The 57671-nt window shown below is 67.4% G+C and carries 40 protein-coding genes and 1 pseudogene; 18 read left to right on the plus strand and 23 right to left on the minus strand.

Annotated elements, in window-relative coordinates:
- Positions 1–225: 225 nt before the first annotated feature.
- The 6 genes from epmA to ACZ9YD_RS02250 all read right to left on the minus strand — a co-directional run bounded on the left by epmA (position 226) and on the right by ACZ9YD_RS02250 (position 10258).
- Complete coding sequence (gene epmA, locus ACZ9YD_RS02225) at positions 226–1191, minus strand: EF-P lysine aminoacylase EpmA (RefSeq protein WP_465073625.1); 966 nt, start codon at positions 1189–1191, stop codon at positions 226–228.
- An 8-nt stretch (positions 1192–1199) separates the two neighbouring features.
- On the minus strand, positions 1200–3704 hold the full coding sequence (gene ligA / locus ACZ9YD_RS02230) for an NAD-dependent DNA ligase LigA (protein WP_465073515.1): 2505 nt from the start codon (positions 3702–3704) through the stop codon (positions 1200–1202).
- A 42-nt stretch (positions 3705–3746) separates the two neighbouring features.
- Positions 3747–4271, minus strand: coding sequence for a FosX/FosE/FosI family fosfomycin resistance hydrolase (gene fosX / locus ACZ9YD_RS02235; protein ID WP_465073516.1), 525 nt, complete (start codon positions 4269–4271; stop codon positions 3747–3749).
- A 10-nt stretch (positions 4272–4281) separates the two neighbouring features.
- Entirely contained in the window at positions 4282–5034 is a 753-nt protein-coding gene (gene zipA, locus ACZ9YD_RS02240; protein WP_332077500.1) for a cell division protein ZipA, read from the minus strand.
- Positions 5035–5145: 111 nt separating this feature from the next.
- Positions 5146–8658: a chromosome segregation protein SMC gene (smc, locus tag ACZ9YD_RS02245; RefSeq protein ID WP_465073517.1), complete on the minus strand. Its 3513-nt coding sequence runs from the start codon at positions 8656–8658 to the stop codon at positions 5146–5148.
- A 502-nt stretch (positions 8659–9160) separates the two neighbouring features.
- Positions 9161–10258, minus strand: a complete 1098-nt coding sequence (locus tag ACZ9YD_RS02250) for an ABC transporter ATP-binding protein (protein ID WP_465073518.1) — start codon at positions 10256–10258, stop codon at positions 9161–9163.
- 299 nt (positions 10259–10557) lie between these two features.
- Here ACZ9YD_RS02250 and zwf point away from each other — a divergent pair, with 299 nt between their 5' ends.
- The 6 genes from zwf to ACZ9YD_RS02280 all read left to right on the plus strand — a co-directional run bounded on the left by zwf (position 10558) and on the right by ACZ9YD_RS02280 (position 19971).
- Positions 10558–11979 carry a glucose-6-phosphate dehydrogenase gene (gene zwf / locus ACZ9YD_RS02255; RefSeq protein ID WP_465073519.1) on the plus strand — a complete coding sequence of 474 codons (1422 nt, stop codon included), beginning with the start codon at positions 10558–10560 and terminating at the stop codon, positions 11977–11979.
- The gene (gene glk, locus ACZ9YD_RS02260; RefSeq protein ID WP_465073520.1) at positions 11976–12974 is read left to right on the plus strand and encodes a glucokinase; all 999 of its coding nucleotides are present in this window, start codon (positions 11976–11978) and stop codon (positions 12972–12974) included. The genes zwf and glk overlap by 4 nt, the downstream gene beginning before the upstream one ends.
- On the plus strand, positions 12971–13723 hold the full coding sequence (gene pgl / locus ACZ9YD_RS02265; protein ID WP_465073521.1) for a 6-phosphogluconolactonase: 753 nt from the start codon (positions 12971–12973) through the stop codon (positions 13721–13723). Before glk ends, pgl begins: the two co-directional genes overlap by 4 nt.
- A 106-nt stretch (positions 13724–13829) precedes the next feature.
- The gene (gene edd / locus ACZ9YD_RS02270; RefSeq protein WP_465073522.1) at positions 13830–15746 is read left to right on the plus strand and encodes a phosphogluconate dehydratase; all 1917 of its coding nucleotides are present in this window, start codon (positions 13830–13832) and stop codon (positions 15744–15746) included.
- 22 nt (positions 15747–15768) lie between these two features.
- Complete coding sequence (locus ACZ9YD_RS02275) at positions 15769–16419, plus strand: bifunctional 4-hydroxy-2-oxoglutarate aldolase/2-dehydro-3-deoxy-phosphogluconate aldolase (protein WP_465073626.1); 651 nt, start codon at positions 15769–15771, stop codon at positions 16417–16419.
- A 372-nt stretch (positions 16420–16791) separates the two neighbouring features.
- Positions 16792–19971, plus strand: a complete 3180-nt coding sequence (locus tag ACZ9YD_RS02280) for a discoidin domain-containing protein (protein WP_465073523.1) — start codon at positions 16792–16794, stop codon at positions 19969–19971.
- Positions 19972–19992: 21 nt separating this feature from the next.
- Here the strand turns inward: ACZ9YD_RS02280 and ACZ9YD_RS02285 are convergent, their stop codons facing one another.
- The 9 genes from ACZ9YD_RS02285 to ACZ9YD_RS02325 form a co-directional block, all read right to left on the minus strand.
- A complete protein-coding gene (locus tag ACZ9YD_RS02285) occupies positions 19993–22179 on the minus strand; it encodes a beta-glucosidase (RefSeq protein WP_465073627.1) in 2187 nt (728 codons plus the stop codon).
- A gap of 175 nt (positions 22180–22354) precedes the next feature.
- Positions 22355–25612 carry a discoidin domain-containing protein gene (locus ACZ9YD_RS02290; protein ID WP_465073524.1) on the minus strand — a complete coding sequence of 1086 codons (3258 nt, stop codon included), beginning with the start codon at positions 25610–25612 and terminating at the stop codon, positions 22355–22357.
- A 198-nt stretch (positions 25613–25810) separates the two neighbouring features.
- Positions 25811–26662: a carbohydrate ABC transporter permease gene (locus tag ACZ9YD_RS02295; protein ID WP_465073525.1), complete on the minus strand. Its 852-nt coding sequence runs from the start codon at positions 26660–26662 to the stop codon at positions 25811–25813.
- Positions 26659–27537 carry a carbohydrate ABC transporter permease gene (locus tag ACZ9YD_RS02300; protein ID WP_465073526.1) on the minus strand — a complete coding sequence of 293 codons (879 nt, stop codon included), beginning with the start codon at positions 27535–27537 and terminating at the stop codon, positions 26659–26661. Before ACZ9YD_RS02300 ends, ACZ9YD_RS02295 begins: the two co-directional genes overlap by 4 nt.
- Positions 27527–28861, minus strand: coding sequence for a sugar ABC transporter substrate-binding protein (locus tag ACZ9YD_RS02305; RefSeq protein WP_465073628.1), 1335 nt, complete (start codon positions 28859–28861; stop codon positions 27527–27529). The genes ACZ9YD_RS02300 and ACZ9YD_RS02305 overlap by 11 nt, the downstream gene beginning before the upstream one ends.
- A gap of 40 nt (positions 28862–28901) precedes the next feature.
- Positions 28902–30575, minus strand: coding sequence for a glucoamylase family protein (locus tag ACZ9YD_RS02310; RefSeq protein ID WP_465073527.1), 1674 nt, complete (start codon positions 30573–30575; stop codon positions 28902–28904).
- 83 nt (positions 30576–30658) lie between these two features.
- Complete coding sequence (locus tag ACZ9YD_RS02315) at positions 30659–33694, minus strand: TonB-dependent receptor (protein ID WP_465073528.1); 3036 nt, start codon at positions 33692–33694, stop codon at positions 30659–30661.
- A gap of 213 nt (positions 33695–33907) precedes the next feature.
- Complete coding sequence (locus ACZ9YD_RS02320) at positions 33908–34948, minus strand: LacI family DNA-binding transcriptional regulator (protein ID WP_465073529.1); 1041 nt, start codon at positions 34946–34948, stop codon at positions 33908–33910.
- Between the two features lie 143 nt (positions 34949–35091).
- Entirely contained in the window at positions 35092–35391 is a 300-nt protein-coding gene (locus tag ACZ9YD_RS02325) for a YciI family protein (RefSeq protein ID WP_465073530.1), read from the minus strand.
- Between the two features lie 391 nt (positions 35392–35782).
- Between ACZ9YD_RS02325 and ACZ9YD_RS02330 the strand changes: the two genes are divergently transcribed.
- From ACZ9YD_RS02330 to ACZ9YD_RS02350, 5 genes and pseudogenes are all read left to right on the plus strand, one after another.
- Positions 35783–36688 (plus strand): segregation and condensation protein A, encoded by a 906-nt coding sequence (locus ACZ9YD_RS02330; protein ID WP_232138094.1) that lies wholly within the window; start codon positions 35783–35785, stop codon positions 36686–36688.
- 28 nt (positions 36689–36716) lie between these two features.
- Positions 36717–37589 (plus strand): annotated as a pseudogene (gene scpB, locus ACZ9YD_RS02335) (SMC-Scp complex subunit ScpB); the annotation flags it as partial.
- 11 nt (positions 37590–37600) lie between these two features.
- Positions 37601–39268 (plus strand): pseudouridine synthase, encoded by a 1668-nt coding sequence (locus ACZ9YD_RS02340; protein ID WP_465073531.1) that lies wholly within the window; start codon positions 37601–37603, stop codon positions 39266–39268.
- Between the two features lie 183 nt (positions 39269–39451).
- Entirely contained in the window at positions 39452–39901 is a 450-nt protein-coding gene (locus tag ACZ9YD_RS02345) for a PaaI family thioesterase (protein ID WP_465073532.1), read from the plus strand.
- An 88-nt stretch (positions 39902–39989) separates the two neighbouring features.
- Positions 39990–41102 carry an NAD(P)/FAD-dependent oxidoreductase gene (locus ACZ9YD_RS02350; RefSeq protein WP_465073533.1) on the plus strand — a complete coding sequence of 371 codons (1113 nt, stop codon included), beginning with the start codon at positions 39990–39992 and terminating at the stop codon, positions 41100–41102.
- Positions 41103–41186: 84 nt separating this feature from the next.
- Here ACZ9YD_RS02350 and ACZ9YD_RS02355 read toward each other — a convergent pair whose 3' ends face one another.
- Together ACZ9YD_RS02355 and ACZ9YD_RS02360 are read right to left on the minus strand one after the other, a co-directional pair.
- A complete protein-coding gene (locus ACZ9YD_RS02355) occupies positions 41187–42320 on the minus strand; it encodes a fatty acid desaturase family protein (RefSeq protein ID WP_232138098.1) in 1134 nt (377 codons plus the stop codon).
- A gap of 64 nt (positions 42321–42384) precedes the next feature.
- Complete coding sequence (locus ACZ9YD_RS02360) at positions 42385–43491, minus strand: ferredoxin reductase (protein WP_465073534.1); 1107 nt, start codon at positions 43489–43491, stop codon at positions 42385–42387.
- A gap of 94 nt (positions 43492–43585) precedes the next feature.
- On the opposite strand from ACZ9YD_RS02360, the gene fabR reads away from it, so the two are divergent.
- Positions 43586–44263, plus strand: a complete 678-nt coding sequence (gene fabR / locus ACZ9YD_RS02365; RefSeq protein ID WP_465073535.1) for an HTH-type transcriptional repressor FabR — start codon at positions 43586–43588, stop codon at positions 44261–44263.
- 432 nt (positions 44264–44695) lie between these two features.
- Here fabR and ACZ9YD_RS02370 read toward each other — a convergent pair whose 3' ends face one another.
- On the minus strand, positions 44696–45493 hold the full coding sequence (locus tag ACZ9YD_RS02370; RefSeq protein ID WP_465073536.1) for an amidohydrolase: 798 nt from the start codon (positions 45491–45493) through the stop codon (positions 44696–44698).
- A 158-nt stretch (positions 45494–45651) separates the two neighbouring features.
- Between ACZ9YD_RS02370 and ACZ9YD_RS02375 the strand changes: the two genes are divergently transcribed.
- Complete coding sequence (locus tag ACZ9YD_RS02375; protein ID WP_465073537.1) at positions 45652–46110, plus strand: hemerythrin domain-containing protein; 459 nt, start codon at positions 45652–45654, stop codon at positions 46108–46110.
- 137 nt (positions 46111–46247) lie between these two features.
- On the opposite strand, the gene ACZ9YD_RS02380 is transcribed toward ACZ9YD_RS02375, so the two are convergent.
- Positions 46248–48044, minus strand: coding sequence for a DUF885 domain-containing protein (locus tag ACZ9YD_RS02380; RefSeq protein ID WP_465073538.1), 1797 nt, complete (start codon positions 48042–48044; stop codon positions 46248–46250).
- A gap of 435 nt (positions 48045–48479) precedes the next feature.
- On the opposite strand from ACZ9YD_RS02380, the gene ACZ9YD_RS02385 reads away from it, so the two are divergent.
- The 4 genes from ACZ9YD_RS02385 to paoC all read left to right on the plus strand — a co-directional run bounded on the left by ACZ9YD_RS02385 (position 48480) and on the right by paoC (position 53434).
- Complete coding sequence (locus ACZ9YD_RS02385; protein ID WP_465073539.1) at positions 48480–49505, plus strand: XdhC family protein; 1026 nt, start codon at positions 48480–48482, stop codon at positions 49503–49505.
- Positions 49506–49635: 130 nt separating this feature from the next.
- Positions 49636–50280, plus strand: a complete 645-nt coding sequence (paoA, locus tag ACZ9YD_RS02390) for an aldehyde dehydrogenase iron-sulfur subunit PaoA (protein ID WP_465073540.1) — start codon at positions 49636–49638, stop codon at positions 50278–50280.
- Positions 50277–51236 carry an FAD binding domain-containing protein gene (locus tag ACZ9YD_RS02395; RefSeq protein WP_465073541.1) on the plus strand — a complete coding sequence of 320 codons (960 nt, stop codon included), beginning with the start codon at positions 50277–50279 and terminating at the stop codon, positions 51234–51236. Before paoA ends, ACZ9YD_RS02395 begins: the two co-directional genes overlap by 4 nt.
- The gene (gene paoC / locus ACZ9YD_RS02400; protein ID WP_465073542.1) at positions 51233–53434 is read left to right on the plus strand and encodes an aldehyde oxidoreductase molybdenum-binding subunit PaoC; all 2202 of its coding nucleotides are present in this window, start codon (positions 51233–51235) and stop codon (positions 53432–53434) included. Before ACZ9YD_RS02395 ends, paoC begins: the two co-directional genes overlap by 4 nt.
- 329 nt (positions 53435–53763) lie before the next feature.
- On the opposite strand, the gene ACZ9YD_RS02405 is transcribed toward paoC, so the two are convergent.
- The 4 genes from ACZ9YD_RS02405 to ACZ9YD_RS02420 form a co-directional block, all read right to left on the minus strand.
- A complete protein-coding gene (locus ACZ9YD_RS02405; RefSeq protein ID WP_465073543.1) occupies positions 53764–53946 on the minus strand; it encodes a hypothetical protein in 183 nt (60 codons plus the stop codon).
- Between the two features lie 116 nt (positions 53947–54062).
- Positions 54063–54368 carry a UBP-type zinc finger domain-containing protein gene (locus ACZ9YD_RS02410; RefSeq protein ID WP_465073544.1) on the minus strand — a complete coding sequence of 102 codons (306 nt, stop codon included), beginning with the start codon at positions 54366–54368 and terminating at the stop codon, positions 54063–54065.
- Positions 54368–56077 (minus strand): FAD-dependent oxidoreductase, encoded by a 1710-nt coding sequence (locus tag ACZ9YD_RS02415; protein ID WP_465073545.1) that lies wholly within the window; start codon positions 56075–56077, stop codon positions 54368–54370. Before ACZ9YD_RS02415 ends, ACZ9YD_RS02410 begins: the two co-directional genes overlap by 1 nt.
- Positions 56078–56144: 67 nt before the next feature.
- Positions 56145–57071, minus strand: coding sequence for a LysR family transcriptional regulator (locus ACZ9YD_RS02420; RefSeq protein WP_465073546.1), 927 nt, complete (start codon positions 57069–57071; stop codon positions 56145–56147).
- A 118-nt stretch (positions 57072–57189) separates the two neighbouring features.
- Here ACZ9YD_RS02420 and ACZ9YD_RS02425 point away from each other — a divergent pair, with 118 nt between their 5' ends.
- Positions 57190–57594, plus strand: coding sequence for a RidA family protein (locus tag ACZ9YD_RS02425; protein WP_465073547.1), 405 nt, complete (start codon positions 57190–57192; stop codon positions 57592–57594).
- Positions 57595–57671 lie beyond the last annotated feature (77 nt).

Here is a 57671-nt window from a genome sequence, read left to right on the forward strand (position 1 = left end):
AACTCGCTGCGCTCAGACATGGGCTGCTCTTCGACCCCGCCGCCCTGCGATGCTCGGCTCGCTTTACGGCTCGATTCGAGTCAAAAGCCAAGGCAAGAAGCGAAAGCTAAAGCCGAAACCAGATCAGAATCAAAATGGATGGCCGCTTTACCAGACATGCGTCTGTTGAGAGCCGCGGGCATGACGGTAGAAAAATCCCGGAAGATCGCGAATCCGCTTGAGCGGCTAAGCCCGCGAAAAATCAAATGCGATCACGTCGGCGATCCGCCCTGTCCCCATCATCGCCATCATCAGCCGATCGACTCCCAACGCCACACCCGCGCAATCCGGAAAGCCTGCATCCAGCGCGCCAAGCAGGGCCTCGTCGATCACCGGCAATGTATCGCCGCGCGACCCACGCACCGCATGATCCCGTTCGAAACGTGCGCGTTGTTCCGCGCCGTCCGCGAGCTCGTGATAGCCGTTCGCGAGTTCCAGCGCGCCGAGGTACAGCTCGAAACGCTCGGCCACCTGCACGCCGTCGCGTTCGGCGATGCGCGCGAGCATGCATTGCGAGGCCGGGTAATCGTGGACCACAAGGATCCGGTCGGCCGGATTCGCGGGCTGGATGCGATGCGTCATCAGCAGGTCCAGCCAGTCGTCGCGGGTCAGACCGTCGGCGGCAATCTGCACATCGCCGAGTGCCGCCTGCAGCTCGGTGTCCGACACCGTCATCGGATCGAGTCCGAGCGTGTTGCGATACAGATCGCGATAGGTGGTCTGCACCACCACGGCGCGCCGGTCGACAAGGTCCAGTGCGCCCTGCACCAGCGCGACGGTTTCATCGGCCAACTGGCGCTGGTCCCAGCCGACGCGATACCACTCGAGCATCGTGAACTCGGGATTGTGGCGACCACCGGCTTCGCCATCGCGGAACACGCGGCCGAGCTCGTAGCAGTCGCCGAAGCCGGCGGCGAGCAGGCGTTTGAGCGGAAACTCTGGGGACGTGCGCAGCCAGCGCGTGCACGGGCCTGCCGACACGTGACCGCCGAACTCGGTGCGGAAACTGGCGACGTTCGGGTCGGTATTGCCGGCCTGCGACAGTATCGGCGTCTCGACTTCCGGCACGCCGCGCTCGGCGAAGAACGCGCGCAGCGCTGCGTTGAGGCGCGCGCGCAGGCGCAGGGTGTCGAAGCTTGCCGACGGCCGCATCGACGCGCTCACGCCTGCGACTCGAGAAACGCGAGCAGCGCGGCTTCGTCCCAGATCTCGATCCCGAGTTCCTGCGCCTTCGTCAGCTTCGAGCCGGCCGCTTCACCGGCGACGACCAGCGAGGTCTTCTTCGACACGCTGCCGGCGATCTTCGCGCCCAGCGCTTCGAGTTGTTCGCCCGCTTCATCGCGGGTCATCGCCTCCAGACTGCCGGTCAGCACGACGGTCTTGCCGTCGAGCGGGCCACTCGTTTTCGCTGCCTTCACTGGCGCTGCATCGAGCAGGCGCCGCATCGCGGCGTCACTCGCGCGCAGTGCGGCCAGTGCATCCGCATCGGCCAGGAACGCCGACAGGTTGTCCGCGCCTGCCGAAGACAGGCCGGCGCCGGTCCAGCCGCTCGCGTTCGCACGCAGCAGTGCATCGAGCGTGCCGTAGGTGTCTGCGAGACGCTCGGCGCTCTTGCCGCCGAGCTTGTCGACCGGCAGCGTCGACAGCAGGTGCGCCAGACCGAGACGTTCGCGCAGCGCGGCCGACGGCGCGGATTCGTCGCTGAAGGTGATGCCCGCCGCGATCAGCGCGTCGACGACCTCGACATTGCCGGGCTGTTCGAAGAACGTTGCAATGGAACGCGCGACCTCGCCGCCGATATCGGGCAGCGCCTGCAGCAGCACGGCTGGCGTCGTGCGCACGAAGTCGAGCGTGCCCAGCCACTGCGCGAGCGACTTGGCCGTCGTCTCGCCCAGATGCGGAATGCCGAGCGCGAACAGGAAGCGCGGCAGCGTAGTGCTGCGGCTGGCATCGATGCCGGCCACGAGGTTTTCCGCCCACTTCGTCGCGAGCTTGCTGCCGGTCTCGACCGTCAGATGCGCGCGCAGGAACGCGGCGTCCTTCCACACCGGCGACTCCTGTGCCAGCACCGCTTCGCCCTCGCCATCGAGCGCGAGTGCGCCCTTGCTGTCGGCGATCGTCTGCGCGAAGTCCGCCGCGGTCGCGGCATCGAGCGCGGTCTTCATCCGCACCAGATCCTCAACCTTCAGCAAGAACAGATCGGCCGGCGAATGCACGAAACCGAACTCGACCAGCGCCTCGGCCTGCTTGTCGCCGAGGCCTTCGATGTCCATCGCGCGTCGCGACGCGAAGTGACGCACGGCTTCCTTGCGCTGCGCCGAGCACGTCAGGCCACCGGTACAGCGCCAGGCCGACGCGCCTTCCTCGCGCACGAGCTCTGAACCGCAGACCGGGCATGTGGCCGGCATCGTCCATTCGACCGTGCTCGCGGGACGCTGCGCTTCGATCACGCGCACGATCTCGGGAATCACATCGCCGGCGCGGCGCACGATCACGGTGTCGCCCTCGCGTACGTCGAGCCGGCGGATCTGGTCTTCGTTGTGGAGCGTCGCGTTGGTGACGGTGACACCGGCGACCTGCACCGGCTCCAGGCGCGCGACCGGGGTGATCGCACCGGTGCGGCCAACCTGCACTTCGATCGCACGCAGCACGGTCGACTGTTCCTGCGCGGGAAATTTGTGTGCCAGCGCCCAGCGCGGCGCGCGCGAGACGAAACCCATCGTCGCCTGCTGGTCGTAGTCGTCGAGCTTGTAGACCACGCCGTCGATGTCGTAGGGCAGCGTGTCGCGTGCTTCGCCGATGCGACGGAAGTAGGCGATCAGGCCGTCGAAACCGGTCGCGGTGTCGGCTTCGGGCGCGACGGGAAAGCCGAAGTCACGCAGCAGCGCGAGGGTTTCGGAATGCGTTTCCGGCAATTCGAGTCCGCGTACCTCGCCGGTCGAATACGCGAAGAACGCCAGCGGGCGTCGGCGCGTGACCGCAGGATCGAGCTGGCGCAGCGACCCGGCCGCGCCGTTGCGCGGGTTGGCCAACAGCTTTTCGTTGCTGTCGAGCGCCTTCGCATTCCAGGCTTCAAAGGCCTTGCGCGGCATGTAGATCTCGCCGCGCACTTCCAGCACGGCCGGCGGCGGCGCGCCGGTCTCGCGCAGCTTCAGGGGCACCGCGCGCACCTGACGCAGGTTCGCGGTGACGTTCTCGCCAGTGCTGCCGTCGCCGCGCGTAGCGCCCTGCACGAACACGCCGTCCTCGTAGCGCAGGCTGATCGCCAGGCCATCCAGCTTGGGCTCGACCGAGAACACCGGCGCTTCGATGTCGAGCTTCTGTTCGATGCGGCGTTCGAAATCGGCAACTTCGGCATAGCGTGCGCGGTCGTCGGCATCGTCCTCGACACCGGCGGTCTCGAATGCGTTGGCGAGCGACAACATCGGGATCGCGTGGGTGACTTCGGGGAAACCGCCGTCCGGTCGCGCGCCCACGGTGCGCGTCGGCGAGTCGTCGCTGGCGAGTTCGGGATGCGCGGTTTCCAGCGCTTCGAGTTCGCGCAGTGACGCGTCGTAATCGGCATCCGGGATCGACGGATCGTCGAGCACGTAGTAGCGATGATTGGCGTCTTCGATCAGCGCGCGCAGCTCGGCAACGCGCCCGGCGGGAGATGGCTTTGGCATGTGGGAATTGTAGGACGGTGGCGTTCCCGCGGGCGTCTGCCCTCACCCCAACCCCTCTCCCTTTGGGGTGAGGAGACATTTTTGCGAGCCAGTGGCTCGCATGTCTTCGAACGCTCTCGCAGCAACGCGAGGGCTGGGGCGCGGAGCGGGAGTTGAGGTGAGGGCCGCGCGATAGGCCTGCAATCGCGCGCCCAGCGTACCGGCGTGCAGTTCGAACAGGTGGTTGTCGAAATCGTGGAAATACAACGACTCGTCCTCGCCTTCGATGCGGGGCCGTGGCGGGCGGATGTCCACGCCCAGCGCGTCCAGCCGCGCGCGATAGATCGGCAGGTCGCCGGCTGAGACCGAGAATGCGACATGGCGGTACGAGCGTTGTGGCAATGGCTCGCCTTCCATCAGTGCGATCCACACGCCACCGAGCTCGAAGAACTTCTCGCGCGACAGCGAATGCGGGCGGTCGACGCTGTCGTACACCTCCCGCGCGCCCAGCCCCTCGACCAGCAGGCGTGCCGTGCGGTCGAGGTCGTGGACGACAAAGGTCAGATGGCTGATGCCGGAAATCGACACCGCGCCCGACTCACCAGCGCGGGCTGCGTGTCACCGCGGGGACATCGTGTTCGCGGTCCCAACTGCGCAGCTCGTCGCGCAAGCCGGCGATGCGCTGGCGGCCGAGGGCGTTGCGCTGTTCGTCGAGCAGCACGCCGTCGAGCAGCTCGGCCATGCGTTCGGCGGTCGGCAGCATCGCGTCCCACGCATCGAGTGCGCGGACCGGCGCCGGCAGGGTCAGAAAGAACGCGATCGCCGGGGTTTCGAGGCCCTGGATTTCGCTCATGTCGAAGCTGCCGGGGCTGCGGATGTTGGCGACGCTGAAGATCGGGCCGCGCTCGGGATGGCCATCGACCAGGCGATGGAAGACGTTCATGTGGCCGTAGGTCAGGCCCGTCTTCTCGGCGGCGACCACGATGTCCGGGCCACGCAGCACGTTGCCGGCGCGCGCGGCGATGTAGAGCGTCACGATCTTGTCGAAATCGTCGCTGGTGCGTTTGCCCAGTTCGCTGTTGGGCGAGACGGCGCCGACGGTCTGATCGAGCAGGTCCATCTCCGCCTGCACGGCATCGGTGTCGCCTTCTGCACGCGGCACGCCGGCTTCACCGAGATCCTGTTCCAGCTGCGCGCCGAGCGTGGGCTCCAGGCGCTGCTCGCGATCGTCGGTGCTGGCGACGCGGCGACCCTGCCCGCTGCGCGGGCGGGTGCCGAAATACCACATGGCGCCCATCAGCAGCAGGCCTGCGACCAGGATTCCGATACGCATCATCCAGTCGTCGGTCATTCGCGGTGTTCTCCTTCGGGGTCGTTCATTATGCGCAGGCGCCGGGCCTGTCGGGCATGAGGACCGCCGCCGGCCAGGCCGTGCGACAGTCGCGTCACATGATGACAGTCTCTAGGCGGCGCCGGCCAGTCGCGCCGCTTCGGCCAGATCCACCGAAACCAGTCGGCTCACGCCCGGCTCGCGCATGGTCACGCCGCTGAGCTGGGACGCCGCTTCCATCGTCGCCTTGTTGTGGCTGACGAACAGGAACTGCACCTGCTCGCTCATCTCGCGGACCATCGCGGTGAAGCGGCCGACATTGGCCTCGTCCAGCGGCGCGTCCACCTCGTCGAGCAGACAGAACGGCGCCGGATTGAGCTGGAAGATCGAGAACACCAGCGCGACCGCGGTCATCGCCTTCTCGCCGCCGGACAGCAGCGAGATGTTGGACACGCGCTTGCCGGGCGGGCGCGCCATGATCGCGACGCCGGTGTCGAGCAGATCCTCGCCGGTCAGCTCCAGATACGCATGGCCGCCACCGAACAGGCGCGGATACAGCGCCTGCACGCCGGCGTTGACCTTGTCGAAGGTGTCCTTGAAGCGGCCACGGGTCTCGCGGTCGATCTTGCGGATCGCCTCTTCCAGCGTATCCAGTGCCGAGTTGAGGTCGGCGTCCTGCGCGTCGAGGTATTCCTTGCGCTGCGCCGCTTCGGCGTGTTCGGCGATCGCGGCGAGATTCACCGGCTCCAGACGGCGCAGGCGCGCGTCGAAGTCGGTGACGATCTTCTCCCAGTCCTTCGCATTCGCCGCGTCTTCGAGACCGTTCAACACCTCGTCGACGACGAACCCGCCCTCGACGACCTGTGCCGACAGCTGGTCGGCCGCGATCACCAGCGCCTGCTGGTCGAGGCGGCGCTGCGAGATCGCTTCGCGCTGGGTCAGCGACTGCGCGTCGCGCTGCTGGCGAACCTGTTCGAAGGTGCGCAGCTCGTTGTCCACGCCTTCCAGCGCGGAACGTGCTTCGGCCAACGCGCGCTCGGTGCGCACGCGCTCTTCGAGTGCGACCTGGCGCTGCTGCTCCAGCGTGTCGACCGGCGAATCGCCCGTCGCCAGCTGCGCCGACAGTTCGCCAAGGCGATTGTCGATCTGGCCGCGCTGGCCGCCCATGCGCGCGAGCGCCTGGGTCAGCGAGGTGATCTGGGCACGCTGGGATTCGATGGTCAGCGCGAGTGCGTGCGCGGTGTCGCGCGATTCGCGCGCGGCCGATCGCAGCTGGTCGCGGGCCTCGACCAGTCCGCGGCGCTCGGCTTCGAGTGCAGCGCGGGCGGCTTCGAAGTCGCCCATGCGTTCGACCGCGTCTTCCAGCCGGCCGCGTGCGTCGCGGGCCTGCTGGGCGGCGGTGTCAAGGGTTTCGTGCAGTTGGGCGAGATCGGTATCGATGCGCTCGATGCGGTTGCGCGCGGCTTCCACCCGGCCCTGCTGGCTCTGCACCTGGCCGGCGAGTTCGGAGACGCCGCGATGCGCGACATACAGCGCACGCTGCGCTTCCTCGCGCTGCTGCTCGACGCTGAGCAGCTGTTCGCGGCCCTGCGCGATGCGCGCCTCCAGCGTCTGTTCCTGCTCCTGCAGCGTGGCGATCGTCTCGCGCAGCGACTGGATCTCGCGTTCGCGCAGCAGCGCGCCCTGCTTCGCCGCGCCCGAGCGCGACACGCGCACCCAGCCGGCGCCGAGACGCTCGCCGCTGCGGGTGATCACCGAATCGCCATCGCCCAGGCCCGCCTGCAGCGCGCGCGCCTCGGCCAGGGTCTCGGCCACATGCAGGCGCGCGAGCAGCCGGCGGATCGCCAGCGGTCCCTGCACCTTGGCCGCCAGCGACGTCGGCGCGAAGGCTTCGTCGCCGGTCTCGCCCGATACCAGCGCCAGGCGGCTTTCGCCAAGTTCACCGAGTGCGTCGACCAGTTCGGCCGGCACGCCGTCGCCTTCGACCAGCACGCCTTCGATCAGCTGACCAAGCGCGCTTTCGACCGCGAATTCCCAGCCCGACTCGACCCGCAGCCGCTCGCCGACGCGCGCCGACGAATCCAGCCCGCGCTGGCGCAGCCATTCGACCGCCGCGCCCTGCTCCTGCCCAAGCGCCGCGTTCTGCAGGGTTTCCAGCGACGACAGCCGGCCGCGTGCTTCCTGCGCCTGCTTGCGCACGACGGACAGCTCTTCCTGCGCGCCGCGCTGCGCGTCCTGCAGATCGACCGCCGCGGCCTTGCGCGTTTCCAGGTCGTCGCCGAGCGTGTCGAGCGCAGCCTTCTGTTCGTCGTGGCGGATCTGCAGGTCGGCGAAGGCCTCGCTCAGCGCGTCGAGATCCAGCCCGCCGCGCTCGGCCTGCAACTGCTCGCGGCGACGATCGGCTTCGAGCGACTGCTTGTCCAGATAGTCGACGCGGGTGCGCTCGACGTCACCTTCGCGCGCCGCCTCGCCCTGCTCGCGGTTGTGGGTTTCCCAACGCGTCTGCCAGTCGGCGAGCGCGGTTTCGGCCTCGCGCAGCGTGTCCTGACGCACGGCGTCGTCGTCCTGCAGCTGCGCGAGTTGCGGTTCGGCGTCGGCGATGCTCTCGTGCAGGGTGTCGAGTCGCAGCTGGTCCTGGTCGATGTGTTCGCCGATCTCGGCCAGCTGCGCCTGCGCTTCGTCGCGGGCCTTGAGCAGGCGCGCCGACAGCTCGCGCTGGTGCTGGATCTGCTGCTCGACACGGGCCAGCGCACCGCTGATTTCGTAGCTTTCGGCCTGCGCGCGGTTGAGGCCTTCGCTGGCCTCGTGGCGACGCTCGCGGCCCGTCTCCAGCTCGCGTTCGGCTTCGCGCTGCTCGGCGATGATCTGCTCGAGCTTGGTTTCTTCCTGGGCCAGACCTTCGCGCAATGCGCGCAGACGCGAATCGAGCGTGCGCCATTCCAGCGCCTTCCATTCGGCGTCGCGAATCTTCCGCTCGGCCTGGATGGCGGTGTACTGCTCGGCCTGCTTGGCCTGCCGCGCGAGATGCTGCAGCTGCTTGCCGACTTCCTCGCGCAGATCGCTCAGGCGATCCAGGTTTTCGCGGGTGTGGCGGATGCGGGTCTCGGTTTCCTTGCGGCGTTCCTTGTACTTGGAGATGCCCGCAGCTTCCTCCAGATAGACGCGCAGCTCTTCGGGCTTGGCGTCGATGATCTGGCTGATCATGCCCTGCTCGATGATCGAGTAGCTGCGCGGGCCCAGACCGGTGCCGAGGAACAGATCGGTGATGTCGCGGCGGCGGCATTTGGTGCCGTTGAGGTAGTAGCCGCTCTGCCCGTCGCGGCTGACCGTGCGCTTGACCGAGATCTCGTTGAACGCGGCGAACTCGCCGGCGATCGTGTGATCGGAGTTGTCGAACACCAGTTCGACCATGGCCTGCGACACCGGCTTGCGCGCGGTGGAACCGGCGAAGATCACGTCGGTCAGCGAGTCGCCACGCAGGCGACTGGCCGAGGATTCGCCCATGACCCAGCGCACCGCGTCGATGATGTTCGACTTGCCGCAACCGTTCGGCCCCACCACGCCGGTCATGTTGGTCGGCAGGTGCAGCGTGGTCGGATCGACGAAGGATTTGAAACCGGCGAGCTTGATCGTGGACAGGCGCATGCGGGCGTTGGTGGCCTCTTGGCGCCCGTCAGGGCGCGATGGATGACGGATAGCGTGTCATGCGATACGCGAAATTTCCATCGCAAGCGGTTGATTCCACAAGCACGGAGCGCCGCTCGCGCGCGCAAGCGGTCAGTATAGCGAGGCGTGGCGCTGACGGTAGGCGAGGCACGCGGCAGGAATACCCGGCCCGTCATTCCCGCGTAGGCGGGAATCCATGGACTTCCTTGCCTGCTCATCGCACGAAAGACGCTCAGCTGGGAGGCAGCTTAAGGTCCATGGATTCCCGCCTACGCGGGAATGACGATCAAAGGCGGAAGCTGCCGTTGCGGGAGCCCCGGGCATTCCGCGAGAGGCATTCTCCGCAAGAGGCATGCCCTCACCCGACGCATTACGCGCGTCGACCCCGGATCAGGTCCGGGGCAGGCTCTCTTCTAGAGGGAGAGGTGCGGGCCCAGCTTGAAGGGAGCGCGTGCCGGCTTACCGTTCGACGAGTCGAGGTTCAACCCGCCTGCTGGATCAACCGCTCACCGGTCTCGATATCGAACGCATGCACGCGACCGACCGGAATCGTCAGCGACAGCGTTTCGCCCGGCACCGGGACGCGGTCAGGTGGCAGACGTGCGATCAGGACGTGGTTGCCCAGGCGCAGGTTGACGAAGACTTCGCTGCCGACCGGCTCCACCACTTCGACCACCGGCGACAGCGATGCGTCCGCCTCGGTCGCGGGCAGCAGGTGTTCGGGGCGGATGCCCAGATCGACGGTGCGGCCGTTCCAGTCGGCCGGGAATCCGGCTTCGCCGAGCGCGAGCGTGATGCCCTCGCCGGCATCAAAGGTCCAGCCATCCGTGCCCTGCGCCAGCGCGCCACGCAGCACGTTCATGGCCGGACTGCCGAGGAAGGTCGCGACGAACAGATTCGCCGGCCGCTCGTACAGCGCCATCGGCGTGTCGATCTGCTGGATGTGGCCGTCCTTCAGCACCACGATGCGCTGACCCAGCGTCATCGCCTCGATCTGGTCGTGGGTGACGTAGATCATCGTCGTGCCGAGCTTGCGATGCAGACGTGCGATCTCGACGCGCATGCCGCTGCGCAGCTTGGCGTCGAGGTTGGACAGCGGCTCGTCGAGCAGGAACACCTGCGGCTGGCGCACCAGCGCGCGACCCAGCGCCACGCGCTGGCGCTGGCCGCCGGAGAGCTGGCCGGGCTTGCGGTCGAGCACCTTGTCGAGTTCCAGCACCTGCGCGGCTTCGTCCACGCGCGCGGCGATCTCGGTCTTCGACTGGCCGCGCAGCTTCAGGCCGAACGCGAGGTTCTCGGCCACGCTCATGTGCGGGTACAGCGCGTAGCTCTGGAACACCATCGCGATGTCGCGATCCTTCGGCGCCACGTCGTTGACGACGCGGTCGCCGATGGTCAGCGTGCCGTCGCTGATCGCCTCCAGTCCCGCGACCATGCGCAGCAGCGTGGATTTGCCGCAGCCCGACGGGCCCACCAGCACCAGCAGCTCGCCATCGGCGACCTCGAAAGTTGCACCGGCCACACCGACGAAACCGTTGGGGTAGACCTTCCGTACCGCGTCGAACCGCACCTGTGCCATGCACGCTCCCGTGTGTCGCAAACCCGTCGTGGATCGCATCGTGCGGCCGCCTGCGTGAACCGCGCGCCGCGATGCAATTGCGCTATTCTGGCATGTAATCGTTTCCAATCCAGCCGGCGCACGTGTGGGAGGCACAGCGTAGTGCAACGAACGACAGGTTCCATCCGCGTGCGCGCCGCCTCGCGCGCGCCAGGTGACAGCGCTGGACACGCCGCCATGGCGTGGACGTTGCGATCTGCACGCCTCCGGCGACACACTCCGTGATTACCCATCCTGAACCCGAGACGGTCCCGGCGCCCATGCACGACTCCCTCCTGTTGTTCGGCGCCACCGGCGACCTGGCGCAACGCTACCTGTTCCCGTCCCTGCTGCACCTGCTGCGCGACCGGTTGCTGCCGGACGAATTCCGCGTGGTCGCGATCGCGCGCAGCGAACACGACGACGCAGGTTTCCGCGACTGGCTGCGCGGGCGCCTGGACGACGAGTACGACGCCGCGCTGGTCGATGAACTGCTGCGCCGCATCCAGTACGTGGCGGTGGACCTGGGCGATGCCGAGGCGATGGCGTCGTCGCTGTCGCGCTTCGCCGACCGTCCCGCGGTCAGCTATCTGTCGACGCCGCCGAACCTGTTCGCATCTGCATGCCGTGGCCTGAAAGCGGCCGGCCTGCTGGAGGCACCGTCGCGACTGGTGCTGGAGAAGCCGATCGGCCACGACCTGGCCAGCGCGCAGGAAATCGATGCGACGCTGAAGTCCGCGCTCGACGAATCGCGGATCTTTCGCATCGACCATTACCTGGGCAAGGCGCCGGTGCAGAACCTGCTCGCGCTGCGCCTGGGCAATACGTTGCTCGAAGCCACGTGGGAGCGGCGCTGGATCGAATCGGTCGACATCATCGTCGCCGAGACCGCCGGCGTGGACGGTCGCGAGGGCTATTACGCCGATTACGGCGCGCTGCGCGACATGGTGCAGAACCACATGCTGCAGCTGCTGGCGCTGATCGCGATGGAGCCGCCGGCGGCGATGGACACCGACAGCATCCGCGACGAGAAGCGCAAGGTGCTGCGCGCCCTGCGGCCGATGACCGCCGCCGATGCCGACGCCGACAGCGTGCGTGGGCGCTACGGCCCGGGCGTCGTCGACGGCCAGGCCGTGCAGGGCTTCAAGCACGGCGGGCATGACGACGTGGAGACCTTCGTCGGCCTGCGCGCGTGGATCGACAACTGGCGCTGGGCCGGCGTGCCGTTCCGTCTGGTCACCGGCAAGCGCATGCCCTCGCGCACCACCGAGGTCGTGGTGACGTTCAAGCCGGTCACGCACTGGTTATTCGGGCCGGGCGAGCGCAAGCGCGCGCGGGCCAACCAGCTGCGCGTGCGCCTGCAGCCGGAGGAGACGATCGAACTCGGCCTGATGGGCAGTCTCGCCGCGTCCGAATGGGCTGCGAACGAACTGCAGCCGATGTCGCTGGATCTGGCGATGCTGCCGCCCAAGCGCCGCATCGCCTACGAGCGTCTGATGATCGATGCGCTCAAGGGCGACCAGACGCTGTTCGTACGCGACGACGAAGTCGAAGCCGCGTGGCGCTGGATCGACAGCGTCAGCGCCGCGTGGCGCGAAGCCGGCACGCCGGTGCGCGATTATCCGGCTGGCAGCTGGGGCCCGGCCGAGGCGCAGCCGTTTCTGCCACGTACGCTGACCACCCACAACGGACGCAAATCGTGACGGCTGCGCTCGCCCTGCTCGCCGACATCGGCGGCACCAATGCGCGTTTCGCGCTGGCCGACACCGGCAGCCCGACGCCGCTGCAGCTCGACACGGTCAAGATCTTTCCGGTCGCCGACTTCCCGTCGCTGGCCGATGCGGCGCTGCATTACCTGCAGGAGATCGGCCACGACGGCAAGGGCGCACTGCCGCGCGCCGTGCTCGCGGTCGCCGGTCGCGTCGATGGCGACGATGCGCGCATCACCAATCATCCCTGGGTGATCTCGCGCACGCGCACGCAGCAGCGGCTCGGTATCGAAGACGTCGTGCTGACCAATGATTTCGCCGCGCAGGCGATGGCCATTCCACTGCTGCAGCCCGGCGATTTCAGCGCCATCGGCGGCGTGCCGTGGTCGGTGCCCAAGGATCCGGGCGGCCCCTGCACCTATGCGGTGATCGGCCCCGGCACGGGGCTGGGCGTGGGTGGCCTGGTGATCCGCGACGGCAAGCACTATCCGCTGGAAACCGAAGGCGGTCACGTCAGCTTTCCGCCGGGCACGCCGGAAGAGACCGCGATCCTCGAACGCCTGTCGGCGCAGTTCGGCCGCGTGTCCAACGAACGCCTGATCTGCGGTCCGGGCCTGGTCAATATCCATCGCGCACTGAGCGAAATCGCCGGGGTCGATCCGGGCCCGATGCACCCGGCCGACATCACCGCACGCGCGAAGGATGGCGATGCCCGCTGCGCGCGCGCCGTCGACGTGTTCTGCGCGGTGTTCGGCGCGATCGCAGGGGATCTCGTGCTGACGCTCGGCGCCTGGGACGGCGTATTCCTCACCGGCGGTCTGGTGCCGAAGATGCTCGATTCGATCCGCCATTCGGGTTTCCGCCAGCGCTTCGAACACAAGGGCCGCTTCTCGCCGAACATGGGCCGCGTGCCCAGCGTCGCGGTGCTGCATCCGCATGCCGGCCTACTCGGCGCAGCCGCGATCGCCACACGCAGGGCTGCCGCATGACGCCGACCGGCGCCCCGGCCTTTGGCATCGCCGGCGGAATCGGCGACGATGGGCGCATGCAGCTGCACGCCTACGAATCGGCGACCCAGTGGACCTGGGGCGCCGCGATTGCGATCTCGTCCGCCATTGCCCGCGATCTGGAGCAGAAGCCGCGTGCGCGCCTGCTGCTGTCCGGCGGCAAGACGCCGGGGCCGGTGTACGAGGCGCTGTCGAAGTCGCCGCTTGCCTGGGACCGCGTCGATGTCGCGCTGGTCGACGAGCGCTGGTTGCTGCCCGACGATCCCGACAGCAACGCGCGCCTGCTGCGCGAGACGTTGATCCAGAACAAGGCGCAAAAGGCGCGACTGGAAACCATCACCCGCGCCGGCCGTCCGTTCGACGAAGCCGTCTCCACCGCCAACCTGCATGCGCGCCAGCCTGCCGGCGTGGTCGTGCTGGGCATGGGCGATGACGGGCATACCGCGTCGCTGTTTCCCGGCATGGTGGATCTCGACTCGGCGCTCGCGTCCACGTCGCCGTATGTCGGTGTCGATGCCGGCGGCAGTCCCGGTGCGGGCAGCTGGCAGCGTCGGGTGAGCCTGACGCCGGCCGGTCTCGAGCCCGCACACACGCGCATCCTGCTGATCCGCGGCGAGAAGAAACGCGCCCTGCTCGACCGCCTGTTGCAGAGCGACGACGCCACCGAATTCCCTGCGCGCATCGCCTTCACCACGCCGGGCGCAAAGCTGCACGTCCACTGGTGCCCGTGACGCACGCGCCTGCGCCTGCGCGCATCCTGTTCGACCGTTGCGCGCAGTGCGATCCGCGCGCCCCCGCCCGTCACCCGGGCGCCCGTTCCTCTCATCGCCGCCGCCCATGAGCCTGCATCCCGTCGTCCAGTCCGTCACCGAACGCATCCGCAAGCGCAGCGCGCCGTCGCGGCAGGCGTATATCGAAGGCATCGCGCGCATGCGCGATCAGGGGCCGCTGCGCGGTCACCTGAGTTGCGCCAATCTCGCGCATGGCTTTGCCGCCTGCGGGCCGGTCGACAAGTCGCGCCTGCGCAACGGGCCGACCGCCAACCTCGGCATCGTCACCGCCTACAACGACATGCTGTCCGCGCACCAGCCCTACGAGCCGTATCCGGAATTCATCCGCGAGACCGCGCGTGCGCTGGGCCACACCGCGCAGGTCGCGGGCGGCGTGCCGGCGATGTGCGACGGCGTGACCCAGGGCCGCGCCGGCATGGAGCTGTCGCTGTTCTCACGCGACGTCATCGCCCAGGCCACCGCGATCGCGCTATCGCACGACATGTTCGACAGCAGCGTGTATCTGGGCATCTGCGACAAGATCGTGCCCGGCCTGCTGATCGGCGCGCTGGCCTACGGTCATCTGCCGGCGATCTTCATTCCCGGCGGCCCGATGACACCGGGCGTGCCGAACAAGACCAAGGCCGAAGTGCGCGAGCGCTACGCCGCCGGCGAGGCCACGCGCGAGGAACTGCTGCAGGTCGAGTCCGATTCCTATCACGGCCCCGGCACCTGCACCTTCTACGGCACCGCGAATTCCAACCAGACGCTGCTCGAGGCGATGGGCGTGCAGCTGCCGAGCGCGGCCTTCATCAATCCGGGCACGCCGCTGCGCGAAGCCTTCACCCGCGAAGCGGTCGAACGTGCGCTGTCGATCACCGCGCTCGGCGACGACTACCGCCCGCTGGGCCAGCTGATCGACGAACGCGCGATCGTCAACGCGGTCGCGATGCTGATGGCGACCGGCGGCTCGACCAACCACACCATCCACTGGATCGCGGTCGCGCGCGCGGCCGGCATCGTGCTGACCTGGGACGACATGGACCAGCTGTCGCAGGCCGTGCCGCTGCTGGCGCGCGTGTATCCGAACGGCGAAGCCGACGTGAACCGCTATCACGCGGCCGGCGGCAATGCCTACGTGTTCCGCGAACTGCTCGACGCCGGCCTGATGCACGGTGATCTGCCGACGATCGTCGACGGCGGCATGGCGCGCTACGGCGAAGAACCCAAGCTCGACGGCGACCGCATCCGCTACGAACCCGGCCCGGCGATCAGCGGTGACGACGGCGTGCTGCGTCCGGTGTCCGCCCCGTTCGAAGCGCACGGTGGCCTGCGTCTGCTGCGCGGCAATCTGGGCCGTTCGCTGATCAAGCTCTCGGCGGTGAAGCCCGAGTTCCGCACGATCGAAGCACCGGCCGTCGTCGTCGACGCGCCGCAGGCCCTCAACCGCCTGCACGCTGCCGGCGCACTGCCGCGCGATTTCGTCGCCGTCGTGCGCTACCAGGGCCCCAAGGCCAACGGCATGCCGGAACTGCATTCGCTGGCGCCGCTGCTGGGCATGCTGCAGAACCAGGGCCGGCGCGTCGCGCTGGTCACCGACGGTCGCCTGTCAGGCGCGTCGGGCAAGATTCCGGCCGCGATCCACATGACGCCCGAGGCCGCACGCGGCGGGCCGCTCGCATTCGTGCGCGAAGGCGACATCATCCGTCTCGATGGCGAGGCCGGCACGCTCGAAGCGCTGGTCGATCCCGCCGAATGGCAGAGCCGCACCGCTGCGCCGGACACCGCGCCCGCGCCGACCGATCACGGCCGCAACCTGTTCGGCTTCAACCGCGCGAACGTCTCGCCCGCCGACCAGGGCGCGCTGTCGATCTCCTGCGGCCCGGCCACCACCGACGGCAGCGCGTGGCACTACGATGCCGAATACGACCTGGGCGCTGATGCAGCAGCGCTCGATGCGCCACACGATTCCAAGGACGCCTGACACGATGCCCAACGTTTCCACCATGTCCGAGCGCCAGCAGCGCGCTGCCGATATCCTGCGCAAGGCCGGCGTGCTGCCGGTGATCACCGTGCACACCCTCGACGAGGCGCGCGCGATCGCCGATGCGCTGCTCGAAGGCGGCTTGAACACGCTCGAACTCACGCTGCGTACGCCGGTCGCGATCGACGCGCTGGCGATGCTCAAACGCGAGCGCCCGGACATCGTCATCGGCGCCGGCACGATCCTCAACACCGACAACATCCGCGCGTCGATCGATGCCGGCGCAGACTTCCTCGTCACGCCCGGCACGCCGCCGTCTCTGGCGGATGCACTCGCCGAAGCCGATATTCCGGTGGTGCCCGGCGCCGCGACGCCGACCGAATTCATGGCGCTGCGCGAGCGCGGCTTCCGCAACTGCAAGCTGTTCCCGGCCAGCGCCGTCGGCGGTCTCGCGATGCTCAAGGGCCTCGCCGGCCCGCTGCACGACATGCGCTTCTGCCCGACCGGTGGCATCTCCGAATCCAACGCCGCCGAGTTCCTGTCGCAGCCGAACGTGCTGTGCATCGGCGGCTCGTGGATGCTCGACAAGGGCTGGCTGGAAGTCGGCGATTACGCCCGCGTCCGCGAGACCGCGGCGCGTGCGGCGCAGATCGTGCGGGATGTGCGGGGCTGAGGGAGACGCGGTCCGTAGCGTCGTCCCGAACGACCTGATCGGAACTACATCGCTCCTCATCCCGGCGGCTGGCAACAAACGCATGTCTGGTCACGCCGGGATCCAGTGACTCCGGCTGCAGTCACAACAGGTCAGACCGCCGGGTTCTGGCCATCGATTGCGTGTCTTCTTGATCACGCCTCAACAGATTGGATGTCCAGCCATTCGGCTGTTGAACAGCGTTTCGGACCTGCGACGGGCTGACGACTTGCGGCCTTGCCCGCCTGTAGCCGCGAGTGCTCATCAACCCGCGTGGAACGCACACCGCAACGCAGCATGTAACCGCTTCCAGCGAGTGGTAGCGTCCGCTCTCCAGTCGCGGACCACACATGCATGGCAATCAGATCCGGGTGTCCTCAAGCGCGCGTCGGCCAAGTCCGGCGTCGCCGGCGTGTCGCGCCGATCCTGCTCGGCGCCCTGCTCGCCTGGGCATCGACTGCATCCGCCTCTGCATCCCTGCCGCCCCGCAGCGAATGGACGGCCTCGGCCTCGTCGACGCAGGTCGATGCGCTCGCGCCGCAGCACGCGATCGACGGCGATCCCAGGACACGCTGGGGCGGTTCCTTCCTGCCCGGCCACTGGTTCCAGGTGGATCTGGGACGACCGTCCGACGTCGGCGGTGTCGCGATTCTCTGGGACAGCGGATTCCCCGTGCGCTGGACGCTCGAGACGTCGCTCGACGGCACGCAGTGGGACATCGCCTACACCAGCACCGATTCGCGCGGTGATACCGACCTCATCGTGTTCCCGGCGCGCAGTGCGCGCTACGTGCGCATTGCCAGCCCGTCGAAATCGTCCGACTGGGCCACGTCGATTTTCGAGTTCGAACCGGTCGCGGCCGACGCCGCGCCCCGTCTCGATGGTCTGGCGGCCGGCGTCGATGGCGCCGCGCTGTTCGCCGCGGATGCAATGCCGGGCGTCGTTGACGGCGCAGGCCCCACGCCCGGTACGCGGCAACTCGACCTCGCCCTGCCACGTGCCGATGCGATCGCCGGCCTCGAAGTCTGGTGGAGCGGCCCACGCAACGGCGCCACGCTCGAAGCGCGCGATGCCGACGGACGCTGGACCGTGCTGGCCGAGGATCCCGGCCGCGAAGGCACGCGCTCGTGGCTCGCGGGCGATGCACCGCTGTCGCCGACCGCCTTGCGGCTCGTCGTCGGCGAGGTCGACGGGCGTCCGCCCGCGATCGCACGTCTGCGCCTGCTCGGCCCCAAGCAACTGCTGACACCGACGCGGCGCTACGAGATCGTCGCGTCGCGCGCGCACGGCGCGCTGTTTCCGTCGTCGCTGCACCAGCAGCAGGTCTATTGGACCGCGCTCGGCATTCCCGCCGGCCGGCAGAAATCGCTGCTCGATGCCTACGGCAATCTCGAACCCTTCAAGGGCGGCCCGATGCTGCAGGCGGTCTGGCGCGGCAGCGACGGGAAGGCGCGCATCGCCGACAACGATCCGCAGCGTCGCCACGCCCTGCGCGAACGCTGGATGCCGATGCCGTCGGTGGAATGGCAGGGCCAGCGCGATCTGACGGTCCGCAATGAGGCCTTCGCGCTGGAACAGAACGGGCAGCCGGTCACGCTGATGCGCTACCGCCTGCACAACAGCGGCCGCCGGCCGGTCGACGGCACGCTGTCGCTGCTGGTGCGCCCGCTGCAGGTCAATCCACCGTGGCAGCACGGCGGCTGGTCGCCGATCCGGCAGATCGCGATCGACGAGACCGCCGGCCACACCCGCGTGCGTGTCGACGGTCGCACCCTGCTGACCTCGATGACGCCGGTCGGCGCTGCCGGCGCCGCGCCGTTCGGCGCGCATGGCGAGACCGAAATCACCGCCGATGCGGCGCGCGGCACGCCGCCCGCCGCGCGCGAAGCATCGGACGCCGCCGGGCTCGCCGCCGGCATGCTCGCGTATCCCGTGCGTCTGGCACCGGGCGCCACGCAGGACATCGTCATCGCGCTGCCGCTGGGCACCACCGCACTTGATCCCGCGAAGGGAGAGCTCACCGAACCACCGGCGCTCGATTTCGCCGCGCTGACCGGCGATGCCGCGACGCCATCAGAGGCCTTCGATGCGAACGCCGCGCGCATCGCCGCCGGCTGGACCGATCGCTTCGACGCCTTCGACATCCGCCTGCCCGACCAGGACCTCGTCGACATGCTGCGCGCGCAGGGCGCCTACATGCTGATCAACCAGACCGGCCCGGCGATGCAGCCCGGCCCGCGCAACTACAACCGCTCGTTCCTGCGCGATGGCGCCGCGACCGCCGCGGTGCTGCTGCGCATGGGCCAGCCGCAGATCGCGCGCGACTATCTGCGCTGGTATACCGACCACGCGCTCAATCCGAACGGCATGATCTCGCCGATCCTCAACGAGGACGGCAGCATCAACCGCGGCTTCGGTTCGGACGTCGAATACGACAGCCAGGGCCAGTACATCCAGCTCGTCGCCGACGTGGCGCGCCTCGACGGCGGGCCTGAAACGGTGCGCGAATACCTGCCGGCGGTGACAGCCGCGATGCGCTTCCTGCAGGAACTCCGCGAACGCACGCTGGTGGCCGGCTACATGGGCACGCATCCGGCGCCGGAACGCTTCCACGGCATCCTCGCGCCGTCGATCAGCCACGAAGGCTATTCCACGCCGACGCACAGCTACTGGGACGACTTCTACGGCATCAAGGGCTGGCACGACGGCGCCTGGCTCGCCGAGGCACTCGGCGATGCGAAGATCGCACGCTGGGCGCGCGAACAGGGGCGTCTGCTGTCGGATTCGGTCGCCGCCTCGCTGCGCGCGACCATCGCGTGGAAAGGCATCGACTTCATTCCCTCGTCCGCCGATCTCGGCGACAGCGATCCGACCAGCGTGTCGATCGCACTCGATCCTACCGGCGCGCGCCACGTGCTGCCCGAGCGCGAACTGCGCACGACCTTCGACCGCTATCTCGCCAAGCAGTTCGGCGAGCGCAGCGGCCCGGATGCGCTGTGGGCCTACACGCCGTACGAAGTGCGCAACGTGCTGACTTTCGTGCATCTCGACCGCCCGGCCGATGCGCAGACCGTGCTGAAGGGCCTGCTCGCCGACCGCCGTCCGCTCGCGTGGCAGATGTGGCCCGAGGTCGTGCACTCGCGTCCGCGCTATCCCGGCTACATCGGCGATATGCCGCATACGTGGATCGGCGCGGAATACGCGCGCACCCTGGTCGGCATGCTGCTGCATGAAGGTGACGACGGCCTGCAGCTGTTGCCGGGTGCGCCCACGGCATGGCTCGCCGGCGACGGCCTGTCGGTGCGTGCACTGCCGACCGCGTTCGGGCCGCTGACGATGGCGGCCAAGCAGTCCGCCGAGCAGCTCGCCATCACCCTCGGTGATGGCCTGCAGGACAAGGTACCGGTCCAGGTGATCTGGCCGAACCGCACGCGGCCCAAGTCGGTGCGTGTCGATGGCCGCGCCGTGGACGACTTCGATGCGCGCGGCGTGCGCCTGTCGAAGCCGTTCCGGACCCTCGAAGCGCGCTGGTAAGCCTGCGCGCTTCGCCTATCGTCAGTCCAGGCGACGCGCAGGCAGCGTCAGCGCGGTGCGCTCGCCGGCATCGGTGGCCGACTGTCCGAGTACAACGGTGTAGTCACCGGCGGCGATCCGCCAGCTGCGGTCGTCCGGGTGGTAGTCGGCGAACAGGCGCGGCGCCAGCTCGACTTCGACCTCGCGTGTTTCGCCGGGCTGCAGTTCGACGCGATCCCAACCGGCCAGGCGCAGCGGCGTGGCGTGGCCCTGCGGCAGATGCACGTAGATCTGCGGCACCGCCGCGCCTGCACGTTCGCCGGTGTTGCGCACGGTGAAGCGCGCGACGATGCGCGTCCCTTCGGCGCGCACCTGCAGGCCCGATGTCGCAAACGTCGTGTACGACAGACCGTGGCCGAACGCATACCGCGGCGCCAGACCCTTCGCGGCGAACCAGCGGTAGCCGACGTTGGCACCTTCGATGTCGTAGTCGATCGTGTCTTCGGGTTTGTCCGCTGGCTTGAAGCCGAGCCCGGGAATCGTGGGCCGCGGCAGCTGCGAGACGTCGACCGGCCACGTCACCGGCAGATGGCCGGACGGATTCGCCGCGCCGGTCAACAGGCGTGCGATGGCTTCGCCGCCGCGGACGCCCGGATACCAGGCCTGCAGCACACCAGGCACTGCATCGAGCCAAGGCAGTTCGACCGGGCCATTGGTCTGCAGCACGACCACGCTGCGCGGATTGGCCGCGGCAACGGCGGCGATCAACGCGTCCTGCCCGTCGGGCAGACGCATGTCGGGCAGGTCGACCGATTCCGCGGCCCACTGCGTGGCGAACACGATCGCGACATCGGCCTCGCGTGCGAGACGCGCGGCAGCCGCGCGATCGCGACCGTCGACGTAGTCGATGCGCGCATCCGGCAGCGCTTCGCGCAAGGCGAGCAGCGGCGAGGACGGCTGGAACATCACCGGGCCCGGCCAGGTCGTCGGCGCGAGACCGGTGACGGCGGTAGTGCCGCGTGACGTCCAGCCGACCATCGACGACCCGCCGCCGGCGATCACGCCCTTGTCGGCATGTCCGCCGATCACCGCGATACGACGCACGCCGGGCGCGAGCGGCAGTACGCCGTTCTCGTTGCGCAACAGCACCGCACCGGCTTCGGCCGTGCGCTGCGCGACATCGAAACCGGCGGCGTCGAGTGCGTCGTCGACCGGCTGACGCTGCGGCGGATGTTCGAACGCGCCCACGGCGATGAAGCTGCGCAGGATGCGATGGACCATGTCGTCGAGCCGCGTCTGCGGTACCACGCCGGCGCCGACCGCCATGCGCAGCGGCACGTCGAAGTACACGGCCTTGTCGAACACCTCACCCGCCGACTGCTGGTCGAGACCGGCGTTCGCCGCCTTCGATGCGCTGTGCACGCCGCCCCAGTCCGACATCACATAGCCGGGGTAGCGCCAGTCGCGCTTGAGCACGTTGTTGAGCAGCTCGTCGTGTTCGCAGCCGTAAGTGCCGTTGATGCGGTTGTAGCTGCACATCACCGAGCCGGGCTGGCCGATCTCGATCGCGACGTGGAACGCGAGCAGGTCGGATTCGTGCATCGCCCGGTCGCCGATCTCCGCGCTGTGGAAGTTGCGCGCGGTTTCCATGTCGTTGAGCGCGTAGTGCTTCATCGTGGACAGTACGTGCTGCGACTGCACGCCACGGATCGATTCGCCGACCAGGGTGCCCGCCAGCAGCGGATCTTCGCCGGCGTATTCGAAATTGCGGCCGTTGCGGGGATCGCGCTGCAGGTTGACGCTGCCGGCCAGCAGGACGTTGAAGCCCTGCCGCCAGGCTTCGCGGCCCATGGTTTCGCCGCCCTTGAAGGCGATGTCGCGACTCCAGGTCGATGCGGTCATCGGGCCCGACGGCATTGCCGTCGCATGATCGCCGGCGCGCGCACCGCCGGGATTGGTCACGCCGAGGCCGGCATCGACCAGGCCCTGCGACGGAATGCCCAGTCGCGGAATCGGCGCCACGTAACCGGCGGCAGTGAGCGCGTCTTCAGGCTTCTTCTCGCCGATCGCGAAACGGCTGCGGATCAGCGCGAACTTCTCGTCCTGGGTCATCGCCGCCACCAGCAACGCGGCGCGCGCATCCGGAGATTTGGCAGCATCCATCCACGGCTGCGCACTGGTCGCGTCCTGCGCGAACGCGGGCGCGGCCACCAGCAACGCGCATACCAGCATGCGCGTCGACGTCTGGGTCTTCATCGAACTTCCCTCCCCTCGAATGTGGTGCAGGCGCGGCCCATGCGTGCGACAGGCCCTGTATGGAAGCCCCGTCGCGGCAATGAGCCACGCCTGCCTATCAGTGACCCGCGGACGCGCGTTCTCGGGCGCGTCCACGGGATGTCGTGTCTCAGCCCGCGCCCGCGATCCGCACTTTCGCGCCGGCGCGCGTGATGCGCAGTTCGTTGCCGTCCCACTGCGCCGCCTGGCCGTCGATCGTCGTCGCGCCCGGCACGCTCTCATACGGCCACTGCAGCACCAGTCCGCCGTCGGGCAGCCCGCTGCCTGCGGCGATGTCGAGCAGCAGCGCATCGCCGTCGCGGCGTAGCGAATAGCCGACGGTGCCCTGCGGCGTCCGCATCCCACGCAGCGCCACGCCCTCGTTCAACCAGTCGGCGGGCACACCAGCGGCCAGCACCAGGCTGTCGTCGACTTCGCGCACATAGGCGAACATGTCCAGCGCGGAACGCACGAAATCCGAACCCACCCAGGCGTGCGGCAGATCGCCGAGGAAGAACGGCACGCGCGGCGTCGGTGTCACCACTTCGCCCCACTGGTTCCACGGCTGCGGCGCGCGGTGACCGAAGAACCACTCGCGCACTTCGGTCGCACGCTCGCGCCAGCCCAGACGCACGAATGCGGCGACGTTGCGCCATTCGTAGGGCGTGTAGTTCTCCCACTTTTCGCGGCCGTCGCGGCGGGCGGTGAACTTCTCCCAGTAGCGCTCGAAGGTGTTGGTCAGCAGCGGCTCGGGCAGACGGCCCTGCTCGCCGCCCGGGGCGAGCGCGATCGTCGTCGAGGTCGCATCGAAATCGCCGAGTTCGGCGGCACCCGGCAGGAAGTCGATGCCGTGCTGCTCGGCGGCGTTGCGCAGCGACGCGTCCAGATCGACGCGGAATTCGTCGCGCGCAACGGTCATGCGCCGGGCATCGTCGGCCTTGCCCAGCGCTTCGGCGATCTCCACTGCGTCCTTGTACCCGCGCAGCGCCCAGAAGTTGTCCCAGTACGAATGCATGGGCTTGGCCGAATAGCCTTCGTGGCTGATCGACGCCGGCATCATTCCGTAGAAGGCCGCGTTGCGCTTGCGGTTTTCTTCCGTGCGCTCGCTCGCGCGCAGTTCTTCCATGTAGGTGTACGCGCCCAGCACGTGCGGCCACATCTTCTGCAGGAAGGCGTCATCGCCGGTGTAGCGCCAGTACTCGGCGATATTGAAGATCAGCTCGCCATGACTGTCGTTCTCCGGCACCGGATCGCTGCCGCGATCGTCGACGCAGCACGGCACCTTGCCGTTGTCGAACTGGAACGGCGCGTAGAACTCGACATATGCCTTGACGACTTCCGGACGGCCCATACGCAGCAGGCCCTCGGAGATCATCGCGCCGTCGCGGATCCAGCTGCGCGCGTACGAACGCGTGCCCGGCTGCAGCCGCGGCCCGATGCGCGAGATCAGCATGTGCGCCAGCGATGTGCGCAGCGTGTCGGCCAGGTCCTTGCCCGCAGCCGGCACGTCGAAGCCCACTTCATCGAGCTTGCCGTGCCATTCGCGCGCCATTGCGTCCTGCATCGCCTGCGCGTTCCAGTTCGCCGGCGCGCTCGCCATCGTGCCGGTCATCGGAATCAGCAGATCGAACTCGCGCGACTCGCCCGGCGCCAGACGCACGGTGTAGACCAGTGCGCCGGAGGCCATCGCCTGCGGATCCTCGACCTCGGCCGTCGTCGGCCAGGTGCCGGTCGCCAGATGCTCGACGTCCATGCCGGCATCGAACGTGGTCGCGAACGCGGCCTGAGCCGGCTGACGCGCGAACACGCGCGGCTTGCCGTCGACACGCACGCCGTCGGTGGTCACGGCGAGCTGGCGCAGCGGGCTGACGCCACCGGTGATATTAAGGAACTGGGTCGGCGGATTGACCTGCATCGGCCGCACCGCGAGTGCGAGCTGGTAATCGCGCGCCTCGTCGCCCGGATTGCTGAGCCGGTAACGCGCGACCAGCTGCGAATCCTCGGGCGTGCCGCGGGCGAAGCCGGTCACGCGCAGATTCAACGCGTCGTGGGTCCAGTCGACGCTGGGAATCGGCAGGTAATCGTCCTGCAGGGTCTGCGCGATCTTCGCGTCGGCCCAGGTCACCAGCGTGTCGCCGACGCGCACGAAGGGTTCGATCGAGAACCCGCCGGCGGCGACTTCGATCGCCCCGTCCTCGCCGATCAGGCCCTGCTGCAGGCCACCGTCGATGCCGAGGATCGTCCAGTAGGTCTGTTCGCCGCTGAAACCACGCGGGAACTGGCCCTTGGGCCGGTCGGCCGCGACCGCTTCGAGCACATCGTTCGGATGTTCCGACATGCCCAGCGGCTGCACTGCGACTTCCGCGAGCGCGAAGCCGTCGGCCGGTCCTTCGCGCAGATCGAGGCCGATGTAGCGCGCCTCGGCTTCCGGCAGCGCCAGCCAGTCGACATCGCCATTGCCTTCGGTCACTTCACGCACCGGGGTCCACTGCTCGCCATCGGCGGACAGCGACACCGCGTAGCTCGATGCGTGACGACCCGGCTGCCATTGCAGGCGCAGGCCGCCGAACTCGCGCAGCGTGCCGAGATCGAGCACCACGTTCTGCGGCGCCGCATCGGTCGTCCACGCACTCTGCACATTGCCGTCGACGATGTTGCCGACACCATCGGGCGTCGTCGTCGACGCAGCGCTGGCGGTCAACGGCGAGGTGTCGTCGGGCGGCAGCGTCTCAAACGTGAGCTGGTCGAAACAGACCGTGCCCTTGCCGCCGGCATTGTTGTAGATCGTGAACTCGAGCTTTTCGGTCGCGCGCAGGGTCTTGTCCTGCTCCGGACCCCAGGCCTTGTCGATATGGCGCTTGCGATAGCGGATGTCGGTCCACTCGGTCGGGAAGTCGTACTTCGGCCGGTTGACCCACCACACGTTGTCGCCGCTGGCGTCGACGACCTTGAACTGCAGATCGTTGGCCGGCGATTCGCCGCGCATGCGGAACGCGAAGCGATAGTTCTCCGGGTACGTCATCTTCAGATCGCGCTGAATGCCGACATGGCCGGACACGCCGTTGTAGTCGTAGTCCAGACACAGCGCCTTGCCGCCTTCGACATCGATCTGGCGCAGCGTGCCGGTGACCTGGTTCGAGGTCACGACGGTCCACGTCGACGGATCTTCGAAGTCGTCGAGAATGCGGACGCCCTCGCCCGCTGCAGGCGCGGCGGCGTCGCCGGTCGGCGTCGGGGAGACGTTGCAGGCCGCGAGCGCGGTGGTCAGCGCTGCGATGCCGGCGACGCGCGCGATGCGGGAACGGTCGGACGACGCGATGGCGCCGTCAGCCAGCGTCATGTCGGTATCGGCAGGCGCGCGCGTGGCGCGGGTGTCGAGGGTCTTCATGCGGTGCGGTGGCTCCGTGGTTCGGACGGGTTTTGCGGTTTGATTCGATAGTTGTGTGGGAGCGCGCTTGCGCGCGAATGGGCTTACCCGGTCAAGCCCCATCGCGCGCAAGCGCGCTCCTACAGGGTCTCCACCGCCTTCGATGGCGCGACATCGAAGGCTCCGGAAAGCCTTCGCCAGCCATCCGTGGCCGGGCGTTCAACCCTTGACGCTGCCCAACAACAATCCCTGGATGTAGTAGCGCTGCAGCGCGAGGAACAACAGCAGCACCGGAATCACGGTGACGACGGCGCCGGCCATCATCATCTCGACGTCCTGGATGTGCTCGCGCGACAACGCGGCCAGCGCCACCGGCAACGTGTAATTGGTCTGGTCGGTCAGCACGATCAGCGGCCACATGAAATCGTTCCACGCGGCCATGAAGGTGAAGATGGTCAGCGTCACCAGCACCGGCTTGAGCATCGGCAGCACGATCTGGAAGAAGATCCGCATCTCGCCGGCGCCGTCGATGCGCGCGGCTTCGAGCAGCTCATCGGGGATCGAACGCGCGTACTGGCGCACAAGGAAAATACCGAACACCGTCGCGAGGCCCGGGATGACGACCGCGCCGAAACTGTTGACCAAGCCGAGGCCCTTCATCATCAGGAACAGCGGCAGCATCGCCACCTGCGCGGGAATCACCAGCGCCGCGAGCAGGATCTGGAAAATCCGCTCGCGACCCTTGAAGCGCAGCTTCGCGAAGGCATAGCCGGCCATGGTGTTGATCAGCAGCGCGCCGACCGTGATCGCCGCCGAGATCATCAGGCTGTTGGCGAAATAGCGCCCCATTCCGGCGCGCGCGAACAGCTCGTGGTAGTTGTCGAAGGTGATCGCCGACGGCAGCAGCGGCGGCGGAAACCCACTCGCCTCGCCAGTCGGCATGAACGACACCGACAGCATCCATACCAGCGGCGCGAGCGCGACGACCGCCAGCGCGACCAGCGCGCCGTTGACCGCCCAGGCCGACCAGCGCGTCGCGCCGACTTCGTGATACGCCGCGATCCGGCTCATACCAGCTCCCGCTTGCGCCCGAAGCGCAGCAGCAATGTCGTGACGCCGAGGATGATCAGGAACAGCAGGAACGCCACCGCCGACGCGCGGCCGAGGTTCCACCACATGAAGCCTTCCTCGTACATGAAGTACAGCACGCTCACCGTGCTTTGCAGCGGATCGCCGCGCGTCATCACGTAGGGCTCGGCGAACAGCTGGAAATAACCGGACACGGTGATCACCGCGACCACCAGCAGCACCGGACCGAGCATCGGCAGCGTGACGTGCACGAACTGCTTCCAGCGCGACGCACCGTCGATGCGCGCGGCTTCGTACAGGTCTTCGGGAATCGCGGCCAGACCGGCGATGAAGATCACCATGTTGTAGCCGAAGTTCTTCCACACCGCGAACAGGATGATCGTCGGCATCGCCCACGCGGGATCGCCCAGCCAATCGACCGGCGCGATGCCGATATGGCCGAGCGCCCAGTTCACCAGGCCGTAGCTGGTGTGGAACAGATAACGCCAGATCACCGCGACCGCGACCAGCGTGGTCACCACCGGCGCGAACAGGGCGGTGCGGAACAGACCCTTTAAGCGTGCGACCTTGGCGTTGAGCAGCAGCGCGGCGCCTAGCGAGACACCGATCGACAGCGGCACGCCGATGACGACGAAGTACGCGGTATTGCCGAGCGACTTCCAGAACAGCGGCGTCTGCAGCAGATCGAAATAATTGCCGAGCGCGACGAAGCGCAGGTTCGACATGTCCGACAGCGCGTACAGATCGAAGTCGGTCAGGCTCAGCAGCAGCGCGGACGCCACCGGAATGCCGAAGAAGATGCCGAGCACGATCAGCGCCGGCCCGGCGAAGATCCAGCCTGCGGTACTAGCGCGCATGGGCGGCACCCCGGTCGGTGGTGGGCGGCGCGCCGAGCGCACCGACGACCTTGCCTTCTTCCGCCTCGCGCTCACGCACCCAGCGGCGCTTCTCCAGCAGCGTGTCCACGCGCGCGTCGAGCGCCTGCAGCGCCTCGTCCTGCGCCATGCCACCGCGCACGACGCGTTCGCTCATCAGGCGCATCTCCTGCACGATCCGCTCCCACTCCAGCACCTTCGGTGTCGGCTCGACGCGTTCGAGCTGGTCGCGGAACGCTTGCGCATACGGGTCTTCGCGCAGCTGCGGGAACTCCCAGGTGCTGCGGCGCGGCGGCAGGTTGCCGATCATTGCGTGGAAGCGCTGCTGGATCTCCGGGCGCGACAGGAACTCCATCAACTGCCAGCTCGCCTCCTTGTTCGGCGAATCGCGGAACATCACCAGCGACGTGCCGCCGGCGATGCCCGCACCCGGACCGTCGGGACCGGGCAACGGCGCGGTGCCCCACTGGTCCTGCAGTTCGGCCGGCAGGCGATTGCGGAACTCGCGGATGTTCCAGGGACCGGAGACGTAGAACGAGAAGAAGCCGCGACCGAATTCGTCCCAGACGTTGGAAATCTGGGTCTCCGACATCCGCGGCGCCCAGCCCTGCTCGAACATGTTGGTGTAGAAGCCCAGCGCACGGCTGAAACCGGGACTGGTGAAGTTGCCGCGGCTGTCGTCGTCGCGCAGCAGCGGATCGCTCTGCTGCAGGCCGAACGACAGCAGCTGCTCGAACTCGTTGAGCGGCAGCATCGTCGCGTAACGGTCGGGACCGACGTGCGCCTTGACCGCCGCCATCGCGGTTTCCCACTCCTGCCACGTACGCGGCAGGGTGTCGACGCCGGCCGCGGCGAGGATGTCCTTGCGATAGAAGATCAGGCGCGTGTCGACGTACCACGGCACACCGAGCAGCGTGTCGTCGACGACATTGGTATGCCAGATGCCGGGGAAGTAGTCGGATTCTTCGATGACATCGGACGCATCGACACGCGACTGTAGTGGCTCCAGCGCGCCGAGCACCGCGAACTCCGGCACCCAGGTATTGCCGAGCTGGCAGATGTCGGGCAAGGCATCGGCCGCGAACGCGGTCAGCAGTTTCTCATGCGCGGACGTCCACGGAATCTGCTGGATCTCGACCCGGATGTCCGGATGTTCGCGCTCGAAATCACGCACCAGTTCCGACACGACCTCGGCCTCGCGGCCCATCGCCCAGAAGCGGACGACGGTCTGCTCGTCGCGTCGCGCGCAAGCTGCGAGCAGCACGAGCGCGAGCAACAGGCAGACGAGACGCGCCGCCGCGGAGATGCGACGGGCACCAGGATCGCGTCGGAATGCGCGCAAGGTCTTACTCCGCCGGAACCGGATCGGACGCGCGCGACGGCGCCGGTGCCGGCGTGCGGCCATCGCGATCGGACGTCTGGCTTGCATTCGCAGCGCGCGATTCGGCGATACCCATCGAACGCGCCATCGCCGCGTCGGCATCCGGCGGACCCGAATCCTTTGGCTCGTCTTCGCCGGCCAGCCAGCCGCCGGTGAAGCCCGCGCGTTCCAGACCGGCGCGGATGTACGGGTTCTTCTTCATCACGTTCCAGACGAAGTCGTTCCGGTAGTTCGCGATCATCGCCAGGATCGGGCCCTGGTCGATCGCGATGTAATCGCTCGCCACCCAGCCCTTGCCCGGCACGATGCGACCGGTCTTCAGCGGCACGCCTTCATACGTGAAGCTCGGGTTGAAAGAATCGAGGAAGCCGTAGCTCGAGTACAGATAGTCACCGTAACGACGATGCATCTCTTCGGTTGCCGGAATCACGATCTCGGGCGCGAATGCGATCGACGCAACCGCTGCCGTCGGCGCGATCGTGCCGTCGTCGAACGCGACATCCAGACCTGCGCCGCGTGCGCTGTAGTGACGGAACTCGCGCTGCTGCCCGTTGAAATCCTGGTCGGTGCGCTGCGGACCGTCGCTGGCTGTCAGGCCCCAGACGTTCTCACCGTAGTCCTTCCAGCCCATCGGATTGTCGATCGCGTACTGACGCTGCGCATAGGTCGCGCGGCGACTGTTCTCGAAGTAGTCGATGCCGCGGCGCTGCATGTAGTCATCGCGGATACCGCGGAAATCGACCCACACGTGCGTGTACTGGTGACCGAAGTGCGGCGCAAAGCTCAGGTATTCCTGGCCACGGAACACACCCCACAGCTTGTCATAGGTGCGCGTCCAGACTTCCCAGGCTTCGGGGCCGACCGGATGCGTCGGCGAACCGAGCGCGAGGATGTAGACCAGCATCGCCTCGTCGTAACCGGTCCAGTCGTGCTCGATGAAACCGCTCTCGGGATACCAGCCCATCGAGATCAGCGGCTTGCGCTGCTGGAGGAACGGCCAGCGCACGTTGCGGTACAGCTGGTCGGCGAGCTTGCGGATCTCCGCCTCGCGCGGATCGTCACGGTCGTAGTACGACTGCGTGAACAACACGCCCATCATCAACAGGCCGGTGTCCACGCTCGACAGCTCGACCCACGGCTCGAACCGGTGGCCGTCCTGCATGTCGATGAAGTGATAGAAGAACCCCTGATGCCCGCCCGTGCCGGTGGCCTGCGGGCCCATCTTGACGCTGCTGAGGAACTTCAGCGTGGTCAGCGTGCGATCCACGGCCTGCGTGCGGCTCACCCAGCCACGCTCGATGCCGATCGGATACGCCGTCAACGCGTAACCGACCGCGGCGACGCTGGAGAACGGACGCGATGGGAAGCGGTCCGGCGTCAGGCCATTGACCTCGTTGGTCGTATCCCAGAAATACTGGAACGTGCGGCGCTCGATATCGGCGAACAGCGGCGGCAACTCGGGCGGCCCCTTCACTTCTTCCTCCACCGGCGCAGCCACCTCCGGCACCTGCTCGATGGGTCCGGGTTTCGGCGGTGGCACATCGGGCTCGGCAGGTGCCTGCTCGCCGCAGCCAGCCAGGAACAACGCGGCAAGCGCGACGAGAATCAGGAGTTGAAACGCACGGAGACGGGATTGCATCGTGAAGGAAACCTCGCGCTGAAATCGTTTACAGGGGACAGTATAAAACTGCCGGTACCCCGAAGGGGACCGGCAGCGGGTTTTTACCAGTCGATACCGAAGGACAGCTTGAACGTGCGCGTCGGCAGCAGAATCTCGTTGCCGCTGCGGGTGCCGAAATCCTCGTTCACGACCAGTGCCGGGTCGTCGATGCCCCAGCCACCGCGGTTCAGGTCGTACTGGTTCCAGTTGCGCCAGTTGAACGCATTGAGCACGTCGGCGCGGACCTTGAAGGAGAGATCCGTTCCGGTGTCCCAGCGACGCTCAAGCGAGAAATCGAACTGCTTGAATCCAAAAGTGCCTTCCGGCGTGTAAGGATCGGCGAAGCAGTACGGATTGCCCGGTGCCGGATCCGCGACGCAGTTGGTTGCCACGCGCGGTGTCGGACTTGCCACGATGAGCTTGGCACTGAACGTGGTCTGCCATGGCAGCTCGTAGATGCCCGACAGCACCAGACGATGCCTGGCCAGACCGGTCGAACGGTAGAAGCGCTGGTCGACACGCGAACCGTCGAAATAGAACGACTCGCCATTCGATGCATCGGAGCGGTTCTCCTTAGCGTCGCTGAAGGTGTAGGCGACGTTGAAGCCCCAGCCCGAATCTTCGGTGTACGGCTTATCGAACGACAGCAGCAATGAATTGAGATCGTACTCGATGCCGTTGTCACCAAGAATCAGGTTGCCATATCCGGGGATCGGCTGATCGAATGGCACCCCGCCCGATATCGCATCCGGCGCACCCTCGACATCGTGGAAGCTGCCGTCTTCATACCGGTTGCCAAGGCGGAAGTAGATGCCGTCACGGCTACGGATGTGCGCGACCGTCGCCGAGGTGCTCCAGTTGTGACCCATCACCATCCACTGGCTGCGTACGCCGAGGCTGAACTGGTCGGAATATGGCGTTTTTAGGTCGTTGTTGAGCGCGTACACCTCACCACCCGATCGCGGATTCGCGGCGACATAAGCATCAACACCCTCCTGTGTCAGCAGGGCCGGGTCGAATGGCACGCAGTTCGACGCTGTCGCGGGATCGCATTGGTGGATAGGTGTGTTGAACAGGACTTCATAACTGGTGAACGCACCACCGTAATACTCGCGCGCCATCTGGTCGAAGATGTTGCGGTCGTAGGCGCGACCGGCACCACCGAACAGCACGTGCGTTTCGTCGCCGCTGAGGTCGTAGGAGAAGCCGAGGCGCGGCTGCCAGGCGTTCTTCTGGTTCTTGCGGTTCTGACCGTTGCTGATGAAATCTTCGACGTTATAATCGGCGTTGTCTAGATTGCTCCAGCCGCGCAGTGCAGCGGCGACGCCCGGATCCATCACGTTGTCGGTATAGCTCGGATTGTCTTCGTAGTCCCAGCGCAGGCCGAGATTCAGCGTCAAGCGGTCAGTGACTTCCCAGTCGTCCTGGATATAGATGCCGAACTGCTTGTTGCTCGATTCCACATTGGGATTGCGACCCTCGAGCGGCGCGGAGAACGTCATACGGTACGGCTGCGTCAGGTTCTCGTTGACGTCATAGAAGTACTGCGGGAACGGCGGATTCTGCTGGAAGGCGTTGAGATCCACCTGCTTGTACTTCACGCCCATCTTGACGGTGTGGCCTTCCCAGCCGAAGAACGTCAGGTCGTTCTGCAGGCCGATGCCGCGCTGCCCCTTGTCCTGAAAGCTCGGGCCGCCTCCCACGTTGAGCACTCCCAGGCGCAGATTGGCCGGGTTGTTGGGGTCCACGATCGTGTACCGCTGGCCGGGTGCCGCGGTTACCGGCACCGGGTTGTAGGCAGCGTCTTCGAACGTGACGTGTGCGTCGTTCAACCAATCGGTCGCGCTGAACTGATACCGCAGGTCGACGCGCGTTTCGTCATTGGTGATGTTGGTTGCGAACGACGGCGTGCTGATGTCGTCGCCTGGATTGATCTGGTCTTCTGACCGCTGGCGCACCGACAGTTCGATCAGATGCGCCTCGGCCAACTGCAGGCTCAACTTGCCGAAATACAGATCCTGATTGAACGGCACGCTGTAGCCGCCGTAGAGGCTGGCAAGATCGGCTGGCAGCAGTGAGGGATCGAACACCGTCGGCGGGCGCGTGTCCTTCGGCACGACGAAATCCTTGGCGTCGTAGGCCACGAAGAAATGCAGGCGGTCCTGGATGATCGGGCCTCCCAGGGTGACACCGTACTGCTCGGTCACCTGCTTCTGCTGGACACCGTCCTCGATCTCGCGCGGCGTGCGCGCCGACCACTCGTTCGCAGTGCGGTCGTAGAAGAAGCTGCCGCTGAAATCGTTGGTGCCCGACTTGGTGACCGCAGTCACCGCCGCGCTGCTGATCTGGTCGTACTCGGCCTTGTAGTTCGACGTAATGACCTTGTACTCGCCGATCGCCGACTGCGGGAACGGATTGCCGCGACTGTCGTCCTGACCGGTGATGCCGCCCGGCGTCACGTAGTTCTTCTGGCCCACGCCGTCGATGAAGACATTGATGTTGCTCGACCCCTGCGCACCGCTGCGCAGCTGCGACTCGGTACCGTTGGGCGAGTTGACGAACTGCATACCCGGCACGGTGTCGGCGAAGGCGAGAAAGTTGCGCGAGTTCTGCGGCAGCGACTCGATCTGCTTCTGCGACACGTAGGTCGCGATTTCCGACGTCTTGGTTTCCACCAGCACGTCGGCGGTGACGGTCACCGCGTCGAGATCGGTGGCTTCGCCCGCAGACGCCGCTTCAGCGACGCCGCCCACACCCAGGTTGAGCGTGGCGGTCTGGCCGATCGCGACGGTCACCGTCTGCGATGTGCTCTGCCCGTTCGCTTCAACCTGCAGCTGATAGGTGCCCGGCGGCAGACCCGCAAGGTTGTAGCTGCCATTCGCGCTGACACCGACACTGCGGGTCAGGCCGGTGCCCGTGTTCACAGCGGTGATGCGCGCCTCGCTGGCGGGCGCAGAGTCCACCATCACCTGGCCGCGGATCGTGGCCGATGTGGACTGCGCCATCAGCGCAGGCGCGGCCATCGCCAGGCAGCCGCCGAGCGCGAGACTGAGCAGTGAGCGCGAGAAGGCGCGCGGCCGGTTGTGGGTATGTGTCATGTCGTCGGTCTCTATCAGGGGATATTGGTTCGAACGGCATTCCCGCCGCCCCGTATGCCGCACAGCGGCCGTGTCACCTCGAACGTCCGTCGAAAAGACCCACGACACATTCGCCAACATGCGACGTCACCCGTGCGCCCCTGCACGCACGGTGATGCATCGGTATCGGACTTGATGTCATGCAACCCCTCCCAAGGCGCTGACGTCGGCCGGTCATGACCGGGTCGACGGCTCTCCACTGGACGATGACGTTGCGGCAGTGCCGCTCGAATCACGGATCACGAGTGCAGGTTCGAGCAGTGCGGTATGCACCGCGCTCTCCGTTTCCCCAGCAGCCTCGATCTCCAGCAACGCTTTCAATGCGCGCGCGCCCAGTTCAGCGATGTCGACGCGCATCGTCGTTAGCGATGGGTGAACATAGCGTGCAAGCGGGATATCGTCGAAGCCAACAACTGCGATCTCCGCAGGCGTGCGCACACCGCCTCGACCAAGTGCATACAAACACCCGATTGCCATCATGTCGTTGGCCGCAAAGACCGCGTCGGGACGCGCGTCGAGCGCAAGCAGCGCCTGCCCTGCGCGGTGGCCAGAGTCTTCGTCGAACTGGCCGGGCAACTCCCATGGGGTGTACCCATCGCCCGCGGCGGCCAGCGCATCGCGATACCCGCGCTTGCGCTCACGTGCGTCGTCGTTGTCTTCAGGTCCGTCGATGAAGGCGATGCGCTTGTAACCTGCGTCGACCAGATGCGCGACCATCGCGCGCGCGCCGCCGTAGTTGTCGATGCCGACCGACAGTTGCGGGCGACCCTGGGCGGCATTGATCAACACGATCGGCAGGCTGGCGTCGACATTGCGCTCGAGGAAATCGACGTCGTGCACGTACGGCGACATCAGTAGCAGACCGTCGACGCGGCCGCGCATCGCACGCAGCGCAGCGCCCTGCTCTTCCGGGTTGCCGTGATAGCTCGAGACCAGCAGATGCTGGCCGCGGGTGCGAGCGACCTGGTCGATGCCGCGCATCAGTTCGGAGAAGAACTCGCCGTGAATGTCGGGCAGTACGACGCCCACGGTCTGGGTGCGCCGGCTGCTCAGGCTGCGCGCGGCATGGTGCGGGCTGTAACGCAGTTCGGCGGCAACGGCGAGCACCCGCTCGCGCACAGCCTCGGCCACGTTCTGATGACCGTTGAGCGCGCGCGAGACCGTGGCCACCGACACGCTGGCCGCCTTGGCCACATCCTTGATCGTCACGCTCAAACCGCACCCTCCCGCTCCCGCGATGGGCCGGACTGTAAGCGTTTCCACAACGTCATGTAAACCGGATGTAACGAAGAATCGATGCTGCACTGCACTATAAATGCAGCGATCTGCGGCCTATTTCGCCGATCGTGCTATCGCGCTCAAGGCAGGACCTGACGGAACGGCCGCACGTCGACACGCGCATAGACGCCAGCGTCCACGTACGGATCGGCGTCCGCCCACGCACGCGCATCCGCCAGCGACTCGAATTCGGCGATGACGATGCTGCCGCTGAAACCCGCCGGACCCGGATCTTCGGCATCGATCGCCGGGCACGGGCCAGCCAGCAGCAACCGTCCTGCATCGCGCAGCGCGACCAGACGCGCAAGGTGCGCCGGACGTGCCTCGCCGCGGCGGGCGAGCACGTCCTCGCCGTCATAGCCTTCGATCGCGTACCACATGGCAATTCCCGTCCGTTCGTGAGGCGCGCAGTGTAGCGAGCGCACACGCTGGACAGGTCCGGCAGGCACCGCGTACTCTGTGCACCAGCATCCGGCCAGTTCGCCGCCCGTCACGTCTTCAGACGCTGCCGCACGCGGTCGCCCCACCGGCCCGGTCCAACGCCCTTCCGATCTCCGCGCCTGCCCCGCATGCAGACGCGCTTCGCGCTTGGCGACGACCGACCCAGACGAAGATGTTCCGCAGCACTGTTGTCCCCGCGCCGGCCCGAGCCGCGCAACCGACCGGATCCGCTTTCCCGCGGCCCGCCGAGCCGTCGCCCCGCCCTGTCAGCGATCCACTGCCCGTGATCCATTCTCCGCGCCCGAGCGCCCCGCCGCTGTTGCCTATCGAATGACACAGCCTGCATCCGACGCCAAGGCGTCCGCCCATGCCGTCCAGCCGCAACAGCAGGAATTCCCGCTGGCGCTGGTGCACGGCCAGCCGGTGCTGCAGATCCCGCAGGATCTGTACATCCCGCCGGATGCGCTGGAAGTCATCCTCGACGCGTTCGAGGGCCCGCTCGACCTGTTGCTCTACCTGATCCGCCGCCAGAACCTCGACATCCTCGATATCCCGGTTGCCGACATCACCAAGCAGTACGTCGCCTACATCGGCGTGATGCAGGAGCTGCGGTTCGAGCTCGCCGCCGAATACCTGGTGATGGCCGCGATCCTGGCCGAGATCAAATCGCGGATGCTGCTGCCGCGGCCGCCGGCCGATGAACTTGACGAAGGCGATCCGCGCGCCGAGCTGGTGCGCCGGTTGCAGGAGTACGAACGTTTCAAGCAGGCGGCCGAAGACATCGACCGGCTGCCGCGCCAGGATCGCGACACCGCGCCGGCGCAGGCCACATTGCCGGAGCGCACGATCAACCGCGATCCGCCGCCGGTCGATCTGCGCGAGATGTTGCTGGCGCTGCACGACGTGCTCAAGCGCGCCGAGCTGTTCACCGGTCATGCGATCCGTCGCGATGCCCTGAGCGTGCGCCAGCGCATGGGCGAAGTGCTGACCCGGCTCACCGGCGGTCATTTCCACCGCTTCGAGTCGCTGTTCGAACCCGAGGAAGGCCGGCTGGGCGTCGTGGTGACGTTTCTGTCGATCCTCGAGCTCACCAAGGAACGCCTGCTCGACATCGTGCAGGAGGCGCCGCTGGCGCCGATATACATCAAGTCGCTCGCCGATGCCGACGGCGCCGCGCCACCGACCACGTTCTCCAGCGAGTTCGACGATGACGTCCCCGAACCCGCCCAGTCCTGACCACCGACCGGATCTCCGAACAGTCCCGATGGAACAGACCTTCATCAATCGCATCGTCGAAGCGGCCCTGCTCGCCTCGTCGCAGCCGCTGACCGCGGCGCAGCTGGAAACGCTGTTCACGCTCGACGAACCCGCGCCCGAGGGCAGCCTCAAGCAGGCGCTCGTCGATCTGCAGGCCGCCTGTGACGATCGCGGCGTGGAACTCGTGGAGCTGGCTTCGGGCTGGCGCTATCAGGTGCGCGGCGACGTCCACGGCTGGGTGTCCCGACTGTGGACCGAGCGCCAGACCAAGTACACGCGCGCCACGCTGGAAACCCTGGCGCTGATCGCCTATCGCCAGCCGATCACCCGCGGCGAGATCGAGCAGGTGCGCGGTGTGGCGACCAACAGCAACATCATCAAGGCGCTCGAGGAGCGCGAGTGGATCCGCGTCGTCGGCCACCGCGACATGCCGGGCCGTCCGGAACTGCTCGGCACGACCAAGGGGTTTCTCGATTACTTCGGCCTGCGCCGTCTCGACGACCTGCCGCCGCTGTCGGAACTCAAGGATTTCGCCGAGCTCGATCCGCAGATGCGCTTCGCCGGCACCGAGATCGCCGACCGCTCGGTCGGCGGCATCGCGTCCGCCAACGACGACACCGCGGCTGACGACGCCGACATCGATACAGACGCGGCAGACGACACCACACATGACGCGGACGACGGCAGCGATGCCGCCTCCGCCGACGACGACGTTCCGCACGACGTGCAGGACGCCGGAGCAGCACCCGGAGACGACGACGGCGACAGCGCCGGCGACGTCTCCGATGAAGACACCCAGACCCCGTCCGACATCCCGTCCGACGACGACACCGCAACACCCAACGCACAAGACGCCCTCGCCGCAGACGGCGACAGCGACCGGAGCCATTCATGACGCAACATCGCAACACCGACAAACCCGCCCGTTCACCGCTGTCGCTCAAGCGCGGCGAAGCCCCGGCCGCGGATGCCGCGCCCAAGCTTGAAGAGCGCCTGCACAAGGTGCTGGCCCAGGCCGGCCTCGGCTCGCGCCGCGCGCTCGAGCAGCGCATCGCCGACGGCCTGGTCAAGGTCAACGGCGAAGTCGCCCAGACCGGCATGTCGATCAAGGGCAGCGACCGCATCGAGCTCGACGGCAAGGTGTTCGTCGCCAGCGCGCTGACCGAACCGGCGCGCGTGCTGATCTACAACAAGCCCGAAGGCGAAGTCACCACGCGCGAAGATCCCGAAGGTCGTCCGACGATCTTCGAGGCCCTGCCCGCGCTCAAGGGTGCGCGCTGGATCGCGATCGGTCGCCTCGACATCAACACCACCGGCCTGCTGCTGCTGACCACCGACGGCGAACTCGCGAACGCGATGATGCATCCGTCGTACGAAGTCGAACGCGAGTACGTGTGCCGCGTGCGCGCGCCGGAAGGCGAAGAGACCGTGTCCGACAAGCTCGTCGATCGCCTCAAGCGCGGCGTCGCGTTGGAAGACGGCCCGGCCAAGTTCGACGAGATCGAGCGCATCGGCGGCACCGATTCGCACGACTGGTTCCAGGTGCTGCTCAAGGAGGGCCGCAACCGCGAAGTGCGCCGCCTGTGGGAATCGCAGGGCTGTCAGGTCAGCCGTCTCAAGCGCGTGCGCTACGGCCAGGTCACGCTGCCGCAGCCGTTGTTGCGCGGCCAGTCGCAGGAACTGGCGGATGTGCAGGTCGAATCGCTGCGCAAGGAACTCAAGCTCGAGGAAGGTCCGCCGCCGGCGTTGACGCTGCAGCCGGTCATCGGCCAGCGCAAGGCCGCCAAGTCGACCGTACATATGAGCAAGGGCAGCGCCGGCAAGGCCTACGTCAACGGCCAGAACAGTGGCGCGGATGAAGGGCGTGAGCTGCGTCGCTTCGACAATGTGCGCGAAGACCGCGGCCGTGGCCGTGGCGGCCCGCGCAAGCCGCACGGCGGCCTGACGGTCAGCGGCGACGCCGCGGCCAAGCAGTCGCAGAAGCCGTTCAAGCAGCGTGCCGACAAGGGCGCGCGCGCCCTGCCCGAGGGCAATCCCGCCGCGTTCCGCACCTGGTACGTGCCGGACGGCGTGGAGACCGGCCCGACCGGTCATCGCAATGCCGACGGCCGCGGACCGAAGAAGCCCTACGGCGGCGCAGGCGGTCCGGGCGGCGCGAAGAAGCGCGGCCCGGGTGGTCCTGGCGGCGGTGGACAGGGTCCGCGCGGTGCAGGCGGCGGTGGCCCGCGCGGTCCAGGCGGTGGCGGTGGTGGCGGACAGGGTCCGTGGGCCTCGCGTCCGGCCGGCGGTGGCGGTGGCCCGGGTCGCCCGCGTGCGCCCTACGGCCATCCCGACAGCGCGCCGAGCTTCCCGTCAGACCACGCCAACCCCGGCAGCTTCAATCCGAACGCCGGCCCGCGCGGTCCGCGTCCGGGTGGCGGCAACCGTGGCCCGAAGGGTCCGGGCGGTCCCGGTGCACGCGGCCCCGGTGGTCCCGGTGGCGGCAATCGTGGTCCGGGCGGACGTCCGCCGGGCGGCGGCAATCGCGGCCCGCGCAGTGGCGGTGGCGGCGGTCGCTGATCGCACGCACTTTGTGATGTGTTGACGCACGGGGCCTTCGGGCCCCGTGTTCGTTTTGCGGTACGCGGAGTCATGTCGGAGCGCGCTTGCGCGCTCAGGGCATTGCCGGGAAAGCTGCATCTCGCGCGAGCGCGCTCCTGCGAAGCGTCGTTACACTTTCGCGACTCGAAACGGAACTGCTGCATGGCCATCACCGGCGACGCCATCAACGATCTGATCCGCGCGAACGCGCCGGCGGCGATGCACGCCCTGCTCCCGCCGCCGTGCCTGCTCGACATGCAGGGCGAGTTCCTCGAATACGAAGACGGCGTGCGCATGTCGCTGCGTTTCCCGGTGCTGCCGCGCTACCGCAATCCGATGGGCAACATGCAGGGCGGTTTCATCGTCGCCGCGCTCGACAACACGCTCGGCCCGTTTTCGTATCTGATCGCGCCGCCGAGCGTCACCGCGACGCTCAACACGCAGTACCTGCGGCCGGTCACCCCGGACACCACGCACATCCTCTGCGAGGCGAGACTGGTCGCCCGTACGCGCAACGTGCTGCATCTCGCTGCCGAAGCGCGCAGCGAGGACGGCAAGATCTATGTGCTGTGCCAGGCCACGCAACAGATCCTGCCGCCACGCGGCGCCTGAGACTTCATACCCGCTTCACCGCGCCGCCATCGGCGCTCCACCGCTGCGATCGAAACTGGCGCCTCGCTCGTGAGTGGAGATCGCCGGTTTGGATGGATATGCGCAATTCGATTTCGATGTCGTCGTGGTGGGCGCGAGCTTCGCCGGCGCCGCGTGTGCGCTGGCCGCGCGCGAAGCGGGCTTGCGGGTCTGTGTGCTCGAACGCAAGCACGATCCCGGCATCCGCCTGCACACGACCGGCATCATCGTCGCCGAAGCGTTTTCGCAGACCCGGCTCGGCCGCATGCCGCCAGCGCTCTGTCGCCAGGTGCCGCGCGTACAGCTGTACGCCCCGAGTCTGGACAGCCTGCAGTTGCAGGCCGACGACTACGCGTTCCTGACCACCGACACGCCGAACGTGCTGCGCTGGCTGGCCGAAGAGATGCGCGAGGCGGGCGTCGATCTGCGGCTGATGCAGTCGTTCACCGATGCGCAGCGTGACGGCGACGGCTGGCAGATCGCTGGGCTCGGCAGCACACGCTGGCTGATCGGCGCCGACGGCGCGAAATCACGCGTCGCCCAGCGCGCCGGTCTCGGTCTGGTCGACGCATTTCTCTACGGCGTCGAACATGAATTCCACGGCGCGACGCTGGCCGAGCCCGATGCCCTGCACTGCTTCATCAGCCGCACGCTCGCGCCGGGTTATATCGGTTGGGCCGCGCAATCGCCGACCGGCGTGCAGCTCGGACTCGCGTTCCGGCATCGCGCGGATCGTCATGGCGTGCCGGATATCGACGGCTTCCGTGCAAGCGTCGGGATGCGTCTGGGCCTGCCGCCGACGCTGTCGCCTGATGCCACGCGCGCAGGCCTGATTCCCTGCGGTGGCCCGGTCAAGCAGCTCGCCGCACCGGGCGTGATCCTGACCGGCGATGCGGCCGGCATCGTGTCGCCATTGACTGCCGGCGGCATCCATTCGGCCTGGGCGCACGGCGAGGCGATCGGCCGCGCGATCGCCCTGCACCGGATCGGCGCCGATATCTCACCAGAGCGGATCGCTGACACCGCCGCGCCACGCTTCCGCGCGAAGCGCTGCCTGCGCTGGGCTTTCGATCATCTGCAGCTGGACTGGCCGGTGAATCTGCTGCTGCATTCACCGCTGCTGCGTCGCGCCGCCGAACAGGTCTATTTCCATCGCCGCGGCCGGCGCCGCGGATCCGCATGAATCCCGAACCGCACATACGAAAACGCGCCCGCCGGAGCGGACGCGTTTCGGGTGCTTCACTCGCGGCGCCTAAGCGCCGCTCGCTCAGGCGGTCTGCAGCTTGCGCGAGCCCGCCGCGCGACGCGGACGGCTCGGGAACGCATGCCTCAGGATGCGCCAGGACACTTCCCCGAACTGGCGCGGCAGCGAGCCGGTGTTGTACGGCTGGCCGTAACGCTGGCAGATCTCGCGCACTTCGACGGCGAGCGTGGCATAGCGATGCGCCGGCACGTCGGGGAAGAAGTGGTGCTCGATCTGGTGGCTCAGATTGCCGGTCAGCAGGTTCATGACCTTGCCGCCGCCGATGTTCGAAGAACCGCGCAGCTGGCGCATGTACCAGTGCCCACGCGACTCGTTGCGGATGCTCTCCTTCGGGAAGGTCTCGACATCGGCAGTGAAGTGCCCGCAGAAGATCACCACGTAGGTCCACACATTGCGGATGCCGTTGGCGACGAGATTGCCCAGCAGCACCGGCAGGAAGAACGGACCGGCCAGCAGCGGGAAGATCACATAGTCCTTCACCAGCTGACGCCCCATCTTGCGACCGACCGGCGCGAAATCGCGCGCCAGCTTGCCCTTGGGCATCTTGCCGGCGAAGAAGCGGCCGAGCTTGAGTTCCTGGATCGCGACGCCCCACTGGAAGTACAGCGCGAACACGACCGCGATCACCGGCTGCATCAGGTAAAACGGGCGCCAACGCTGTTCGGGAAAGATGCGCAGCAGGCCGTAGCCGATGTCGTCGTCCATGCCGCGGACGTTGGTGTAGGTGTGGTGGCGGAAGTTGTGCGAATGCCGCCAGTTGTCGCCGGTCGCCATGATGTCCCACTCGTACTTTTTGCTGTCGAGTTCGGGATCGTGCATCCAGTCGTACTGGCCGTGCATGACGTTGTGGCCGACTTCCATGTTCTCGAGGATCTTGGCCAGCGCCAGGAACACGACACCAGCGATACACGCCGGCCACAGCAGCCACGGCACGAACGCGCCGCCGATCGCACCGACGAACAGCAGACCGCGACCGAGCACCGCGCAATAGCGCACCCAGCGCACGACGCGGCGGATGTAGGCGGCGTCGACCTTGCCGACCTGGGCCATCGTGCGCGTGTGCAACGCGTCGAGCTCGGCGCCGAAGGCATCGAGTTCCTGCGTGGAGAGGCGGCGCGTGGCAGTGAGCTTGGACATGACGACTCCGGAATTCAAAGCAGGATCTTTCAAAGCAGAGCGGAACGTTTCGACGCGGCGTGTTTCAGAGATCGAGCACGAGATCGGACACGGCGCTGCTGATGCACAGCTTCAGCGCGGCAGTCGCCTCGGTGTTCGCAGCGCCGGTGCGCAGATCGCGCGTGGCACCGGACGCCTTGCCGCAGGCGCAGGTATTGCAGATGCCCATGCGACAACCGGCCTTCGGCTTCAGGCCTTCGGCTTCCAGCGCCTGCAGCAGCGGCACACCGCGCGGCAGCTGCAGCGCACGACCGCTGCGCGCCAGACGCACTTCGACCATGCCGCTGTCGTCGGTCTGCGGACGCGGCGGCGGGGTAAAAGCTTCGGTGCGCAGCAACGGCACGCGGTCTTCGACGAGCTCGGTTGCCGTAGTGACGAAGCCGCCCGGGCCGCAGGCGAACACCTGGCGCGCGGCGAGATCGGGCACCAGTGTGTCGAGCAGTCCGGCATCGATACGGCCGACGGCTTCGTCGTCCGCGGTAGCGGCTTCGCGGGTCAGCACGAAACGCACATCGAAACCGGCGTGGCGCGCAGCGAGTGCGCGCAGCTCGTCGACGAAACACAGTTCGGCGCGCGTGCGCGCCCAGTAGATCAGCGTCAGCGGCACCGGCATACCCTGCCCGGCCAGCTGACGGACCAGCGCCATCAGCGGCGTCACACCGCTGCCGGCGGCCAGGAACAGCCAGCTGCCATCGACCTTGGCCGGCAGCACCAGATCACCGAACGCAGGCCCGATATCGAACACGTCACCGCGGCGCGCGGCGGCCAGCAGATGCCGGCTCATGCGGCCTTCGTCGACACCCTTTACCGTGACCGTGATGCGGCCATCGGCGGCGACCGGCGCATCGAGGCTGTAGCTGCGGGTGATCCGCACGCCGTCGATATCGGCCGTCAGATTCACGTGCTGACCGGCCTGCGCGCCCGCCCAGTGACGATTCGGCTTCAGCGTCAAAGTGACCGCATTCGACGCGGCCGGCGCATGCGCGACCACGCGGGCCAGCGGACGCTCCCAGCTCCAGGTCGGGTGCAGGCGCTGGGCCCAGAAATCGAACACCGGCGGCACCACAAACGGATGGGCGAGCCTGCGCAAGTGGCTGCGGCGAGACATCTTGATGGGCTGGACAGTCGACATGGGAGGCAATGTACACCCATCCGCACAGCCGTGTATACACTTGTACATTAATGGACACTGCTATGCTGGACACCCAGTCTTCCGACGGCCCACCGTGACCGCCCGCACCCTCGCATCCGACAGCGGCGACCCCGGCCAGAGCCCTGCAGACAGCCAGGCCGGACGCAAACCGACGATCGTCCGAGAGGATCTGATCGCGGCCGCCCTGCGTCTGACCGGCGCCCACCGCAGTGTCTCGACCCTGAGCCTGCGCGAAGTGGCCCGCGAAGCCGGCATCGCGCCGAACAGCTTCTACCGCCAGTTCCACGACATGGATGAGCTCGCCGTCGCCCTGATCGAGCTGGCCGGCGAATCGCTGCGCAACATCGTCGGCGACGCACGCAAACGTGCGGTGGCCGGCCGCAGCATCGTCCGCGGCTCGCTCGAAGCCTTCATGGAACGCCTGCGCGCCGACGACAAGCTGCTGCATGTGCTGCTGCGCGAAGGCACCGTGGGCTCGGATGCCTTCAAGCGTGCGGTCGATCGCCAGCTGCAGTTTTTCGAAGTCGAACTGCGTGCGGATCTGGTCCGTATCGCCGCTGCGCAGGGAATCGTGTTTCACGAACCGGGGCTGGTGGCGCGCGCGATCACCCGTCTGGTGTTCGCGATGGGTGGCACGGCGCTGGATTCCCCGCCGGAGCGCGACGACGCGTTGGTCGACGAGCTCTCGCACATGATCCGCATGCTGTTGCGGGGTGCGCATGCGATGGGGAAGGTGAAAGGCGCGCGGTGAAGTTCGCTCGTTGATCCGTCTTTGTGTCCGGAGACTCTGAAGCGCGGGATCAGCTGCCAGAGGCGGCACCGTCGTCCCAGCGCACGCTGGAAGCGTTTTTTTTCGACAGACGGTTGGCTAGCCGCCTATTTTGGATCTTCGTACCATCCGCGGGCGCTCGGCCAATTCGACCGTCGCCCCGGCGCAGGCCGGGGCCCAGTGACTTTTGATATCGACCGCGACCAAGTCATCCGATGGGCAAGCCACACGCCGAAAATCTAGATGGATGACCAGCCATCCGGCTGTTGAAAAGCGCTTCCAGCGTGCGCTGGGATGACGGGTCAGCGCGGGCGAGACATCTCGATTGAAGTCTCTGGACCCCGGCCTGCGCCGGGGCGACGGGTTTCAAGGATTCCGTGAGCGATCAGCACCAGCGGCGCGAGGCGCGCGACCTCAAACGATCTCGAATCGGTCCGCGTCCAGCATCGCGGGGAAGTGTTCTCGATGCGCCTGCAACTGTTCGGCCGACAACGTCGTCGTCGACACCACTTCCTCATCCATCGATTCGCTCAACGGCTGGCCCAGCATGTCCAGCACAACGCTGTCGCCGGAATACGGCAGCCCGTTGCCATCCGTGCCTACGCGATTGACGCCGACCACGTAGCAGAGGTTCTCGATCGCCCGCGCGCGCAGCAGGGTCTTCCATGCGTACGCACGTGCGGCGGGCCAGTTGGCGACGAACAGCTGCAGGTCGAAGTCCATCCCGTCCGCACGCTCCACGTCGAAGCGGTTGCGGCAGAACACCGGGAAGCGCAGGTCGTAGCAGACCTGCGGATTGATCCGCCAGCCCTTCCACTCGACGGTCAGGCGCTCACGGCCGGCGGCGTAGCGCTTGTGCTCGTTCGCGTAGCGGAACAGATGGCGCTTGTCGTAGTGCTGCAGGGCGCCGTCGGGGGTCGCCCACAACATGCGGTTGTAGACGCCCTCGCCATCACGCAACTGCACGCTGCCCGTGACCGCCGCATCGAGCGCGACCGCCTGCGCGCGGATCCAGGCGACGGTCGGGCCGTCCATGTTTTCGGCGCGGTCGATCGCGTCATTGCTGAAGCCACTGGTGAAGGTCTCGGGCAGCACCACCAGATCGGTCAGCCCGCACAAAGGCGCGATCAGGTCACCGTAATAGTCCCGGTTGGCCGTCGGATCGTGCCAGACGGTGGCGCCCTGGACGGTGGATACGCGGAGATTCTGCATGAGGCGATCCTGCTGGCCACGTGTGCGCGGCCGATGTCCTGATTCTCGGTGTTGCCGCGGGCGCGCTCAAGCGCACCGGTGGAACGGCGCGTCAACGCCGGCTCCACCCTGCCCGTCTTACCGTGAGCGCTGCCAGCCAGCCCAACGTGGAGCCCGCCATGCCCGAAACCATCTACGACGCCCTGCGCGAGAGCCACGAACGCCAGCGCTCGCTGTGCCGCAAGTTGCTGCGCGCGCCGCCGCACAGCGAACGCCGCATCGAACTGTTCACCGATCTGCGTATCGAGCTGGCGGCCCATGCCGCAGCCGAGGAGCGCTTTCTGTACGCGCCGATCCTGATGCACGACGCCGGCCTCGACGCCTCGCGCCATGCGCTGCATGAACATCACCAGATGGACGAACTGGTCGAGGATCTGCAGACCAACGACCACGCGGGCGCGGCCTGGATGGCGAAGGCGAAGCAGCTATCGGAGAAGGTGCACCATCACCTGCGCGAAGAGGAACGCAAGTTCTTCCAGGTCTCGGGCAAGCTGCTGACCGATACGCAGAAGACCCGCGCGGCGCAGCGCTATCGCCGCGACCACGCGCGCATGGAAAAGAAACTGCGCGAGGCCTGAGTTCTACGCGCTCAGCGCAACGTCCCGCAGCGCCGAGGCTCCCCGACGGCACGGTGCGTTGCAGACGCAACGCACTTCGCGTGTCGCGGGAATCGATGCGCTCCGGTTCCGACACCAACGCCGGGACTTGCAGACCGTCAGTTCGCCGCCCCGCCCGCCGCCTTCTGCTCGGCGATGAAGCGTCGCACTTCCTCTTCCAGCACCGGCAACGGCACCGAGCCCAGATTGAGGATGGTGTCGTGGAAGGGCCGCTGGTCGAAGGCCGGGCCGAGTTCGCGCTCGGCTTCGGCGCGCAGGTCAAGGATGGTCTTGTAGCCGATGTAGTACGACAGCGCCTGGCCCGGCCAGGAAATGTAGCGGTCGATCTCGGTGACCACATCGTGGCGTGCGAGCGCGGTGTGGCTGGCGAGGTACTCGATCGCCTGATCCCGCGTCCAGCCGTACTCGTGCAGGCCGGTGTCGATGACCAGACGCGCGGCGCGCCACATTTCGAAGGTCAGGCGGCCGAATTCCTCGTAGGGCGTCTCGTAGATACCCATGCGCGTGCCCAGCCATTCGGTGTACAAGCCCCAGCCTTCGCCGTAGCCGGAGAAGTACGTCTGCTGACGAAAATCCGGACGTGCCGGCGCTTCGAGCGCGAGCGCGGCCTGGAAGCTGTGGCCGGGCGCGCATTCGTGCAGCACCAGCGCCGGCAGGTTGTACAGCGGGCGCGACGGCAGGTCGTAGGTATTGAAGAAGCAGGCGTCCAGGCCGCCGCGACCCGAGGTGTAGATCGGCGCGATGTCGTCGGCGACCGGCAGGATCGTGAAGCGGTAGCGCGGCAGCGTGCCGACCACGTACTGCAGCTGGCCATCGATCTTCTTGGCGATCAACGAGGCCTCGCCCAGCAGTTCGCGCGGCGTCTTCGCGTAGAACTTCGGATCGGTGCGCAGGTACTCGATGAACGCCGGCAGGTCACCCTCGAAACCGGCGCGACCCATGACTTCGCGCATCTCACCGGTGATGCGTTCGACCTCGGCAAGGCCGAAGTCGTGGATCTCGCGCGCCGTCATGTCGCGGGTGACGTACTCGCGGATCTGGCTCTGGTAGAACGCACGGCCGTCGGGCAGGTCACTGGCAGCGATCGTCGTGCGCGTGCGCGGCAGGTACTCGCTGCGGATGAAGGTCAACAGCTTCGCGTAGGCCGGAATCGTCTGCTCCAGCACGACGCGTCGGCCCTCGTCGCGCAGCTGCGTACGCACGGACTCGGGAATCGTCTTGGGAATGCGATCGAACGTGACCAGCAGCGGATTCGCGTCGCCGGTCAGCACATAGGAATCGAGCGTGTTGTCGCGGCCTTCGAGCGTCGCCCGAGGCACGCTCCAACCACGTGCCAGGCCGGTTTCCATGTTCGCGATCTGTTCGTCGAAATAACGCGGCACATCGGACAGTCGGCCGATGAAGCGACGCCAGTCGGCCTCGGTCTGGAACGGCTGGCGCGGATTGATGCCGCCCCAGAAGAAACTGTCGCTGTTGAACGGTGCCTCATAGGTACGCCAACGTGCACTGGCTTCGTCGGCTTCGAGCGAGGTGCGGAAGACCGCGGCATTGATGCGCTCCTCGCGGCCCAGCTGATCGAGCGGAATCGCGTCGAGCGCATCGAGCGCCGCCTTCCAGTAGTCCGCGCGGCGCGCCCAGGCCTCCGGCGTGACCGAGGGCATCCTGTCGCTGCTCTGCCAGCGTCCATCGACCTTCTCGCGCACGAATTCGGCCTGCCGCCAGTCCCACTCGCGCGTGTAGAGATCGCGCAGCGCGGTCTCGGCGGCATTCGCCGGCGGCGCGAGCACCGGTGCGGGCGTGTCCTGTGCAAGGCCGGGCGAAGCGATGCCGAGAGCGAGCGACAGGGACAGCACGAGGCGGGACAGCGTCATGTGGCGACGCGGGGCGAAGGACATCAGCGACTCCTGGAAAGCGGTGGTGGTCGTGTCGGACCCGGGCGAAAGACGCGGGCGATCCTGCAAGAATGCCGGGAATGGCTTTGGCGTGCATGCGTGGAGCTGTGCCGAGTGCGTCGGATGCGCTGACTGCATGGCGGAGAGCGCCCTCACCCCAACCCCTCTCCCAAGGGGAGAGGGGCTCGGTCAATGCGGTCGGGGCGTTTGCGGCGCATGACGAGCACGTGGTTCCGAGCCGTTCTCCCCTTGGGAGAGGGGTTGGGGTGAGGGCATCGGTTCGCGGATCACCCACACCGCGCGCGCATCCAGTCCACACAACACTCACGACCCACCACACACTCTTTCACCGAACCGTCCGGAATCTCCAATGGCCAGCCCCACGCCAGCCACGCACTCGCCTTTCGCCCGCCAAGCCGCTGCGCACGGCGCCGCCTGATGGCGGTTGCCACATCCGCCGTCGCTGCGAATGCCGCGGAGCTGCGCGCTCCTGCGCCAAGCTTCGCTGAAGGCAATCCCGGCGCCGTGCTGCAGGCCGCGTTCAATGCACTTTCAGCCGGGCGCGCGCCGGTGCTCGCGCTCGTCGTCGAAACCGAAGGCTCCACCTACGCCTCGACCGGCGCGCTCGCGCTCTTCGGTGATGGGCCGCATGTCGGCTGGATCAGCGGCGGATGCCTCGAGCCGGAGATCGAGCGCCTCGCGTTGAACGCCGGCAATGCCGGCAGCCTCGAATGGCTGGAGATCGATACCACTGACGACGATTCGCTGTTCTCGGGCAGTGCGGTCGGCTGCCGGGGCCGGCAATTGCTGGCGCTGTTGCCGCTGGCCGCAATGCCGCAGGTCGCGGATGCGATCTCGGCCTGGCTCGCCGGCGGCCACGCCCTGGAGATCACGCTCGAACGCCAGGGCCGCATTGCCTGCCGTCTCGATGGCCGCGCGTGGTCGTGGGAATTGCCGGTCGGCGAGGCGCCGCAATCCGCATCGAAGGACTGGACACTGACCCTGCAACGCGCCCCCGAGGCGCTGATCCTCGGCGCCGGCCCGGAAACGCCGACGCTGATTCCGCTGCTGCGATCGTTAGGCTGGCGCGTGCGCGTTGCGGAGCGCCGCGCGCGCTGGCGCGATGCCGCAGGCCCGCACACGGATCTGTTGGACCTGCACCCCGACGATGCCGTCGCCGCGCACCCGCATGCGGACGTCGCGCTGGTGATGCACCACGGTTTCGAATCCGATCGCGATGCGCTGGCCGCATTGGCCGGATCACGCATTCCCTTCATCGGCCTGCTGGGGCCGCAGCGCCGCCGCGACGATCTGTTCAAGCTGCTGCGCCCTGCCGAGCGTGAGGCACTAGCCAATCGCCTACATTCGCCGGTCGGCATTCCGCAATGCGGGCGCGGACCGGAGGCGATCGCCCTGAGCATCGCCACACAGCTGCAGCAATGGCGCGGCGCCCGGAATCGCTGAGCGCGCACGCTTCTACCGACGCCACCCGCATTCATTGACCACACCACAACATGCGGACCCGCATGCTCGTGCTGCACCTGTCCGCGTGCCCCCATCCAGCCAGCCTTTCGAGCCAGCCAGAGGAATGTCCATGTCTCCCCTCACCCGCCGGGAACTGTTGAAGGCCGGCGCCGCGTCGGCCGGCGCAGTCGCCATGCCCGCCGTCGCGCAGGCCGCCAATGCCGCCGCCACGCCTACGCCCTTGCGCCCGCCTGTCCGCCAGCGCGTCTCGCTGGAGGTCAACGGCGAAACCGTCGAGCGCGAAGTCGACACGCGCACGACGCTGCTCGATTTCCTGCGTGAGGAACTCCACCTCACCGGCACCAAGAAAGGTTGCGATCACGGCCAGTGCGGCGCCTGCACGGCGATCGTCGACGGCCGCCGCATCAACACCTGCCTGAGTCTGGCGGTGATGAACGCAGGCGCGAAGGTCACGACCATCGAAGGCCTCGGCACGCCGGACAAACTGCATCCGATGCAGGCCGCATTCGTGAAGCACGACGGCTTCCAGTGCGGCTACTGCACGCCCGGTCAGATCTGCTCCGCGGTCGCGGTGCTCGGCGAAATCCGCGATGGCATTCCCAGCCATGTGACCGCCGACCTCACCGCCAGACCTGCGATCAATGGCACCGAGATCCGCGAGCGCATGAGCGGCAATCTCTGTCGCTGCGGCGCCTACGCCAACATTCTCGATGCGATCGAAGATGTCGCTGGAACGTCGGGAGCACGCGCATGAAGGCCTTCGGATTCGAACGCGCGGAATCGCCCGTCGCCGCGGCCACAGCGGCCGCGCGCACGCCCGGTACGAAGTTCATCGGCGGTGGTACCAACCTGCTCGATCTGATGAAGCTGGAGATCGAAACGCCGGCGCACCTGGTCGACGTCAACGGGCTCTCGCTCGATACGATCGAGAAGAGTGACGATGGCGGCCTGCGTATCGGCGCCGGCGTGCGCAATACCGATCTCGCGGCGGACCATCGCGTGCGCAAGGATTACCCGTTGCTGTCGCGCGCCCTGCTCGCCGGCGCATCCGGCCAGCTTCGCAATCGCGCAACGACGGCCGGCAACCTGCTGCAGCGCACGCGCTGCCCCTATTTCTACGACACCGATCAGGCCTGCAACAAACGCCTGCCGGGCAGCGGCTGCGGCGCGCTCGAAGGCTACAGCCGCCAACTTGCCGTGATCGGTGGCAGCAAGGACTGCATCGCCACGCATCCCAGCGACATGGCGGTGGCGATGCGCGCGCTCGACGCGACCATCGAAACCGTCAAGGCCGACGGCCAGACACGTCGCATCCCGCTGGACGAGTTCTATCTCGCGCCGGGCAATACGCCACAGCGCGAAACGGTGCTCGAAGCCGGCGAACTGATCACGGCCGTCGTGCTGCCGCCGCCGGTCGGGGGTCGTCAGATCTATCGCAAGGTCCGCGATCGCGCCTCGTATGCGTTCGCGCTGGTCTCGGTCGCCGCGATCGTGCAGCGCGACGGCAGCGGACGCGTGGTCGTCGGCGGTGTCGCGCACAAACCGTGGCGAAGCGATGCGGCCGATGCGGAACTGCCGCGTGGCGCCAAGGCCGTCGCGGCGCGTCTGTTCGAGGGCGCCGCGCCGACCGAAGACAACCGGTTCAAGCTGATTCTCGCCGAGCGCACCATCGCTGCGGCCCTGGCCGAAGCCCAGGAGGCCACGTCATGAAGTTCGACACACCCGCAGGCCAGAACCCGATCGATGCGATGCGCGTCGTCGGCCAGCCGCTCGACCGCATCGACGGCCCGCACAAGGTCACCGGCACCGCGCATTACGCCTACGAGTGGCACGACGTCACCGAGCGCGCGGCCTATGGCCACGTCATCGGCGCCGGCATCGCGAAGGGGCGCATCGCCTCGATCGACACCAGCGCCGCCGAACGCGCGCCCGGCGTGCTCGCTGTCGTCACCGCGCAGAACGCCGGCAAGCTGGGCCAGGGCCGCATGAACACCGCGAAGCTGCTCGGCGGGCCGGAGATTCAGCATTACCACCAGGCGATTGCACTCGTCGTCGCCGATACCTTCGAACAGGCGCGCGCCGCCGCATCGCTGGTGCGCGTGGTCTATACGCGCGGCCGCGGCCGTTTCTCGCTGGAAGCCGAGAAAGACAACGCGGTGAAGCCGCAGGGCGGCGACACGCCGGCCGATACCGCGGTCGGCGATTTCGATGCGGCGTTCGCAGCGGCCGAAGTCACGCTCGACGAGACCTACACCACGCCTGACCAGTCGCACGCGATGATGGAGCCGATGGCGTCGCTCGCCGAATGGGATGGCGACAAGGTCACGATCTGGACCTCGAACCAGATGATCGCCTGGGGCAAAGGCGACGTCGCCCGCACACTCGGTATCGCAGCGGACAAGGTGCGTCTGGTATCGCCGTACATCGGTGGCGGCTTCGGCGGCAAGCTCTTCGTGCGCGCCGATGCCGTGCTCGCCGCGCTCGGCGCGAAGGCCGCCAAGCGTGCAGTCAAGGTCGCGCTGCATCGCCCGCTGATCGCCAACAACACCACGCACCGCCCCGCCACGCTGCAGCGCATCCGCATCGGCGCGAACAAGGATGGCCGCATCACCGCGATGGGTCACGAAAGCTGGTCCGGCGATCTGGAAGGCGGCGGCCCGGAGGTCGCCGTGCAGCAGACGCGTCTGCTCTACGCCGGCGAACACCGCATGAGCAAGATGCGCCTCGCAACGCTCGATCTGCCGGAGGGCAACGCGATGCGTGCGCCGGGCGAGACGCCTGGCATGATGGCGCTGGAAATCGCGATCGACGAAATCGCCGACAAGCTCGGCATGGATCCGGTCGAGTTCCGTATCCGCAACGACACCCAGGTCGATCCGGAAAAGCCCGAGCGTCCATTCTCGCAGCGTCAGCTGGTCGAGTGCCTGCGCCAAGGCGCGGAGAAGTTCGGCTGGGATGCACGCAAGGCGCACGGCACTGTGCGCGACGGCCGCTGGCTGATTGGCATGGGCGTGGCCGCGGGCTTCCGCAACGCGCCGGTGATGAAGTCCGGCGCCCGCGTGCGCCTCGATGGCGATGGCCGCGTCACCGTCGAAACCGACATGACCGACATCGGCACCGGCAGCTACACGATCATCGCGCAGACCGCGGCCGAAACGCTGGGCCTGCCGATTGAATCGATCGACGTGAAGCTGGGCGACTCCGACTTCCCCGTCTCCGCCGGTTCCGGTGGCCAGTGGGGCGCGAACAGTGCGACGGCCGGCGTCTATGCGGCCTGCATGAAACTGCGCGAGGTCGTGGCGACCAAGCTCGAACTCGATCCCGCGACGGCGGAATTCGCCGACGGTAAGGTCAGCGCCGGCGGCAAGTCGGTTGCACTCGCTGATGCCGCAGGCGACGGACAGATCGTCGTTGAAGACGCGATCGAATTCGGCGATCTCGACAAGCAAAAGGTACTCAGCACCTTCGCTGCGCACTTCGCCGAAGTCGGTGTCGACATGCACACCGGCGAGACGCGCGTGCGCCGCATGCTGTCGGTGGCTGCAGCTGGCCGCATCCTCAACCCGAAGCAGGCGCGCAGCCAGATGATCGGCGCGATGACGATGGGCGTCGGTGCCGCGTTGAGCGAGGAACTGGCCGTCGATACGACCATGGGTTTCTTCGTCAACCACGACCTCGCCGGTTACGAAGTGCCGGTACATGCGGACATTCCGGTGCAGGAAGTCGTGTTCCTCGACGAAGCCGACGCGGACAGTTCGCCGATGAAGGCGAAGGGTGTGGGCGAACTGGGCCTCTGTGGTGTGCCGGCGGCGATCGCCAACGCGATCCACAACGCGACTGGCGTGCGTGTGCGCGAGTATCCGATCACGCTCGAGAAAGTGATCGGCGGATTGCCGGATATCGCGTGACTCGAGCTCCGTTCTGAAGCCCCTCCCCCTCCGGGAGAGGGGTTGGGGTGAGGGGGAAAGTTCGCAGAGAAAACCTCTGCCCTCACCCGACGCGCTTCGCGCGTCGACCCCGGATCAGGTCCGGGGCAGGCTCTCTCCCAGAGGGAGAGGTGCTCAGGTCTCTTCGGAGATGCGAATCAGCTGCTCTCGAGAAAGTGCCGACTCTAGGCTCCTCTCATCTGCGCAGATTCTTAGCCCCTCTCCCTTTGGGAGAGGGGTTGGGGTGAGGGCGATGCTCGCAGCGAACACCGCCGCCCTCACCCGATGCGCTGCACGCGCATTCGGCCGAATCACGCGCCCGCCAACCCGCCCCCTGCATGTTCCGGCAACGCATTCTCGTCATGCGAATCCGGATCATCGAAGTCATCGACCTCGCTGGCGATGTCTGCCTTCGGATTCGGCGTCGGGTCGCGCGGCGGCGAGTCCGGTTTCTCCGGGGCGTCGTGCTGCGACACGTCTTCCTGTCGCGTCATCCCAATGTCCTTGTTGAAAAAAGGTCCGTACTGCGACCTCGTGAAAACGGGATGCGCGTATCAGGCCGGTCATGGCGCTGGTCTAGCGCACACAGTCCGCGACGCGCCGCCCAGCGTCAGACATACCGCGGAATCGGCCCACGCTGCGGCGTCTGGTCCGGCAGATCCACTTCCACCTCGTCCACGAAACACCAGCCCCAGCCTTCCGGCGGGTCGTAGCCTTCGATGATCGGGTGGCCGGTCGCGTGGTAGTGCGCGGTGGCATGGCGATTGGGCGAATCGTCGCAGCAGCCGACATGTCCGCATGTGCGACACAGGCGCAGATGCACCCAGGGGCTGTCGATCGCGAGACAGTCCTCGCAGCCGCGTGCGCTCGGCACGACGGTGGCGATGGTGTCGAGGTGGGGGCAGGTGTCGGCCATCAGGCGGTCGCCTTCGCTTGGGTGTCGGATCGCGCAGCCTCATCGGCAGCGGCCAGATACTGGTGGATCTGCGCGACCACGGCAGCGCCCTCGCCCACCGCCGCCGCGACACGTTTCACTGAACCCGCGCGCACGTCGCCGATCGCGAAGACTCCGGGGCGATCGGTCTGCAGCGATGTCGAACGTCCCGGCCCTGCGCCATCCACGCCGGTCGTCACGAAGCCCGCGTGGTCCAGTGCGATGCAATCGGTCAACCACGCGGTGTTGGGATCGGCGCCGACGAACAGGAACACATGACGCAGATCGCAATGATGGGTGAGGCCAGAGTCGCGATCGCGATAGGTGCCACCAACCAGTCCGCGCTCGCGATCCCCCTCAAGCGCGATCAGCTCGGTGCGCGTGTGCAGCACCACGTTCGGCAAGGCCTTGATGCGATCGATCAGATAGCGCGACATCGAAGCTTCGAGTCCGGCGCCGCGTACGACGAGGTGCAGCGTCTTCACTTTCGGCGCCAGAAACACAACCGCCTGCCCTGCCGAATTGCCGCCGCCGATCAACGCGACTTCCTCGCCTTCGCACAGCCGCGCCTCGACCGGCGACGCCCAGTACGACACGCCCCCGCCTTCGAACAGCGCGAGATTCTCGATGTCCGGACGCCGATAGCGCGCGCCCGACGCGATGACCACGGTCCGTGCGCGCACCACATCGCCCGATGTCAGATGCAGCGAATGTGCCGCTGGCGCGTCGGCCGCGCCGCCATCGCCTGCGCAGGCCAATGTCGCGACCTCCAGCGGAATCGCGAGTTCGGCGCCGAACTTGAGCGCCTGGTTGTAGGCGCGGCCGGCGAGCGCCTGGCCGGAGATGCCGGTCGGGAAGCCGAGGTAGTTCTCGATCCGCGCCGACGCGCCGGCCTGCCCGCCGATCGCGCGTTGGTCGAGCACGATCACCGACAGTCCTTCCGACGCCGCGTACACCGCGGCCGCGAGCCCCGCCGGTCCGGCGCCGACGATCGCCACGTCATGCAGCGCATCGGGATCGAGTTCCGGCGTCATGCCCAGACACGTCGCGGCTTCCGCAGTGCCAGGCCGTTTGAGCACCGTGCCGTTCGGACAGATCATCAAGGGCAGGTCGCCGGGCTGGATGCCGAGCCGCTCGACGATGTCCCGGCCTTCGTCGCTGTCGGCATCGATCAGCGTATTCGGATAGCCGTTGCGGGTGAGGAAGCCCTGCAGACCGTTTACATGCGCGTCGCCCGGCCAACCGACCAGCACCGAACCGGCGGCATCGCTTTCGATCAATCCGACGCGACGCAGGATCAAGGCCCGCATGACGATCTCGCCCAACTCGGCCGCACCCACCACCAGCGCGCGCAGGTGCGCGGCATCGATCGGCACCGCGGTGCAGCCGGTTTCGGCCGCCTGCCCCGCAGCCAGCGAAGCGCGGCCTGCGAGCTGGCTCACCTCGCCGGTGAACTGCCCCGCACCCTGCGTGGTGATCGGTTTCTCGTGGCCCAGCCCGTCGCGGCGTACGACATCGATCGCGCCCTCGAGCACCAGCCACACCGGCGCGTCGCGATCGCCGACATCGAACAGCACTTCGCCGGCCACGCAGGTGCGCGGTGGACCGCTGGCGAACCGGCGCGCGGTTGCGATCTGGGCGGCATCCAGCACCGGGAACATCTGGTGACGACGATCGTCGGCAAGCGCCATGGGCGGGGTCCGGGAGAGACGCCTGCATCATGCACCCGCAATGCGGCAGCGCGTCGCGCATACCTGTCTAACCGGGCGGTGGCCGGATCACCGGCGCATGCACCTCCATCAGTTCGATGATCCAGTCGATGAACACCCGGAGCTTGGCGCTGACGTGGCGGTTCGGCGGAAACGCGATATGCATCGGCATCGGATCGAGCGCCCAGTCCTCGAACAGCGCCACCAGCTCGCCGCTTGCCGCGTGCGGTGTGGCCATGTACGTCGGCAGCCACAGCACGCCCATCCCGGCGAGGCCGGCCGCGAGATAGGCATTGCCGTCATCGAGTGCCACCACGTAGCGCCCTTGCGCCTGCACGCGTTCGTCGCCGCGGCGCATCGCGTACGGCAACGGTTTGCCGGTGCGCGCCCACAGGAAGCCGACGATGCGGTGATGCGAGTCCTCCAGCTCGCGCGGATGCGCAGGCGTGCCCATGCGCTGCAGATAGGCCGGCGACGCGTGCACGCCCAGTTGCAGATCACCGACATGCCGGGCGATCAGCGACTGGTCGGTGATCGTGCCGCCGCGCACCACGCAATCCACGTTCTCGCCGATCAGGTCCACGCGCCGGTCGCTGACACCCAGATCCAGCTGGATATCCGGGTAGCGGAAATGAAAATCAGGCAACGCCGGCGTCAGGATCATCCGGGCGAACGGGCTGGGCACGTCGACACGCAATCGCCCACGCGGCGCGGCGGCCGCGCTCGACAGGCTGGTTTCGGCATCTTCGATGTCGGCCAGCAGACGCACCACGCGTTCGTAGTACGCCGCGCCATCGGCGGTCACGTTGACCTGGCGCGTCGTGCGGTTGAGCAGTTTCACCCGCAGCCGCGCCTCCAGCTGTTGCACCAGCTGCGTCACCGTGGTCCGACTCATGTGCAGCGTCTCAGCGGCCTTGGTGAAGCTGCCGGCTTCCACCACGCGCGCGAACGCCTGCATCGCATCGAAACGGTCCATCGGCGATCCAGCTGCGGAGATTGTTCGGATTCTACGAACAATGCTGCGCAGCGCTGCGTGTTTATCGCGTGGGCCTGCGTCCGCAGACTATGGGTCATCACACGCACAGGAGAGTCCCATGGCAACTCGTGACGCTGTCTTCCCCGCCGGCCGCCATGCGCTGTACGACAAGCACCGCTATTCGCCGGCCATCCGTTCCGATGGATTTCTGTTCGTCGCCGGTCAGGTCGGCAGCCGCGAAGACGGCTCACCCGAACCGGCGTTCGACCAGCAGGTGCGCCGCGCCTTCGACAACCTCAACGCCGTGCTCGCTGCGGCGGGGGCCACGTTCGACGACGTGGTCGACGTGACGTTCTTCATCGTCGATCCCGCGAACCGCTTCGAACGGGCCTGGGAGATCGTGCCGGAGTACTGGGGCGAGGCGCCGTTTCCGACCGCGACGGTGGTGGGCGTGACCTGGCTGGCCGGGTTCGATTTCGAGATCAAGGTGGTGGCGAAGTTGCCGGCGGGTGCAGCCGGCTGAGCGTGAGAGGCATGTGTCGTCCACCAAGTGGCGCGGCGCGACCCGAACGCGGTGCAGGCAAACACAACCCGTCACGT

It is taken from the genome of Luteimonas sp. AC640a, assembly GCF_979256585.1.

Coding starts and splice junctions, on each gene's coding strand:
- ACZ9YD_RS02375 (WP_465073537.1), top strand. CDS start 45,652: ATGCCCGAAACCATCTACGACGCCCTGCGCGAGAGCCACGAACGCCAG.
- zipA (WP_332077500.1), bottom strand. CDS start 5,034: ATGACCGACGACTGGATGATGCGTATCGGAATCCTGGTCGCAGGCCTG.
- ACZ9YD_RS02415 (WP_465073545.1), bottom strand. CDS start 56,077: ATGGCGCTTGCCGACGATCGTCGTCACCAGATGTTCCCGGTGCTGGAT.
- ACZ9YD_RS02425 (WP_465073547.1), top strand. CDS start 57,190: ATGGCAACTCGTGACGCTGTCTTCCCCGCCGGCCGCCATGCGCTGTAC.
- ligA (WP_465073515.1), bottom strand. CDS start 3,704: ATGCCAAAGCCATCTCCCGCCGGGCGCGTTGCCGAGCTGCGCGCGCTG.
- ACZ9YD_RS02295 (WP_465073525.1), bottom strand. CDS start 26,662: ATGAGCCGGATCGCGGCGTATCACGAAGTCGGCGCGACGCGCTGGTCG.
- epmA (WP_465073625.1), bottom strand. CDS start 1,191: ATGCGGCCGTCGGCAAGCTTCGACACCCTGCGCCTGCGCGCGCGCCTC.
- ACZ9YD_RS02345 (WP_465073532.1), top strand. CDS start 39,452: ATGGCCATCACCGGCGACGCCATCAACGATCTGATCCGCGCGAACGCG.
- ACZ9YD_RS02325 (WP_465073530.1), bottom strand. CDS start 35,391: ATGTGGTACGCGATCGAAGGCTATGACGGCGAGGACGTGCTCGCCCGC.
- ACZ9YD_RS02380 (WP_465073538.1), bottom strand. CDS start 48,044: ATGTCCTTCGCCCCGCGTCGCCACATGACGCTGTCCCGCCTCGTGCTG.
- paoC (WP_465073542.1), top strand. CDS start 51,233: ATGAAGTTCGACACACCCGCAGGCCAGAACCCGATCGATGCGATGCGC.
- zwf (WP_465073519.1), top strand. CDS start 10,558: ATGCACGACTCCCTCCTGTTGTTCGGCGCCACCGGCGACCTGGCGCAA.
- ACZ9YD_RS02300 (WP_465073526.1), bottom strand. CDS start 27,537: ATGCGCGCTAGTACCGCAGGCTGGATCTTCGCCGGGCCGGCGCTGATC.
- ACZ9YD_RS02360 (WP_465073534.1), bottom strand. CDS start 43,491: ATGTCGACTGTCCAGCCCATCAAGATGTCTCGCCGCAGCCACTTGCGC.
- ACZ9YD_RS02250 (WP_465073518.1), bottom strand. CDS start 10,258: ATGGCACAGGTGCGGTTCGACGCGGTACGGAAGGTCTACCCCAACGGT.
- paoA (WP_465073540.1), top strand. CDS start 49,636: ATGTCTCCCCTCACCCGCCGGGAACTGTTGAAGGCCGGCGCCGCGTCG.
- ACZ9YD_RS02355 (WP_232138098.1), bottom strand. CDS start 42,320: ATGTCCAAGCTCACTGCCACGCGCCGCCTCTCCACGCAGGAACTCGAT.
- ACZ9YD_RS02385 (WP_465073539.1), top strand. CDS start 48,480: ATGGCGGTTGCCACATCCGCCGTCGCTGCGAATGCCGCGGAGCTGCGC.
- ACZ9YD_RS02280 (WP_465073523.1), top strand. CDS start 16,792: ATGGCAATCAGATCCGGGTGTCCTCAAGCGCGCGTCGGCCAAGTCCGG.
- ACZ9YD_RS02340 (WP_465073531.1), top strand. CDS start 37,601: ATGACGCAACATCGCAACACCGACAAACCCGCCCGTTCACCGCTGTCG.
- pgl (WP_465073521.1), top strand. CDS start 12,971: ATGACGCCGACCGGCGCCCCGGCCTTTGGCATCGCCGGCGGAATCGGC.
- ACZ9YD_RS02330 (WP_232138094.1), top strand. CDS start 35,783: ATGACACAGCCTGCATCCGACGCCAAGGCGTCCGCCCATGCCGTCCAG.
- ACZ9YD_RS02310 (WP_465073527.1), bottom strand. CDS start 30,575: ATGCAATCCCGTCTCCGTGCGTTTCAACTCCTGATTCTCGTCGCGCTT.
- smc (WP_465073517.1), bottom strand. CDS start 8,658: ATGCGCCTGTCCACGATCAAGCTCGCCGGTTTCAAATCCTTCGTCGAT.
- ACZ9YD_RS02315 (WP_465073528.1), bottom strand. CDS start 33,694: ATGACACATACCCACAACCGGCCGCGCGCCTTCTCGCGCTCACTGCTC.
- ACZ9YD_RS02395 (WP_465073541.1), top strand. CDS start 50,277: ATGAAGGCCTTCGGATTCGAACGCGCGGAATCGCCCGTCGCCGCGGCC.
- ACZ9YD_RS02290 (WP_465073524.1), bottom strand. CDS start 25,612: ATGAAGACCCTCGACACCCGCGCCACGCGCGCGCCTGCCGATACCGAC.
- ACZ9YD_RS02405 (WP_465073543.1), bottom strand. CDS start 53,946: ATGACGCGACAGGAAGACGTGTCGCAGCACGACGCCCCGGAGAAACCG.
- ACZ9YD_RS02410 (WP_465073544.1), bottom strand. CDS start 54,368: ATGGCCGACACCTGCCCCCACCTCGACACCATCGCCACCGTCGTGCCG.
- edd (WP_465073522.1), top strand. CDS start 13,830: ATGAGCCTGCATCCCGTCGTCCAGTCCGTCACCGAACGCATCCGCAAG.
- ACZ9YD_RS02275 (WP_465073626.1), top strand. CDS start 15,769: ATGTCCGAGCGCCAGCAGCGCGCTGCCGATATCCTGCGCAAGGCCGGC.
- ACZ9YD_RS02370 (WP_465073536.1), bottom strand. CDS start 45,493: ATGCAGAATCTCCGCGTATCCACCGTCCAGGGCGCCACCGTCTGGCAC.
- ACZ9YD_RS02420 (WP_465073546.1), bottom strand. CDS start 57,071: ATGGACCGTTTCGATGCGATGCAGGCGTTCGCGCGCGTGGTGGAAGCC.